Annotated in this window: 52 protein-coding genes (2 of these 52 running past the window's edge); 22 read left to right on the top strand and 30 right to left on the bottom strand. The window is 64.8% G+C overall.

The features are described 5' to 3' along the window. Positions 1 to 879, bottom strand: the 5' portion of a protein-coding gene (locus MKD50_RS17905) for a Bug family tripartite tricarboxylate transporter substrate binding protein (protein WP_252668010.1). Its footprint begins 105 nt before the window's first position; 879 of the gene's 984 nt are visible here — the first part of the coding sequence; its start codon is at positions 877 to 879; its stop codon lies off the left edge, out of view. An 82-nt stretch (positions 880 to 961) separates the two neighbouring features. Then, positions 962 to 1876, bottom strand: a complete 915-nt coding sequence (locus MKD50_RS17910; RefSeq protein WP_252668012.1) for a LysR family transcriptional regulator — start codon at positions 1874 to 1876, stop codon at positions 962 to 964. A gap of 224 nt (positions 1877 to 2100) precedes the next feature. Between MKD50_RS17910 and MKD50_RS17915 the strand changes: the two genes are divergently transcribed. Together MKD50_RS17915 and MKD50_RS17920 are read left to right on the top strand one after the other, a co-directional pair. Further along, positions 2101 to 2637, top strand: a complete 537-nt coding sequence (locus MKD50_RS17915; RefSeq protein ID WP_252668014.1) for a dihydrofolate reductase family protein — start codon at positions 2101 to 2103, stop codon at positions 2635 to 2637. A 286-nt stretch (positions 2638 to 2923) separates the two neighbouring features. Then, positions 2924 to 3907 carry a Bug family tripartite tricarboxylate transporter substrate binding protein gene (locus MKD50_RS17920; RefSeq protein WP_252668017.1) on the top strand — a complete coding sequence of 328 codons (984 nt, stop codon included), beginning with the start codon at positions 2924 to 2926 and terminating at the stop codon, positions 3905 to 3907. A gap of 58 nt (positions 3908 to 3965) precedes the next feature. Here the strand turns inward: MKD50_RS17920 and MKD50_RS17925 are convergent, their stop codons facing one another. The 4 genes from MKD50_RS17925 to MKD50_RS17940 all read right to left on the bottom strand — a co-directional run bounded on the left by MKD50_RS17925 (position 3966) and on the right by MKD50_RS17940 (position 9258). Further along, positions 3966 to 5033 (bottom strand): CaiB/BaiF CoA transferase family protein, encoded by a 1068-nt coding sequence (locus MKD50_RS17925; protein WP_256503766.1) that lies wholly within the window; start codon positions 5031 to 5033, stop codon positions 3966 to 3968. Beyond that, positions 5030 to 7156, bottom strand: coding sequence for an acetate--CoA ligase family protein (locus tag MKD50_RS17930; protein ID WP_252668019.1), 2127 nt, complete (start codon positions 7154 to 7156; stop codon positions 5030 to 5032). The genes MKD50_RS17925 and MKD50_RS17930 overlap by 4 nt, the downstream gene beginning before the upstream one ends. Before the next feature lie 92 nt (positions 7157 to 7248). After that, a complete protein-coding gene (locus MKD50_RS17935) occupies positions 7249 to 8397 on the bottom strand; it encodes an acyl-CoA dehydrogenase family protein (RefSeq protein WP_252668021.1) in 1149 nt (382 codons plus the stop codon). A gap of 111 nt (positions 8398 to 8508) precedes the next feature. Further along, a complete protein-coding gene (locus tag MKD50_RS17940) occupies positions 8509 to 9258 on the bottom strand; it encodes an IclR family transcriptional regulator (RefSeq protein ID WP_115682286.1) in 750 nt (249 codons plus the stop codon). A gap of 199 nt (positions 9259 to 9457) precedes the next feature. On the opposite strand from MKD50_RS17940, the gene MKD50_RS17945 reads away from it, so the two are divergent. The 5 genes from MKD50_RS17945 (at position 9458) to bcsZ (MKD50_RS17965) (ending at position 14077) form a co-directional block, all read left to right on the top strand. Continuing rightward, the gene (locus MKD50_RS17945) at positions 9458 to 9862 is read left to right on the top strand and encodes a Zn-ribbon domain-containing OB-fold protein (RefSeq protein WP_252668023.1); all 405 of its coding nucleotides are present in this window, start codon (positions 9458 to 9460) and stop codon (positions 9860 to 9862) included. Then, entirely contained in the window at positions 9859 to 11007 is a 1149-nt protein-coding gene (locus MKD50_RS17950) for a thiolase family protein (protein WP_252668025.1), read from the top strand. Before MKD50_RS17945 ends, MKD50_RS17950 begins: the two co-directional genes overlap by 4 nt. An 86-nt stretch (positions 11008 to 11093) precedes the next feature. After that, a complete protein-coding gene (locus MKD50_RS17955) occupies positions 11094 to 11885 on the top strand; it encodes an enoyl-CoA hydratase/isomerase family protein (RefSeq protein ID WP_252668027.1) in 792 nt (263 codons plus the stop codon). A gap of 55 nt (positions 11886 to 11940) precedes the next feature. Then, positions 11941 to 12753, top strand: a complete 813-nt coding sequence (locus MKD50_RS17960) for an SDR family NAD(P)-dependent oxidoreductase (protein ID WP_115699594.1) — start codon at positions 11941 to 11943, stop codon at positions 12751 to 12753. 142 nt (positions 12754 to 12895) lie between these two features. Next, complete coding sequence (gene bcsZ, locus MKD50_RS17965; RefSeq protein ID WP_252668029.1) at positions 12896 to 14077, top strand: cellulose synthase complex periplasmic endoglucanase BcsZ; 1182 nt, start codon at positions 12896 to 12898, stop codon at positions 14075 to 14077. Between the two features lie 426 nt (positions 14078 to 14503). Here the strand turns inward: bcsZ (MKD50_RS17965) and MKD50_RS17970 are convergent, their stop codons facing one another. After that, on the bottom strand, positions 14504 to 15706 hold the full coding sequence (locus MKD50_RS17970) for a M20 aminoacylase family protein (protein WP_252668031.1): 1203 nt from the start codon (positions 15704 to 15706) through the stop codon (positions 14504 to 14506). A 243-nt stretch (positions 15707 to 15949) separates the two neighbouring features. Between MKD50_RS17970 and MKD50_RS17975 the strand changes: the two genes are divergently transcribed. Continuing rightward, positions 15950 to 16414, top strand: a complete 465-nt coding sequence (locus MKD50_RS17975) for an Lrp/AsnC family transcriptional regulator (protein ID WP_252668033.1) — start codon at positions 15950 to 15952, stop codon at positions 16412 to 16414. A 41-nt stretch (positions 16415 to 16455) separates the two neighbouring features. Here the strand turns inward: MKD50_RS17975 and MKD50_RS17980 are convergent, their stop codons facing one another. The 5 genes from MKD50_RS17980 to MKD50_RS18000 form a co-directional block, all read right to left on the bottom strand. Further along, positions 16456 to 17679 (bottom strand): diaminopropionate ammonia-lyase, encoded by a 1224-nt coding sequence (locus MKD50_RS17980; protein WP_240071543.1) that lies wholly within the window; start codon positions 17677 to 17679, stop codon positions 16456 to 16458. A gap of 30 nt (positions 17680 to 17709) precedes the next feature. Next, on the bottom strand, positions 17710 to 18981 hold the full coding sequence (locus MKD50_RS17985; protein WP_240071542.1) for a Zn-dependent hydrolase: 1272 nt from the start codon (positions 18979 to 18981) through the stop codon (positions 17710 to 17712). Between the two features lie 189 nt (positions 18982 to 19170). After that, complete coding sequence (locus MKD50_RS17990) at positions 19171 to 19383, bottom strand: DUF7706 family protein (RefSeq protein ID WP_115699589.1); 213 nt, start codon at positions 19381 to 19383, stop codon at positions 19171 to 19173. 7 nt (positions 19384 to 19390) lie between these two features. Continuing rightward, positions 19391 to 20815 (bottom strand): amino acid permease, encoded by a 1425-nt coding sequence (locus tag MKD50_RS17995; RefSeq protein ID WP_240071541.1) that lies wholly within the window; start codon positions 20813 to 20815, stop codon positions 19391 to 19393. 175 nt (positions 20816 to 20990) lie between these two features. Beyond that, positions 20991 to 22223, bottom strand: coding sequence for a MalY/PatB family protein (locus tag MKD50_RS18000; protein WP_240071540.1), 1233 nt, complete (start codon positions 22221 to 22223; stop codon positions 20991 to 20993). A gap of 141 nt (positions 22224 to 22364) precedes the next feature. On the opposite strand from MKD50_RS18000, the gene MKD50_RS18005 reads away from it, so the two are divergent. Continuing rightward, the gene (locus MKD50_RS18005; RefSeq protein WP_252668034.1) at positions 22365 to 23252 is read left to right on the top strand and encodes a LysR family transcriptional regulator; all 888 of its coding nucleotides are present in this window, start codon (positions 22365 to 22367) and stop codon (positions 23250 to 23252) included. Between the two features lie 57 nt (positions 23253 to 23309). On the opposite strand, the gene MKD50_RS18010 is transcribed toward MKD50_RS18005, so the two are convergent. Both MKD50_RS18010 and MKD50_RS18015 read right to left on the bottom strand, forming a co-directional pair. Continuing rightward, positions 23310 to 24623, bottom strand: coding sequence for an MFS transporter (locus MKD50_RS18010; protein ID WP_252668035.1), 1314 nt, complete (start codon positions 24621 to 24623; stop codon positions 23310 to 23312). 89 nt (positions 24624 to 24712) lie between these two features. Continuing rightward, positions 24713 to 25912: an amidohydrolase gene (locus tag MKD50_RS18015; RefSeq protein WP_252668036.1), complete on the bottom strand. Its 1200-nt coding sequence runs from the start codon at positions 25910 to 25912 to the stop codon at positions 24713 to 24715. 105 nt (positions 25913 to 26017) lie between these two features. Between MKD50_RS18015 and MKD50_RS18020 the strand changes: the two genes are divergently transcribed. Then, positions 26018 to 26926, top strand: coding sequence for a LysR family transcriptional regulator (locus MKD50_RS18020; protein WP_252668037.1), 909 nt, complete (start codon positions 26018 to 26020; stop codon positions 26924 to 26926). A 38-nt stretch (positions 26927 to 26964) separates the two neighbouring features. Here the strand turns inward: MKD50_RS18020 and MKD50_RS18025 are convergent, their stop codons facing one another. The 6 genes from MKD50_RS18025 to MKD50_RS18050 form a co-directional block, all read right to left on the bottom strand. Continuing rightward, positions 26965 to 28209 (bottom strand): MFS transporter, encoded by a 1245-nt coding sequence (locus MKD50_RS18025; RefSeq protein ID WP_252668038.1) that lies wholly within the window; start codon positions 28207 to 28209, stop codon positions 26965 to 26967. A gap of 40 nt (positions 28210 to 28249) precedes the next feature. Continuing rightward, positions 28250 to 29278 carry an alcohol dehydrogenase gene (locus tag MKD50_RS18030; RefSeq protein ID WP_252668039.1) on the bottom strand — a complete coding sequence of 343 codons (1029 nt, stop codon included), beginning with the start codon at positions 29276 to 29278 and terminating at the stop codon, positions 28250 to 28252. A gap of 123 nt (positions 29279 to 29401) precedes the next feature. Continuing rightward, on the bottom strand, positions 29402 to 30082 hold the full coding sequence (locus tag MKD50_RS18035) for a cupin domain-containing protein (RefSeq protein WP_252668041.1): 681 nt from the start codon (positions 30080 to 30082) through the stop codon (positions 29402 to 29404). Positions 30083 to 30156: 74 nt separating this feature from the next. Continuing rightward, on the bottom strand, positions 30157 to 30498 hold the full coding sequence (locus MKD50_RS18040) for a carboxymuconolactone decarboxylase family protein (protein WP_115699579.1): 342 nt from the start codon (positions 30496 to 30498) through the stop codon (positions 30157 to 30159). Between the two features lie 47 nt (positions 30499 to 30545). Continuing rightward, positions 30546 to 30827 carry a hypothetical protein gene (locus tag MKD50_RS18045; RefSeq protein WP_115699578.1) on the bottom strand — a complete coding sequence of 94 codons (282 nt, stop codon included), beginning with the start codon at positions 30825 to 30827 and terminating at the stop codon, positions 30546 to 30548. Positions 30828 to 30891: 64 nt separating this feature from the next. Further along, entirely contained in the window at positions 30892 to 31665 is a 774-nt protein-coding gene (locus MKD50_RS18050; protein ID WP_252668043.1) for an SDR family NAD(P)-dependent oxidoreductase, read from the bottom strand. A 296-nt stretch (positions 31666 to 31961) separates the two neighbouring features. Between MKD50_RS18050 and gcvA the strand changes: the two genes are divergently transcribed. Next, positions 31962 to 32882: a transcriptional regulator GcvA gene (gene gcvA, locus MKD50_RS18055; RefSeq protein ID WP_252668044.1), complete on the top strand. Its 921-nt coding sequence runs from the start codon at positions 31962 to 31964 to the stop codon at positions 32880 to 32882. 34 nt (positions 32883 to 32916) lie between these two features. On the opposite strand, the gene MKD50_RS18060 is transcribed toward gcvA, so the two are convergent. From MKD50_RS18060 to MKD50_RS18070, 3 genes are all read right to left on the bottom strand, one after another. Then, positions 32917 to 34119, bottom strand: a complete 1203-nt coding sequence (locus MKD50_RS18060) for a mandelate racemase/muconate lactonizing enzyme family protein (protein WP_115699575.1) — start codon at positions 34117 to 34119, stop codon at positions 32917 to 32919. 265 nt (positions 34120 to 34384) lie between these two features. After that, entirely contained in the window at positions 34385 to 35047 is a 663-nt protein-coding gene (locus tag MKD50_RS18065; protein ID WP_240072091.1) for a GntR family transcriptional regulator, read from the bottom strand. A 23-nt stretch (positions 35048 to 35070) separates the two neighbouring features. Further along, entirely contained in the window at positions 35071 to 35925 is an 855-nt protein-coding gene (locus MKD50_RS18070; protein ID WP_115699573.1) for an AraC family transcriptional regulator, read from the bottom strand. A 168-nt stretch (positions 35926 to 36093) separates the two neighbouring features. Here MKD50_RS18070 and MKD50_RS18075 point away from each other — a divergent pair, with 168 nt between their 5' ends. From MKD50_RS18075 to MKD50_RS18085, 3 genes are all read left to right on the top strand, one after another. Continuing rightward, positions 36094 to 37419 carry a tetratricopeptide repeat protein gene (locus tag MKD50_RS18075; protein WP_252668046.1) on the top strand — a complete coding sequence of 442 codons (1326 nt, stop codon included), beginning with the start codon at positions 36094 to 36096 and terminating at the stop codon, positions 37417 to 37419. Positions 37420 to 37618: 199 nt separating this feature from the next. Beyond that, a complete protein-coding gene (locus MKD50_RS18080) occupies positions 37619 to 38872 on the top strand; it encodes an MFS transporter (protein ID WP_115699571.1) in 1254 nt (417 codons plus the stop codon). Between the two features lie 243 nt (positions 38873 to 39115). Continuing rightward, a complete protein-coding gene (locus MKD50_RS18085; protein ID WP_252668049.1) occupies positions 39116 to 40081 on the top strand; it encodes a tripartite tricarboxylate transporter substrate binding protein in 966 nt (321 codons plus the stop codon). Positions 40082 to 40246: 165 nt separating this feature from the next. On the opposite strand, the gene MKD50_RS18090 is transcribed toward MKD50_RS18085, so the two are convergent. After that, a complete protein-coding gene (locus MKD50_RS18090; RefSeq protein WP_252668050.1) occupies positions 40247 to 41164 on the bottom strand; it encodes a LysR family transcriptional regulator in 918 nt (305 codons plus the stop codon). Between the two features lie 99 nt (positions 41165 to 41263). On the opposite strand from MKD50_RS18090, the gene MKD50_RS18095 reads away from it, so the two are divergent. The 7 genes from MKD50_RS18095 (at position 41264) to MKD50_RS18125 (ending at position 49720) form a co-directional block, all read left to right on the top strand. Further along, positions 41264 to 41809, top strand: coding sequence for a cysteine dioxygenase family protein (locus tag MKD50_RS18095; RefSeq protein WP_252668052.1), 546 nt, complete (start codon positions 41264 to 41266; stop codon positions 41807 to 41809). Positions 41810 to 41823: 14 nt separating this feature from the next. After that, on the top strand, positions 41824 to 42828 hold the full coding sequence (locus MKD50_RS18100; protein WP_252668054.1) for a uroporphyrinogen decarboxylase family protein: 1005 nt from the start codon (positions 41824 to 41826) through the stop codon (positions 42826 to 42828). A gap of 46 nt (positions 42829 to 42874) precedes the next feature. Then, positions 42875 to 43855, top strand: a complete 981-nt coding sequence (locus MKD50_RS18105; protein ID WP_252668056.1) for a Bug family tripartite tricarboxylate transporter substrate binding protein — start codon at positions 42875 to 42877, stop codon at positions 43853 to 43855. Between the two features lie 162 nt (positions 43856 to 44017). Beyond that, positions 44018 to 45199 carry a cellulose synthase complex periplasmic endoglucanase BcsZ gene (gene bcsZ / locus MKD50_RS18110; protein ID WP_252668058.1) on the top strand — a complete coding sequence of 394 codons (1182 nt, stop codon included), beginning with the start codon at positions 44018 to 44020 and terminating at the stop codon, positions 45197 to 45199. A 241-nt stretch (positions 45200 to 45440) separates the two neighbouring features. Next, positions 45441 to 47978: a DNA ligase D gene (ligD, locus tag MKD50_RS18115; RefSeq protein WP_252668060.1), complete on the top strand. Its 2538-nt coding sequence runs from the start codon at positions 45441 to 45443 to the stop codon at positions 47976 to 47978. A 30-nt stretch (positions 47979 to 48008) separates the two neighbouring features. Further along, positions 48009 to 48902 carry a non-homologous end joining protein Ku gene (ku, locus tag MKD50_RS18120; protein WP_252668062.1) on the top strand — a complete coding sequence of 298 codons (894 nt, stop codon included), beginning with the start codon at positions 48009 to 48011 and terminating at the stop codon, positions 48900 to 48902. Then, entirely contained in the window at positions 48899 to 49720 is an 822-nt protein-coding gene (locus tag MKD50_RS18125; RefSeq protein WP_252668064.1) for a tetratricopeptide repeat protein, read from the top strand. The genes ku and MKD50_RS18125 overlap by 4 nt, the downstream gene beginning before the upstream one ends. Positions 49721 to 49789: 69 nt before the next feature. On the opposite strand, the gene MKD50_RS18130 is transcribed toward MKD50_RS18125, so the two are convergent. From MKD50_RS18130 to fnr, 4 genes are all read right to left on the bottom strand, one after another. Further along, positions 49790 to 50479, bottom strand: coding sequence for a dienelactone hydrolase family protein (locus tag MKD50_RS18130; protein WP_252668065.1), 690 nt, complete (start codon positions 50477 to 50479; stop codon positions 49790 to 49792). Between the two features lie 188 nt (positions 50480 to 50667). After that, positions 50668 to 51783: an alanine dehydrogenase gene (ald, locus tag MKD50_RS18135; protein WP_252668066.1), complete on the bottom strand. Its 1116-nt coding sequence runs from the start codon at positions 51781 to 51783 to the stop codon at positions 50668 to 50670. Between the two features lie 93 nt (positions 51784 to 51876). Then, positions 51877 to 53451, bottom strand: coding sequence for a PAS domain-containing sensor histidine kinase (locus tag MKD50_RS18140; RefSeq protein ID WP_501993633.1), 1575 nt, complete (start codon positions 53449 to 53451; stop codon positions 51877 to 51879). A 401-nt stretch (positions 53452 to 53852) separates the two neighbouring features. Then, on the bottom strand, positions 53853 to 54644 hold the full coding sequence (gene fnr / locus MKD50_RS18145; RefSeq protein ID WP_252668068.1) for a fumarate/nitrate reduction transcriptional regulator Fnr: 792 nt from the start codon (positions 54642 to 54644) through the stop codon (positions 53853 to 53855). A gap of 391 nt (positions 54645 to 55035) precedes the next feature. Between fnr and MKD50_RS18150 the strand changes: the two genes are divergently transcribed. Next, positions 55036 to 55434, top strand: a complete 399-nt coding sequence (locus MKD50_RS18150) for a response regulator (protein WP_240071501.1) — start codon at positions 55036 to 55038, stop codon at positions 55432 to 55434. Between the two features lie 21 nt (positions 55435 to 55455). Here the strand turns inward: MKD50_RS18150 and MKD50_RS18155 are convergent, their stop codons facing one another. Continuing rightward, on the bottom strand, positions 55456 to 56103 hold the full coding sequence (locus tag MKD50_RS18155; RefSeq protein WP_115699530.1) for a response regulator: 648 nt from the start codon (positions 56101 to 56103) through the stop codon (positions 55456 to 55458). A gap of 434 nt (positions 56104 to 56537) precedes the next feature. Continuing rightward, positions 56538 to 56713: the 3' end of a universal stress protein gene (locus tag MKD50_RS18160; RefSeq protein ID WP_252668069.1), read on the bottom strand. 685 nt of this gene lie beyond the right edge of the window; only the last 176 of its 861 coding nucleotides appear in the window; the start codon falls outside the window, past its right edge; the stop codon is at positions 56538 to 56540.

The raw sequence follows: 56713 nt of genomic DNA on the forward strand, positions 1-56713 counted from the left end.
GCCCAGGCTCTCGTGCTGCTTTACGATGCGCGGATCGGCCAGGATCGCGTTGATCTCGGTGTTCAGCTTCTGCACGATGGCGGCGGGCATGCGAGCCGGCCCGACCACCCCGCCCCAGGTCACCATTTCGACGGCGGGAAATCCGGCTTCCGCGATGGTTGGCACATTCGGCAGCAACGGCGAGCGGTTGGGGCCAGTGATGGCCAACGCGCGAATACGGCCAGCGCGTACCTGCGGTTCCATGGAGGTGAAGTTGCTGATCATCAACTGGATCTGCCCGGCTGCCAGGTCAGATTCCGCCGCGGGCGCGCTCTTGTAGGGCACGTGCGTGATCTGTATGCCGGCCTTGGTCCGGAACAGTTCGGTCACCACGTGCAGCGACGTTCCCGTACCGGTAGAGCCGTAGAACAGCTCGCCGGGATGACCCTTGGCGTATGTCACAAGGTCGCTGACGGAATTGACGGCAAGCGAAGGAGTCACGCCCAGAAGATTCGGCTGCGTCCATTGCTTTGCAATCGGCGTGAAGTCCTGGATTGCGCGATAAGGCAGCCGTTTGGCGGCAAGCGCGGCGACGACGAAGGTAGAGAGGTTAGCGCCCCCGATCGTGTATCCGTCCGGCTCCGCCTTGGCGACAACATCGAGGCCGATCACGCCCGCGCCGCCGGGCCGGTTCTCCACCACAAAGGGCTGGCCAAGGCGCTGGCTGAGGGCGGCGGTGAGAATGCGCGCCGTCACATCCGCCGCGCCCCCGGCGGCCGCATTGACAATAAAACGCACCGGCCGATTGGGGTAGTCGCCCTGCGCGACGGCGGCACACGCCGCAAAGGTCGCCATCAGCCCGACGGCGGCGCGGCCTATGTCCAGGATAGATAACTTCACAACAGTCTCCCCTCTTTTAAAAATCATGATGGAGATGTTATGAAGGTGCGGCCCTTGAATCTATGGCGCCGGCGTTAGCAACCTATTCAGATTCGATATGGGTCCGCGCCTTTGCCGTCGCCGTCGACAGGTATCGGAGCAGATCCCGGGCCGGCTTGCCAAGTCGGGCATCGCTCATGGCGGTGGCATAGAAGGTATAGCTCAGCGTCGGCCTCAGCGGTAGCACCACCCCGCCACGCTGCCGATGGAGCACCCCGGTCAGGGCATCGACGATCGAAACGCCCATGCCACGCAGCACCAGTTCGCTCATGGAGTGGAACAGCGAGGCCTCGACGGTGATGTCCAGTTGCACCCCCGTGGTCGCCAGCAAGGCGTCCAGGCGCTTCTGGAACGTGCCGGTCTGGCCGACGAAAGGCTTCCCCTCAAGATCCTTCAACTCGACGGCGGCCGCCTTAGGCGACAGCCATTTGCGGGTCCCGATGCAAACGCAATCAGCGCTGAATTCAGCAACGGTCTCGAGATCGCCAAGGGAGAGAATATCCGCCGTGAAGCCGATGTCTGCCTGGCGATTGCGTACCGCACGCGCGACTTCGACATACGACGTCACCGAGAGCGTAATGAATACATCCGGATATTTGCCTCGCAGGTGCTCGATCGCCTCGGGCATGATCGAGTGTCCGATCGACGGGATGGTCGCGATGGAGAGTCGTCCCATCTTCTGCTTGCGCAACTGATCAGAAAATCTCATGATCTCGTCCAGTCCCAGGAAGGATTGCTGGACCTTTGTCATGAGCGCAAGGGCTTCCTCGGTCGGCTTCACCGTGCGGCCGTGCTTCAGGAAGAGCGGGAAGCCGACTGCCTTCTGCAGCTCGGCTATCACGCGGCTCATGGAGGGCTGGGACATGCCGAGCGCATCGGCGCCTGCACTCATCCCGCCATGCGCGATGGCGGCGCGAAACGCCTCGATCATCCTGTGGGTTATGACTTTCTCGGACATAGGTCGCCTAAGGCTTGCTCGGGTGCCGCCTGGTCGCGGTACGGATATGCAGTATAAGGGTCCGACGGAATACCGATGACGCGCCTTTCTGCAAGCCGCTTCCCTGCCGGCGACACGATTTCAGATGGTCCGCGCGCGGTAATGATGCTCAAGATGGCGGCTCTCGGGCCGGCCCAGCAGCCACATCCCAACGCTACGCCCCGGCGTATTTCAATGGAAGAGAGATGATCACCGGACACGTCTTCATTGCCACCAGCCTCGATGGCTTTATCGCCCGCCCCGACGGCGACATCGGCTGGCTGCTCGAGCGGGATGACCCGGCCGAAGACCACGGCTACACGGACTTCATCGCCGACAAGGACGCCATCGTGATGGGCCGTGGCAGCTATGAAAAGATCATCACGATGGGCGAATGGGCCTACGACCGTCCGGTGCTGGTGCTGTCCCGGCAACTGGCCGGCAAGCCGGTGCCCGACGCGTTACAGGGCAAGGTGCGCTTTTCCGATGCCACGCCCGCGGACGCGATGGCGCAGCTGGAGGCGGAAGGGGTGCGGCGCGTTTATGTCGATGGCGGCCAGCTGGTGCAGTCGTTCCTTCGCGAAGGATGGATCGCCGACATGGTGATCACCACGGTGCCGGTGCTGATCGGCGCAGGCCGGCCATTGTTCGGCGCCCTGCCGCACGACGTAAGCCTGAAGCTTGAATCGAGCCGCCACTTCCCTTCCGGACTGGTGCAGTCGGCCTATCGGGTACTGCGCTGACGCCCTGCTGACAGCGGGTGGGGGCGCCCTGCCCTCGCGCCCGCTGCTATCGGGCTCAAATGAGCTCGAATTCGCCATCCTGCGCGCCTTCCTGAGCCGGCGCATCTGCGTCCGCAGCCCCTGAAAGCGAGCGCCACGCTCGCCCTCCGATTTGCGGCAGTGACCGCCGCTTCCCCGATGACACCACCCCGGGTGGCTTCCCTCGTCCTTGGATTCCCTGTTTTTCTTTTCTACGATTGGCTGTATATTAATTCGACATTTCGAAGACAATATCCAGGAGACAAAGATGAACAGAACTTTCCGAGTCCGGCTGCGACCGCTGGTGGCAATGCTGGTCCTGGCGCCGTCGCTGTCATGCGCGCAGGAAAAATTTCCGAGCCGGCCGATCACCTGGATCGTGCCGTTCACCCCCGGCGGAATCACCGACACTGCATCGCGCACCATCGCCAAGAAGATGTCGGAAACCCTGAAACAATCGGTCGTGGTGGAAAACCGGCCCGGGGCCGGAGGCATGGTCGGCACGGACGTGGCGGCGCGCGCGGCGCCCGATGGCTACACATGGATCTATGGCACCCAGGGCACGATGGCGGCCAACCTGGCGCTGTACAGCAAGGTGCGCTACGACCCGCTGAAGGACTTCGTGCCGGTCCACGCGCTTTCCGAAACCTCCACGATCATGGTGGTCAACAGTTCGCGCCCCTACAAGACCGTCAGGGAACTGGTGGAATACGCCAGGAAGCACCCGGGCAAGGTCAACTTCGGATCGGCGGGCGCCGGCACCGGCACGCATCTGAGCGCCGAACTGTTCCAGGCCAGCGCCGGCGTCAAGCTGACCCATATTCCATACAAGGGCAGCTCACCCGCCATCAACGACTTGCTCGGGGGCGTGGTCGACGTGATGTTCGACTATCCGAGCATCGTGCTGCCGTTCATACAGAGCGGCAAACTGCGCGCGCTCGCCACCACGGGCAAGGAACGCCTGGCGCTGCTGGCGAACGTGCCCACCATCGCCGAATCCGGCTATGCCATGGCGCAGGCCAGTAGCTGGTCCGGCATCCTGGTGCCGGCCGGCACGCCGCCGCAGACCGTGGCGCTGATTGCGAAGGCGACCGAGCAAGCGCTGCGCGACCCCGAGGTGCGCAAATCGATCGAGCCATACGGCAGCATGCCGATGTACGGCCTGTCCGAAGCCAGGTTCGGCAGCTTCATCCAGGCCGAGATCGTGAAGTGGGGCGATGTGGTCAAGAAGTCCGGCGCCAGGCTGGACTGATCAGGCCAGCTGCGCGGGGCGCGACGCCAGGCCGCCGCCCCGCGATACCCGCGATACTTCAGGCCATCCCTTCCAGCGTCACGGGAAACCCGGGCAGCGGCCCGCTTTCCGTCTCGGTGATCCGCGCGCCCGACCTGGTCCGGGCCTGCGCAACTGCCTCGACCGCGTCCAGCACCGGAAACACGGGCAGATCGGCTTGCGCCAGGCGTGCCATGAGCACATCCGCGTCATACTCGGCCACGCACTGCGCCAGGCGCGCATTGATGGCATCGGCATGCGCGATCCGCGCGGCGTGGTCCACGCAACAGGGATCGTCGGCGGCAAACAGACCCAGCGCCGAATTCAGGCCGCGCCAGAAGTGCTCCTCCAGCGCCGCGATGGTCAGGAAGCGGCCATCCTTGCAGCGGAACACGCCATAAGCGGGCTTGCCGCCCAGCATCGCGCGCTGCGCGTCGGGGGTGGTCGCGGCCTTCTGGCGAAACAGCCCCAGCCGAGGCGCCATCCAGTGCAGCACGCTGTCGGCAAGCGCCGCGTCCAGATACTGGCCGCGTCCGCTCGACGTGCGCTGGTAGAGCGCGGCCAGCAGCGCGGAGAGCGCCGTGGAGGCGCCAGCCAGATCCGCGATCGGCAGCATGGCCTGGTGCTCCGGCGGACCACCCGGTGCGCCCGTCAGTGACAGCGCGCCCGCCGCCGCCAGATAGTTGATGTCGTGCCCTGGCAGCAACGCATGCGGGCCGTCCTGGCCAAAGCCGGTCAGCGACAGGTAGATCAGACGCGGAAACTGCTCGCGCAGACTGTCGTAGTCCAGCCCGAGCCGGCGCATCACGCCGGGACGATAGGATTCGATCAGGATGTCCGCCTGCGCGATCAGCTCCCGCAACTCGGCCAGGCCGCTGTCGCGCTTCAGGTCGCAGAACACGCTGCGCTTGCCACGGTTGAGCGCGGCGAACAGCCCCGGTGCCAGGCGTCGGGCGTTGTCCCCGTGCGGTGGGCGTTCCACCTTCACGACTTCGGCGCCCATCTCGACCAGGGACTGCGTCAGGAACGGGCCGGGGAGCAACTCGGTCATGTCGATCACGCGCACCCCCGCGAGCGGCGGGGCGTGGCTTGCTTGGGTCGTGCTCATTGCTCCCCCTCGCCTTGCGCCATCACGATCACCGCATCGAGCGGCAAGACTCCTTCGCCCGCGACGCCGAGCCAGACCGGGTTCAGGTCCATCTCGACCAGCCGGTCCGCATGCGCGACGACGAAGTCCGACACCTTCACCAGCAGCGCCGTCAGCGCGGCGATATCGCGACGCGGCTTGCCTCGCGCGCCATCGAGCAACGGGAAGCAGCGCACCTCGCGGATCATCGCCTCGGCCTCGGTGGCCGACAACGGCAACATGCGGCGCGATACGTCCTTGAAGACCTCCACATAGATTCCGCCCAGGCCGAAGGTCAGGATATGCCCGAACACCGGGTCGCGCGAAACGCCGATCAGTATCTCCAGCCCGCCAGGCGCGGCCATATGTTCGAGCAGCAGTCCTTCGATGCGCGCCTCGGGCACGTGGCGCGCGACCGACGCGTGAATACCTTGCCAGGCCGCCTCGAGCCCCGCTTCATCGACGATGCCGACCACCACGCCGCCGACGTCCGACTTGTGCTGGATCTGCGCGCTCACCACCTTGGCAACCAGCGGGTAACCCACCTCGCGCGCCAGCGCTCGCGCCTGCTCCAGCGTGGCCGCCACTCGCGACACCGGAACGGCGATGCCGGCCTGGCGCAGCAGCGCCTTGCCCTCCGGCTCGGACAGCGCCCGCGCGGGCACGTCGGCCAGCGGCCGCGCAGCGGTCTGCAGCAGCGGCCTGAAGTCGAGATCGGCGCGGGCACGCCAGTCGGCATAGGCCAGCCAGCGCTGCACCGCCTTGACCGCCTTGCTGATGCTGCGAACGGGCGCCAGGCCCGCATCGGCAAACACCTTGTAGGCGTCGCCCTGGCGCTCGCTCATCCAGATCGGCAGCATCGGCACCGGGCTCTCTTCCTGCACCTGTACCGTGATGTCGGCCGCCAGCTTGGTGATGGCGCCATACTCGAGCGCCTGCGGCAGCAGCACCAGCGATACGTTGGGGTCATGACAAACCGCCTGCAGGCAAGTCCGCGCCAGCTCCGGCCTGGCCATCACGGCGGTGGTGGTATCGATGGGGTTGTCGATGGCGGCATACGAAGGCAAGGCGTCGCGCAGCACGGCAAGGGTCTGCGGCGCGAACTCGGCCAGCTGCAGCCCGGCGTTGCCGACCATGTCGGCGCACAGCGCCGCGGTGCCGCCCGACCCCGAGTAGATCGCCAGGGCACCACCCTGGCGCGGCAGGCCGCGCGCAAACAGCCAGGCGGTGTCGATCAGCTCGTCGATGTCATCCACCTCGACCACGCCAAGCTGGGCGAACACGGCGCTGTTGACCTCCGCCGAGCCGGTAATCGATGCCGTGTGCGACTGCGCTGCCTTGCGCCCGTATTCGGAGCGCCCCACCTTCAGCGCCACCACCGGCTTGCCCTGGCGCGCCGCATGCTGCACGGCGGCGACGAACTTGCGGCCGTCGTTGACGCCTTCGAGCAAGGTGGCAATGACCTTGATATCGGGCGCATCGGCCATGTAGTGAATGAAGTCGCTCACCTGCAGGTCGACCTCGTTGCCGCTGGAACTCCAGAGCCCGACCCCGATGCCACGGTCCATCGCCTGCAGCACGTTGCGGCCAAGGCCGCCGCCCTGCGTGGCCAGCCCCACCGGACCGCCGCGGAGATCGTGCCGGAACGACGGCGAGAAGGTGAAGCCGAGCCGCTCCGTGATATTGGTCAGGCCCGGGCAGTTTGGTCCGTAGATGCGCATGCCAGTGCGTGCCACGATTTCCTTCATGGTCTGTTCGGCGGCCTTGCCCTCTTCGCCGGCTTCGCCAAAGCCCGAGGTCAGGATGATGGCGAAGCGCACCCCTTTCTCGCCGCACTGCTCCAGTACGGCGAGCACGTGCTCGGCGGGCACCGCCACCAGGGCAGTGTCGGGCACCGCCGGCAGCGACGCCACGTCGGGCCAGGCCTTGTGCCCGGCCACTTCCTGCCTGGTCGCGTTGACCAGGTACACGTCACCCCGAAAATCCGAATGCTCGAGCAGGTTCTCGAGCGCGCGGGCGCCGATGCTGCCACTGCGGTCACTGGCGCCCACCAGGGCAATGGAACGCGGGCTGACGAGCCGCGACAGGTCTTGGTATGTCTCCATCTTTGTTCTCTCGATGCGGAAGTCTGTGGAATCCGGCGCTACGCTGATGCGCCGGGCGATAAGCGTTGGCACGCTCGCGCGGCTGTTGCCGCTCAGGCAATGGCCGACATGCCGAGGATCTCGCGGCCGACGATCAGGGTCTGTACTTCGGTGGTGCCTTCGGGAATGGTGCCGCCACGCGTATCGCGGAAGATGCGTTCGATCGGGTAGTCGGTCGCATAGCCGAGTCCGCCGTGCACCTGCAGGGCCATGCTGGCCACTTCGTGCGCGGCCTCGGTCGCATACAGCTTGGCGATCGACGCCGAGACCCGCGTATCCTCTCCGCGGTCGAGCGCCATCGCGGCGCGGTAGCCGAGCGCACGTGCCGCTTCCACACGAATCGTCATGTCGACGATCATCTTCTGCACGAGCTGGAAGCCACCGATGGGTCGGCCGAACTGGGTGCGCGTCCTGGCGTAGTTAGTGGCCAGGTCGAGCGCGGCCTGCGCCGCGCCCACGGCGCCCATCGCGATATTGACACGCGCCCCGTCCAGGCCCTGCAGCATGCGCTTGAGCGCGCTGCCCTCCTCGCCCAGCAGGTTCTCGCGCGGCACGCGAACATTGTCGAAGCCCAGTTCGGCGGTGCCGGTACTGCGCAGCACCATGGTGTCGACCCGGCGCACCTCGTATGGACTGACGTCGCGCTCGACCAGGAAGGTCGACAACTGGCCCTCGCAATTGTCGCTATAGGTACGGGCCACCACGATGCCGAAGTCGGCGAATGCGCCATTGGTGATCCAGAGCTTGCGGCCATTGAGCACGTAGTGATCGCCGTCCAGGTCCGCACGCGTCTGTATCTGCGCGATGTTGGAGCCGGTACCCGGCTCGCTGATCGCGGTAAACACCTTGCGCTCGCAGGCCAGCAATGGCGCGAGAAAACGCGCCTTCTGCTGCGCCGTGCCGACCGCGGCAAGCTTGGCGATCGGGCCGTTGGTAATGTTCAGGATGGTGCGCAGCGAAAGCCAGGCATAGCCGGCCTCTTCCATCATCATCGCCCAGGTGAGCTGGTCCAGCCCCATCCCGCCCTGTTCCTCGGAGAGGCGCCCGCCGATATAGCCGAACTGCGCCAGACCCTTCAGGATCTCGAACGGAAAGGTTTTCTCCTGGTCGTGCCGGCTGACCAGCGGTGCCACCTCCGCCTGCATGAATCGGCGAATATTGTCGCGCAGCAGCCGCTGCTCGGGAGTTGCTTCGAAAAACATGGGGGTCTCCTGTAAAAGCCCGGTTAGAAATACGGGCGACGCCGGGCAGCATTGCAGGCCCGGGCATCGCCGATACCAGGGCCGGACACAGGGACGGTCCCATGCGCCGGCCTAGTTTTGTTGGAAGGCGGGGAAAACCAGATCCCGCGCGGCCTCGATCACCTCCAGGTACTCGTCCTTGCGGCGCTTGAATCGTTCGGTGGGACCCGCCAGCGAGATCGCGAACGGTTCATCGCCGATCCGTCCGGCCACCGCAATGGCCGTCACACCTTCACCGCCTTCGTCCTCGACCCAGGCCCAGCCGCGCTTGCGCACGTCGGCGATCTGCTTTTCCAGCACCACCGGATTGATCTCCGTCCTGGGTCCCAGCTTGGGCAGCGCGCGCAGGCGCAGCTGCCGCGCCGCGTCTTCCGGTGGCAGTACCGCCAGCAGGGCCTTGCCAAGCGCCGTGGCATGCAAGGCCAGGCGCTTGCCAACCCGCAGCACGTAACGCAATTCGTAGCGGCTTTCCTGGAAGCCGGTCACCCGCACATGGGCCCCGTCAAGCCGGCCGCACAACGAGGTCTCGCCGGTCTTGCCGGTGAGGAACTCCGTGGCCTCGGCGGCCACCGCCGCCAGCGGATCGTTGCCGGCAATGGCTTCACAGATCGAATGAAGCCGCATGGTGGGATAGAAGCGGCGCGTGCGCGCGGTCCGCATCAGATACCCGGTCTCGGTCAGCGTATGCAGCAGGTCGGAGCAACTGCTCTCCGGCAGATCGAGCAGGCGCGCCAGTTCCGAATTGGAGAGCTCGCGCTTTTCGCGCGAGAACACCTCGAAGACGGCAAGACTGCGCGCGGCAGCAGGAACAAAGCTAGGCATGGGTTCTCCGAAATCCTCGTGATGGCAGGGCGAGATCCGCCCAAACCGCAAGTCTACGAGATTTCGTACGCGCTTCCGTGTTTGACAGGGGTCGTTACTACGATATACTGGATGCTAATACGACCTATCGTAGTTATGCAAGATAAAGATCGGCACCGGTGCCAGACCGCACGGCACCCGCACGCTTAAAAGGAGACCCATGCAAAGCGAGCCATCCCGTCCGCCTGAAACCCAGGGCGCGCCATGCCTGGCCGTCCTGCGCTGCGGCGCTTGCGGCCATCCCACCTATCCCGCTTCGGCCTATGGCTGCAAGTTCTGCGGCGCGGAGCCCGAACGTGGCACCGTTGAACAACTGCCCGCCCGGGGCACGCTGCGCAACTACGTGACCGTGCATGCGCCGCTGGTCCCTGGCATGCCGCCGCCATTCGTGGTCGGCGAGGTCGACTTTGCGCCAGGCATACGCGAAGAGGTGCTCGTCGACGTGGCCAGCGAATCGGAACTGGTTCCCGGCATGACGGTCCAGGGCGTGATCCGCCGCGACGCCCCCTGCGGCGACCGCTTTCCGCTGCGCTTTGCCCCCGCGACCGGGGAGGTGCAGCGATGAACCGACTGCTTCAGCAAACCCCCGTGTACGTCATTGGCATCGGGCTGCATCCATACCAGTTCGCATCGGATATCCCCTATGTCAGCCTCGGCCTGCGCGCGATGCGCGAGGCGCTGGCCGACGCCAACATCGCCTGGCCCGAGGTGCAGAGCGCCTACGTCGGGACGTCGGCGATCGGCATGGCTACCGGGCGCGTCATGTTCCGCCACCTGGGCTCCACCGGCCTTGCCGTGACGCAGGTGGAAAGCGCTTCGGCATCGGGCTGCTCGGCGTTCCGCCAGGCGTGCCTGGAGGTGGCAAGCGGCGTCTCCGACGTGGTGGTGGCGATGGGCGTGGACAAGTTCGGCGATGGCCGCAAGGCCGCCGACAAGGACGGCCTGCCGCACCTTGCGCCGACCGCGACCATGCCCCCCGTGAAGTTCGCGCTGATGGCGCATGAATACCTGCGCCGGCATGGCCTGAAGCCCGAAGCCATGGCGCGCGTCGCGGTCAAGAACCACGGCAATGCGGCGCTCAACCCGTACGCACAGTTCCGCAAGCCCCGCACGCTCGAGCAGGTCATGGCCTCGCCCAAGGTGGTGGGCGACCTGACGGTGCAGCAGTGCTGCCCGCGCGGCGACGGCGCCGCTGCCGTGATCGTGGTATCGGAGGCCGCGATCAGGCGTCTCGGCCTGGACAAGCGCCGCGCCGTGCGCGTGCTGGCATCGGCGGCGAACAGCGAGCAGCTCGAGCAAGGCGATGCGTCGGCAGCCATCGACATGGTGCGCAGCTCCACCGCACTGGCGTACGAGCAGGCCGGCATCGGGCCGCGCGACCTGAACCTGGTGGAGCTGCACGAGGCCTTCTCGATCGAGGAACTGGTCTACACCGAGGCCATGGGCCTGTGCGCACCCGGAGAAGGGGCAGCCTGGCTAGAACGCGGCGCTTCGGCGATCGGCGGCCAATGCGCGGTCAATGCATCGGGCGGCCTGCTCGGCATGGGTCATCCGACCGGGCCGACCGGCATTGGGCAGATCGCCGAGATCACGCGCCAGATCCGCGGCGAGGCGCACGGACGGCAACACCCGGGCGCGCGCCTGGGCCTGGCGCACATGATCGGGCTCGGCTCGGTGGCCTTCGCCCACGTGCTGGCGGCATCGCAGTGATACCCCGGGTGCGCCGGCCGCAGCTGCCGCCGGCGCACCCTCGCGCGGACATCGGCGCGAACATCATTCCAATCAAGGAGACATCGATGCAGTTCGAAACCCTGTTGTACGAGGTGGTCGACGGCGTGGCCATTATCCGGCTGAACCGCCCGGAGCGGATGAACACCCTGGGCGGCACCATGAAGCCGGACCTCGCCAAGGCATTTTTCGAGCTGGCGCGGGACGACGCCAGCGTGCGCTGCGTGGTGCTGACCGGCGCCGGCGACAAGGCGTTCTGTGCTGGCGCCGACATCAAGGAGCGCGCCGCGGGCACGGCCCATCCCGCCGACTACTACGTCACGCAGCAACGTACCCACGAGCTGTTCCGCGGCATCGAGGAATTCGAGAAGCCCGTGATTGCCGCCATCAACGGCGTGGCGCTCGGCGGCGGCCTGGAGCTGGCCCTGTGCGCCGACATCAGGCTCGCCGCCAGGTCGGCCCGCTTCGGCCTGCCCGAGATCAGGCTCGGCGTCATCCCGGCCGCCGGCGGCACGCAGCGCCTGCCGCGCGTGGTGGGTGCGGCAGTGGCCAAGGAACTCATCTTTACCAGCGAACTGATCAGCGCCGACGCGGCGAAGGAGATGCGCCTGGTGAACCGCGTGACCGACGACGACAAGCTGCTGGACGAGGCCTTGACCATGGCCAGGCGCATCGCCGCGCAACCGCCGTTGGCCGTGCGTTTTGCCAAGCGGTCAGTCAACCTGGGAATGCAGGGCCCGGTTGACATGGGCCTGCAGTTCGAATGCTACGGCGCGGCCATGGTGGTGGACAGCGAAGACCGGAAGGAAGGGATGCGCGCCTTCGTCGAAAAGCGCGAGCCCCGCTTCGTCGGGCGCTGAGCCACCGCGGCGGACATTGAAACATCGACATACCGAAATCTGGAGGAGAACCGAAATGGAACTGCATCTGCAAGGCAAAGTCGCACTGGTGACGGGCGGCGGACAAGGCGTAGGGCGGCGCATCTGCCTGGAACTCGCTGGCGAAGGCGTCAGCGTGGTGGTCAACGACTACTTCCTCGAGCGCGCGCAGGCCGTGCAAAAGGAAATCGAAGCCGCAGGCGGCCAGGCATTGGCCGTGCAGGCCGACATTGGCGACGCCGGGCAGGTGGAGCGCATGTTCGCGCTGGCACGGGAACGCTTCGGCGATGTCGACATCCTGGTGAACAACGCCGGCGTAACCGTGGCGCGCCGTACCAGGGGCGGCATGCCGCCGACGTTCATGGAAATGCCGGTGGAAGACTGGAAGGAAGTCGTCGACCTGAATGTCTACGGCGTGATGAACTGCTGTCGCAGTGCCCTGCCCGGCATGCAGCGCCAGGGCGGCGGCAAGATCGTCAACATCATGTCCGAAGCCGGACGGGTCGGCGAGGCGCGCCTGGCGGTCTACTCCGGCGCCAAGGCCGCCATGCTGGGATTCGCCAAGGCGATCGCGCAGGAGCACGGGCGGGATTGCATCAACGTCAACACCATCGCACTGGGCGCGGTCTCGCACGAAGGCATCGCCAACGGTCCGCTGCACCCGTCAGCCACTCCCGAAACCGACGACCGCCTCAAGAAGATGCTTGGCGCCTACCCGATCGCACGCGGACTTGGAAGGCTGTCGCGGCCGGAGGATATCTCGGGTGTGGTGACGTTCCTGGCATCGGATCGCGCCGCCTTTATCACCGGCCAGAGTCTGGGCGTGAGCGGTGGCTACGTGATGCTTTGATGCAGCCCCGATGGGCGCGATCGGATTTATCACCGCGCCTAGGTGACCGCCCCGAGTTGTGGCATAAACTCTTCCGAAAGCGCGCCCGCGATGAGCCGTCCAGAGCGCCCACCGCTCTACACCGCGGCGCATCGCCTTCGCCATGACAAACCCAGCCCGCCGCCGTTACGTGACTTATGCCTGCGCGCTCGGCGCCAGCGCGCTGACCGCCGCATGGCCCACCGAGACGCGCGCCCACGCGCCGCCTGCCACGCGGCGCGCATCCCGCTGGCCGCTCTACCGGCAGTTTCTGGAACGCTTCGTGCAGGCGGATGGCCGCGTGATCGACTACTCCACGCCCTCGTTGCAAAGCACGTCCGAGGGCCAGTCCTACGGTATGGTGTTCGCGCTGGTCGCCGATGACCGCGATGCGTTCGACCGTCTGTGGCGCTGGAGCGTCGCCCACCTTGGCAATGGTCGCCTGGACGACAAGCTGCCCGCATGGCAGTGGGGCCGGCACGACGACGGCACGTGGGGCGTGCTGGACCGCAATCCGGCTGCCGACGCCGACCTGTGGTTCGCGTTCGCGCTGGCGGAGGCGGCGCGCCTGTGGCAAGCCCCTTCCTACGCTGATGCGGCACGTGCCTTGCTGCGGCGGGTGGCAGAGCAGGAGGTGGTGACGCTGCCCGGCTTCGGCCCCATGCTGCTGCCCGGTCCGCAAGGGTTTATCGACGATGGCCCCGATGGCTCGCGCCGCTGGCGCCTCAATGCCAGCTATCTGCCGGTACCGCTGCTGCGCCGGCTCGCCGCCTTCGACCCGTCCGGCCCGTGGGACAAGCTGGCCGCACAGGCGGCCAGGCTGATCGGCGCGGTGTCCCATGCCGGCATCGTGCCGGATTGGTCGGCCTACCGCGCCGGGGGGCGCCGGCAGGGATTCGTGCGCGATCCGGTCAAGGGAGACGTCAGCAGCTATGACGCCGTGCGGGTCTACCTGTGGGCTGGCATGACGCCGCAGCAGGACAGTACGCGGCGCGCGCTGATGCGGGCTTTGCTGCCCAACGCGGCGCGCGTGGCCGGCCGTGCGGCACCGCCGGAGAAGATGTACGCGCAAAGCGGCAAGGTCGAAGGCACCGGGCCGCCGGCTTTCTCCGCCGCGCTGCTGCCGTTCCTGCAGGCCGCCGGCTCGCCCGCCCTGGCCACCCAGATGGCACGTGCGCAGAAGATCGTGGGCGCTCCGTCGGGGCCCGGCGCCCCGACTTACTATGACACGGTGCTGGGCCTGTTCGGGCTTGGGTTCATGGAAGGGCGCTACCGGTTCTCCGCCTCGGGCCAGCTCGACATGTGATGGCGCAAGGCCGATGCGTCTGCCGCAGGATGCGCTTTGCCTCGCATCTTCGTGGAAACAGCCATGGCCGGAAACAAAATCCACGTCGTGCCCGTCGATGCCTCCGGGGCCCGGGCGGCGTGCGCCGCATGCGCCGGGCTGCGCTGACCCGGGCACCTGCATCGGGAAACGCCATGGGTGCACGGCGAAAAAGCTGACGGGGCGTCGGCCTTCGCGCTCGGCATCGGCGAAAGATACGAGGCTGCCGACGAAGGGGGCGGCCCGCGCGACCTGCCGCCAGCATACGAGCACGTGAAACTGGCTGCATTTACTGCAGCGTCAGAACAGCGACGATTGCGGTGTGGCCGCCTGCTTCCAGACAATCCGGTTTTCCGGCGGCAGGCTTTCAAAGGGCACGTCGCGTGCGCATGGCGCGTCGATGTCGTATTAGAGCGTGAGGCCCAGTCGATGCTCTCCGCCCCGGTGCACTGGCAATGCCACCCGGGCCAGCTCCGCGAAATACCGCGCCCCGACGCTCAGCACTCCGTCGTTGAAGTCATAGCCGCTGTTGTGCAGCGGAACGCCGCCAGGCATTCCTGTCTCGCCGTTGCCGATAAAGACAAACGCCCCTGGCACGGCCTGCAGGAAGGCGCCGAAGTCTTCGGAGATCATCATCGGCGCGATGTTGCCGTCGACGCGGTCGCTGCCCACGACATTGCGGGCGGCCTCCAGGGCGGAAGGCACCCACTGCTCCCAGTTCACCGTCGGCGCGAACTCATGGGAGTAGGTGAAGGCGCACCCGGCCCCATGCAGCTGGCAGATTCCCTCCGCTATCTCGCGCATGCGGGTTTCCAGCAGCGCCTGCACCGCAGGCGTATAGCTACGCGTATCGCCCTTGATGGTCACGTTGGTCGGAATGGCGTTGCGGATGCCATCTGTGATGAACTCGGTGCACGAGATCACCGCGGGCAGGCCGGGATCGAGGTTTCTGGATACGATGGTCTGCAGCGCCAGGACGATCTCGGCGCCGATCACGATTGGGTCGACCCCCATGTGCGGCCGCGCGGCATGCGTGCCGCGCCCTTTCACTTGGATCACGAAGTTGTCCTCGCTGGCCATGATGCCGCCGGCGCGCGTGGCGATGCTGCCGGCCGGCAGCCCGGGCATGTTGTGCGCACCGAAGATGGCGTCCACGGGGAAACGCTCGAACAGGCCATCCGCCATCATTGCCTTGGCGCCACGCCCATGCTCTTCGGCGGGCTGGAAGATAAACCGCACCGTACCCTCGAAATCGCGGCGTTCGCTGAGCAGTCTGGCGGCGCCCAGCACCATCGCCATATGGCCATCGTGGCCGCAGGCGTGCATCTTGCCGGGCGTGGCAGACGCATGGGCGCGTCCCGGCGCGTCTTCCTGAATGGCGAGCGCGTCCATGTCCGCGCGCAGCCCGATCACGCCGGTACCTGAGCCGGCGCGCAGGTTTGCCACCACGCCCGTGCCGCCGATGCCGCGATGCACTTCCATGCCCATCTCGCCAAGCACGCGAGCGATGAAGTCCGCAGTTTGCCATTCCTCGAAGCCCGTCTCAGGGCAGCGGTGCAGCGCGTGGCGCCAGGACCTGAGTTGTGCAGCCAGTTCGTCGTCAGAAATCATGATTCGGTCCGCAAGAGAAAACATGAGGCATGGCCGATCATAAGGGCTGCCCGCTGCAACGATGTCCGGTTCCACGGGCTCTATTCGGGACATCGTTGCGTGCCTGGCCGTTGCCCCGGCAAAACGTCGCGATTCAAACGAGATGGCGCCGGGGATGCTGCCATGCTCGGCCTGGGATGCGAAAATGGCCGTTCCATGCCATGCGCAGGGCCACAGCCCCGCGCGCAAAGAGGACCACGGGCAATGCAACTCGACGCGTATGACCGCAAGCTGCTGCGGCTGCTGCAGGACAACAACAAGCTCTCGCAGCGACAGCTGGCCGATGCCGTCAACCTGTCGCCGTCGGCCGTCAACCGGCGTATCGCCGCGCTGGAAGCGGATGGCGTGATCGTCGCCAATACCGCCGTGGTCGATCCCCCACAGGTCGGCAAGATGATCACGGTACTGGTCGAGGTGACGCTGGAGAACGAGCGGCTGGACCTGCTGGACGAGGTCCGCAAGCGCTTCGTCGACTGCCCGCAGGTCCAGCAGGTGTACTACGTGACCGGCGACTTCGATTTCCTGCTGGTGCTGGCCGTGGCCGACATGACCGAGTACGAGCGCCTGACGCGCGAGTTGTTCTTTGTCTCCGGCAACGTCAAGAACTTCAAGACACACGTCGCCATGCAGCGGGCGAAGGTGTCGCTCGGTGTGGCGATCGAGCCCTGAATGGGCTCGATCATGCATCGTGTCTTGTCAGTACGCGTGGCTCAGCGTGCCGTCCACGCGGCCTGGCGCGCCAGGACGGAATCCGCCGATTCGCCCACCAGTTGCTGGTAGACCACGGGAGCGGTGGCTCCTTCGGTATTGATCACCAGCACGCGCGAACCAGCATCCAGTCCGGCCGCTGCGGACAGCGCCGGCTGCGCGCGCAATACCGCCAGTCCCGCGACGCCGGCCGCTCCGGATTCGCCAGCGACGACGGGCACGTCCCCGTCGTCGCCGCTGGCGAGACGGTGCATCGCGGTCACGGCGTCGTCGTCGGCAATCGTCATGAAGACATCCACGCTGGGTTCGAGGAAGCGCCAAGCCAGCGGCGACGTCTCGCCACAGGCGAGTCCGGCCATCACCGAGTCGACCGAGCCGGTTGCCCGCGCGGGGCGCCCCTGGAGCGCACTTTGATACAGGCAATCGGCCTGGCCGGGTTCGACGACGATGAATCTGGGCCGGCCGGCACCGAAGCGCTCCCACAGATAGCTGGCCACGCCGGCGGCCAAGCCGCCGACGCCCCCTTGCAGGAACACATGCGTGTACGGGCATGGCTGGCCGGGCGCGACGTCGCGCTGCGCCAGCACTTCCGCGGCAATGGCGCCATAGCCTTGCATCACGTCGCGCGGGATGTCCTGATAGCCCTCGTAAGAGGTGTCGGAGACGACAGTCCAGCCATTGGCCGCGGCCAGCCGCGCGGCTTCCTCGACCGACTCGTCATAGTTGCCGACGATGCGCACGATGCGCGCGCCGCAGGCCGCAATCGCGTCTTCGCGCTCCTGGCTGACGTTCGCATGCAGCACGATCACGCACCGGCAGCCGAAGCTGCGCGCCGCCGCGGCGAGCGCGCGGCCGTGATTGCCGTCGGTGGCGCTGATCACGGTGAAGTCGCGCAGCAGCGCGGCATGGCGGCCGGCGATCAATTCGAACGGATCGAGGTCGCGCTCCGGAAACATGCGCAGCACCAGCCGCACCAGCGCGATGGGAGCGCCGAGCGCCTTGAAGCTGCCGAGCGGCGAGCGGGCCGACTCGTCCTTGACGCTCAACTGCGCGATGCCAAGGCTCGCGGCCAGGCCGGGCAGTTCGCGCAGCGGCGTGGGCCCGGCGTTGAGCTGGTCCCAGTGCGACAGCCACGCGAGGCTGCGCCCGGCTTCGGCGATGCTCATCAGCTGCCTCAGCTCGGCCGGATAGTCGCACAGGTGGGCGCGGGAATTAATGGTCAGCATGGGGGTATCTGCGGTCATTGGAGAAGGGATTCACTCAGAGGTATGCCCAAGGCGGGCGAGGATGACATCAAGCAGCACTTGCGCGCCCATTACCAGCTGGTCGTCGTCGGTGTGCTCGCGCGGGTTGTGGCTGATGCCGCCGCGGCTCGGCACGAAGATCATTGCCGCGGGGGCGATGCGCGCGATCATCTGGGCGTCGTGGCCGGCACCGGAGGTCATGCGCCGATGCGTGTAGCCAAAGCGCGCCGCCGAGGCTTCGATGGCGGCAATGATGCCGGCATCGAAGCTCACCGGCTCGAAGCGCGCGAGCGGCTCGGTGCGGATCGTGACACCCTCGGCTTCGGCGACTTGTGCCAGGAATTCCGCCAGCCGTGCTTCGGCACGTTTCAGCCGGATTTCATCGGGATCGCGCAGATCGACCGTAAACACCGCCTTGCGCGGAATCACGTTGATCACGCCGGGCTCCACGCGCAGGCAACCCACTGTCGCCAGCGTGGTGCCATCCGACGCGTTCGCCAGTTCACGCAGGAACGCCACTACCGCGGCTGCCGCCCAGCCGGCATCGTGCCGCAGGCGGGTAGGCGTGGTGCCGGCGTGGTTGGCGTTGCCCTGTACCGTCACCTGCTGCCACGAAATCCCCTGCAGGTTCTCGACCACGCCGATCTGCGTACCCTCGGCCTCCAGCACCGGGCCTTGTTCGATATGGAGTTCGATGTACTCGTGCGGCACCACGGCGCCGGGTTCCATGTCGCCGGCATAACCGATGCGCGCCAGTTCGTCGCCAAGCCGCGTGCCGTCGGTGCCAACCGTGTCGAGCGCCTGCCGCACCGGCAGTCCGCCCGCATACACCAGCGAGCCCATCATGTCGGGCTGGTAGCGGATGCCCTCCTCGTTGGTGAAGGCACCGATCATGATGGAACGGTTCGGCGTGACGCCGGCCTGGCGGAAAGCGCGCGCCACCGCGAGCCCGGCCAGCACCCCGTAGCAGCCATCGAGCGCACCGGCATTGGTGACGGTATCGATATGCGAGCCGGCCATCAGCGGCGCCTGGCTGCCATCATCGGCCGCCGAGCGCAGGATGCCGAAGACGTTGCCGATGCGGTCGATGCGAACTTCAAGATCCAGCTCGCGCATCCATTGGACAACCTGGTCGCGGCCCGCTTTCTCGGCGTCGGTCAGCGCAATCCGGGTGCGGCCGCCGCCTTCGGGGTCGGCACCGATTTCGCCAAGCGCACGGATCTGGGCCAGCATCCGTGCGCCGTCCAGCGATAGCGGGTTTCGCCGGGAGGGGGTGTGTTCCATTCACTCTCCATGTCGGTCGGCCCCCGGGACGCTGGTGCGGAAGACCTGGACGTCGCAACGGGGGTGATAACGTCAATGGTAGAGGCGGCGGGATGAAACACGCGCCCTATCCCCGGCACGCAAACGCAACAACGGTGCAATCTCCGCGGCGGCGCGGGTGCGGCGTTGCGTAGTGCAATGCGCAGCACATTACCGTCTGCGCGAACTACCGCGCCGCACGGTGCGGCCAGCTTCTCCCAGCACCAGCGCCCGGCCGATGGTGTCGAGCGCGTCGCGCATCAGCAAGGCTTCCTCGACATCGCTGGCATACGCGCTTAGATCCGACCAGGTCACATGGCAGAGCAACCTCGACAGAGCGGCTGCGCGCCGCTCGTCGAGCGCCAGTTGGAAAGTTGATGCCATCACCGTCCTATTGCATCCCCGGTCCCACATTGGGCATCTCGGCCAGGCCCGGCCGCCCTTCCCTGGTGTAGAACTTGTAGGCGACGAAGACGATGGCGACCCACGATGCGGAGACGATCAGCGACATCCGCATATCCGGCAGGATCGCGATGCAGACCAGCACTGCGGCAATGAACGCCAGGGCAATGTAGTTGCCATACGGGAAGAACGGCATCTTGTAGGACAGGCTGTCCGCTTGCCCGGTCTGGATCCTGAGCTTGCGGAAGCGCAGGTGGCTGACCACGATCGAGGTCCAGGCACACACCAGCGCGAACACCGTGATCGACGAGAACAGTTCGAACGCCTTCTCCGGCATCAGGTAGTTCAGCAAGACGCCCGCGAACATCGTGGCGAACACCAGCATGATGGCGCGCGACGGCACATTGCGGCGGTTGACCGTGCCCAGGAAAGCCGGTGCGTTCTTCTGCAAGGCCAGGTTGTAGAAGGTGCGGCTGTTGGTGAACACGCTGGCGTTCACGGCCGAGAGTACCGCGGTGATGACCACCAGGTTCATGATCCCGGCCGCGGCGGGCACGCCGATGCGGGTGAATACATCGACAAACGGGCTGCCCTTCGCGGTCAGCGAGGTCCACGGGAAGATCATCAGCAGCACCGCGATGGCGCCGACGTAGAAAATCAGCAGGCGCCAGAACGTCGCGCTGACGGCCTTGGGCATGGTCTTCTTGACATCCCTGGCTTCGCCCGCAGCCAGCCCGAGGTTCTCGATGCCGCCGAACGAAAACGCCACCATGACAATCGACAGCACCATGCCGCCAATGCCCTTGGCGAAGAAGCCGCCATGGTCGACCAGGTTGTGATGTCCGATGGGCTGGCCATTGTTGCCCAGGCCGAAGAAGATCATGCCGGCGCCGAACACGATCATGGCAACGATCGCCGTCACCTTGATCAGCGCAAACCAGAACTCGGCCTCGCCGTAGAATTTCACGCCGATCATATTGACGCAGAACATGACCGACACGGCAATCAGCGCGGTGACCCAGATCGGCATGGTGGGGAACCAGAAGTGCACGTAGTTGCCCAGCGCATTCAGTTCGGCCGCGCTGGTCGCCAGCAGGAAGATAAAGGCGTTCCAGCCGTTCAGGAAGCCGGCAAAGCGGTGGATATACCGGTTCGAGTAGGAAATATAGGAGCCGGAGACCGGCTCCTCGACCGCCATCTCGCCCAGCGCCCGCATGACGAAGTAGATCGCCACGGCGGCGACCAGGTACGTCAGGATGATCGCCGGGCCCGCGGTCTTGATGGCCCAGGAGGACCCATAGAACAGGCCGGTGCCGATCGCCCCGCCGATCGCGATCATCTGGATATGGCGGCTTTTCAGATCTCGTTTGAGCTCTTCCTGCTCATAGGACTGAGCGTCTGTTTTCCTTCGCATTGCACTGTCTCCTTTGGTACATCTCTTTGTGATGCTTGTCGTTGTGGGGGGCCGGCTGTCCGGACCGGATCAGGCGATCGGAGCCAGCGGTTGCGACGGGCGAGCGCCGTCCGCAGCCGATGGCTCCTTTTCCATCGACTGCCGGCAGGCTTCGTCTCGGGTTCGCAGAGGCGGATCAGAGTCCGGCAAAGGCGGCAGTCAATCTGCCGATGGCTTTATCCACGGTCGCGCGCGGACATCCCAGGTTGACGCGCATGTAGCCGTGGCCCTCGATGCCGAACTTCTGGCCCTTGTCGAGCCACAGGCGGGCCCGGGTCAGCATGAACTTGTCCAGCGACGGCGCGTCCATGCCGAGGCCGCGGCAGTCCATCCATGCCAGGTAGAGCGAGTCCGCCGGCAGCACCTGGATGCGTGACGTGGCGCGATGCACCGACTCGCGGAAATGGTCGTGATTGGCGCGCAGGTATGCCAGCATCTGTTCCAGCCATGGTTCGCCATGAGCGTAGGCCGCTTCTGCGGCAACCATGCCCAGCGTATTGACCAGCGGGAACATATTGCGGTCGTACTGGCGGCGCAGTTCGTCGCGCAGGCGCCGGTTCGGCACGAACACGTTCGCGCTTTGCAACCCCGGCAGGTTGAAGGTCTTGCTGGGTGCGGTGCAGGTGATGCTGTGCTGGGCAAAATCTTCGCAGAGCGAGGCAAAGGGAATGTGCGTTTTCTCCGGATTGATGATCAGGTCCTGGTGGATCTCGTCCGAGATGACCAGCACCCCACGGCGCAGGCAGATCTCGCCCATGGTCCGCAATTCGTCCTCGGACCAGACGTTGCCGGTGGGGTTGTGCGGATTGCTAAGGATGAAGAGCCTGGTATCGTCGCGGATCGCCGCTTCAAAGACCGCCGGGTCGAAGCGGTAGCCGGCATCGGTGCGCCCAAGCGGCGCAAAGGCGAGATGGCGGCCGTTCATCAGCACGTCGTTATGGAAGTGCGCATAGACCGGCGGCTGGATCAGCACCGAATCGCCCGGTGCGGAGAATGCCTGGATGGCGGTCTTCAGCGTGGTGATGATCCCGGAGGTCTGCATCACCCATTCCTTTTCCACCTCCCAGCCGAAGCGCTTGCCCTGCCACGCGACGACGGCATCGACGTAGCTGTCGGCTGCGCCGCCGGGATAGCCGAAGATGCCATGAGCCACCGCTTCGTGCAGCGCGTCGATCACGGCTTGCGGCGCGCGGAAATCCATGTCGGCGACCCACATCGGCAGGGGTTTCGCGGCGGCCTCGTCCGGCGCAAGGAGCTTTTCGGGGATGGCCCATTTCATCGAGTGCGAATTCGCGCGATCGATGACCTCGTCGAAGATGCTGCCCGCATGGCCGGCCGCCCCAGCCGGCGTCTCGCCTTGTACTGCCATTGCACTGACCCTCATGACTTCCTTTCTCGCTTCAGGGAGGCGCCGGCGGGCGCCAGGTGGCTACGATGGAGGCCAGCATAGCAACGCCGTTACATGAAAAAAAATGGTATCTTTTCATGAACCAATGAACCGGGGTCATGAGTGCTTGATCGCCAACATCTTGCGACACTGGTCGCGGTCAGCCGTACCGGCAGCGTCACCGCCGCAGCCGAAAAGCTCAACGTCACGCAATCGGCGCTGTCGCACATGGTCAAGAAACTGGAAGACCACCACGGCATCCGGATCTGGACCAAAAACGGCCGCGGCCTGCGCTTTACGCAGGCGGGGGAATACTTGCTGGCGCTGGCGGAACGCCTGCTGCCCCAGCTCGATCACGCCGAGCGCATCCTTGCGGACTTTGCCGAGGGACGCCGCGGTGCGTTGCGCGTCGGCATGGAATGCCACCCCTGCCAGAAATGGCTGGCGCGGCTGACGCCGCATTACCTTGCCGCGTGGCCGGACGTGGACTTCGATGTCCGGACATCGTTCCGGTTCGACGGCGTCGCCGCCCTGCTCGGACACGAGATCGACCTACTGATCACGCCCGACCCGGCCAAGCTGCCGGAACTGGTCTTCACGCCGGTGATCGACTACGAACTGGTGCTGGTCGTTCACGAGACCCATCCGCTGGCGGCGCAGCCCTACATCAGGCCAGAGCATCTGGTGGATGAAACGTTGATCACGGTCCCGGTCAGCATCGAGCGTCTCGACATTTACACCCGCTTCCTGGTCCCGGCGCATTGCCAGCCGCGACGTCACCGCACTGCCGAAGTGACAGACCTGATGCTCCAGCTCGTGGCCGCCGGCCGGGGCGTTTCCGTATTGCCCGACTGGCTGGTGGAAGAGGAAGGCGCCGGCATGCCATTGCGGACCCTGCGCCTGGGAAAGCACGGCATCCGCAAGCACATCCATCTGGGTATCCGGCGTGGCGACGAAGGCAACGCCTACATTGCCGGCTTTGTCGAGATGGCGCGGCAATCGGGCCGCTAGGCGTCGCCGATTCATCATCGCCAACGCCGTTCCGTCCATGCCTGGCGCCACATATTGTTATAGCTTCTGTGCAGACAGAATGGTGGCCAGCACGCCTCCAGACAATACGATTGCCATAATGAAATACAAGGCCGAGCCAAAGTTTCCCGTCACGCTGATGGAAAGGCCTATCAATACTGGCGATAACGCTCCAAAGCCAACGGCGATACCGTTCATTGTGCCCGCCGCGGAAGACATCGCTGCCTTTGGAACCAATCTTTGCAGCAGCGTGAAAATTCCCGGAATCTGCGCGGACGAGGCACCGATGCCGAAGGCGATCACGATGGCAGCCGTGTAGTTATCCTCCAGGGTTACCCCAAGATACACTCCCGCTGCACACAACAGTGCCGACAAAGCCATGACGGGCGCGTTTCTTCCGGTGCGATCGATGATCACCCCAGCGGCAAGCTTGAACACGAAGCCAAGCATGAACGGCAGCGACGATATCCAACCCATCGCTTCCCAGGAGAATCCTCGCTCCTGGTTGAGATATGTCGGCAGCCAGGTTGCCACCCCCCAGGACAAGATTGAATTGGATGCAAGAATTAGCAGCAGCATCCAAAAGCGATAGTTGGAAGCAAAGGTTCTCGCCAGCCGAAGGAAAGGCTCTTTCACTGGTGCGTGGTCTTCGCCACCCTCTCTTTCCTTGGCCAGATTTTCTTCGATGTACTCCAGCTCTTCCTTGTTCACGCGCTTATGCGCGTGGGGTGAGTCGGCCGTGAAAAACCACAGCAGTACCAGTGGAACAAGACTGACGGCAAATGAAAAATGGAACGTCGATTCCCAGGAGAACGCTGCAACAAGATAGGTGAACACGGGCATGGCAGCTGCCGGAGCGAGCGATTGGCCAATAAGCCAGGCGGTATTTGCTCTGCCACGCTCTTTCGGGGGAAACCAGTTCTTGACGAAGGTGTTCTGCATAGGATAGTAGAGGCCCTCGCCGACTCCCAACAAGACGCGTGTAGCGAGAAGGACACCAAAAGTACGCGCCATGCCGCCCGCCAATAGCGAGACGCAGATGATCACATACGCAACCACCATGGCTTTACGCGGCCCGAGATAATCCCCCAACGGACTCAGGACGACATTGGAGATGCCATAGGCCCCCAGGAACAGACTCATCATGAGTCCGACTTTTACCGGCTGCCCGGTAATACCCATATCCGCAAGAAACCTCGCATTTGCCGCAATCACTGCGATATTGACGCGGTCCAGGTAGGCTATGGAAATCCCGATAAAAAGAATCACCACCAGAAAAAACCTTTGTCTGGTCGGTCGCTTTCGAGCGAGCGCGTGCATACTTGCGTCGCTCATATAAGGGTTCTGGCTCATTTTTTGTCTCCTGAAAACTGTATTTTTTTGCGAGGTGTCGCAGGCAAGCCCGATGGCCCGGGCCGATATGGGTTGCCGCAGGGTACGCGTCAGCGCCGTGCCTGGGTTTCGAACCAGCGTCGCGCCAGGCGGTCCCAGAACCGAGCCCCAAGATCCAGGTTGTGGTCGTTGAAGTCGTAGCCGGGGTTGTGCAGACCCACACCGGAATTGCCATCCGCGCCATTGCCGATCCAGCCATAGGCGCCAGGGATCTGCTGCAGCATGAATCCGAAGTCCTCGGCGGTCATTGCGGGCAGCACGTCGGTGTGCGCGTGTTCGTCGCCCACCATCTCGCGCATGATCTCGCCCATGAACACGGCTGCTTGCTTGTGGTTGGCGGTGTTGGGATAGCCGCCTGGCTTGAGGACGACTTCGGCCGTCGCGAAATGCGCTGCGGCAACGTGGCGCGCAATGCGATGTATGCCGTCGATCAGGAACTGCTGCGATGCCTCGGTCAGGGTGCGGCAAGTGCCATGGATGCGTGCTTCATCCGGGATGATGTTCGCTGACGTGCCGGACTCGATCTTGCCCACGGTAAGGACGGCAGAGTCCAGTGGATCCGTGCCGCGCGACACCAGCGTCTGCAATTGGGCGACGATGAAACAGGCTGCCAGGATCGGGTCAATCGTCGTGTGCGGGAGTGCTGCATGGCCTCCCTTGCCTCGCACGATGATCTGGAACTGCTGGGCGGCGGCCATGATGGGGCCCGCACGCACGCCCATTTGTCCCTGGGGCAGCGCGGGCCAGTTGTGCAGGGCGAAGACAGCCTGGCAAGGGAACTGGTCAAACAAGCCCTCTTCCATCATTACGCGTGCGCCAGCACCGCCTTCCTCGGCCGGCTGGAAGATCAGATGCACCGTGCCGTCAAAGTCGCGATTGGCTGCCAGCAGTTCGGCCGCGCCTAGCAGCATGGTGGTATGGCCGTCATGTCCACAGGCATGCATGCGGCCGTCGACTTTGCTCGCATGATGGAACTGGTTGATTTCCTGCAGCGGTAGCGCGTCCATGTCGGCGCGAATCCCCACGGCCGGGCCTGGATTGTCTGCGCTGCGCCCCTCGCCGTGGATGCTGGCTACGATACCCGTGGTACCCAAGCCACGCACCATGGGAATGCCCAACGCCGCGAGATAGCCCGCAATCTTGTCGGCGGTGCGGCATTCCTCGTACTTCAGCTCGGGATGCATATGCAGGTCATGACGAAACGCGGTAAGCCGAGTGATATTTGGGGTAGTGTCAGTATTGGCGCGCATAAGCTGGATGGTGGAACGGGGAGGCGTTTCGGTGAATGGTAGGAACGGGCCGTCATACCGTAAAATACCTTTTCAACATCCAACCAATGCCGAAAAGGTATAGCCATGGATCTCCGTCAGTTGCGCTACTTCTCCGCCGTGGCCAAGCATGGGAGCATCAGCATTGCGGCCCAGGCGGTGCACATTGCTCAACCGGCGCTGACACGCCAGATTCAGTCTCTCGAAGACGGATTGGGCACGCGCTTGTTCGAGCGAACAACGCGCGGCGTGAAGTTGACGGATGCCGGCAACCAGCTGCTGGAGGATGCAGGCAAGCTGCTTGACGATGCGATTGCCGCGAAAGAGCGGGCGCAGCGCGCCGGCCGCGGAGAATCCGGGCACTTGTCCATCGCGCTGCCCGTGATGCAGAACCTGGCGCCCAGGATCGCCGAAGTGCTGAAGAAGTATCGAAGGGAAGTGCCAGGGGTCGGAATCACCCTGCACCATATGCTTTCCGATGTTCAGCTTGGCCAGATCGCCGAAGGGAGGCTGGACGCAGGCTTTCTGCTATTCCGTCCACCCGGCGACCCGGATTTTGAGGGAATCCCTGTCTTCTCGGATCGGATGTTGTTGGCCTATCCGGCGGATTGGAAATGGCCCAGGGGCAAGCGGCCCAAAGTGCTGAAGGATCTTCAGGATCTGGAGTTCGTCTGGCTGCCGCGCACGGCTGCCCCGGCATGGCATGACCGGCTGATTCATTGTTTCTTCGACGCCGGCTTTATCCCGCGCACCGCGGTTCACGGCGTGGACGCCGCCTCGATGCTGACCCTGGTAGCAGCCGGCATGGGATGCACGATTTTGCCGGAAGGTGCCCGCCGCATTGCTCCCGAAACCGTTGCTTTCATGCCATTGGCAGACCTGACGATTCGTCAGGATTGGGAACTGGTTTGGCGCCGTGACCGCTGCTCCTCCATGCTTCGGCGCTTTATCAGCGTGGTCTCGTCTTCTCGATCGGAATTGAGACAGGGCTTGTGAGCATTGACCGGGCGGCCAGCTGCCCGGCCACTACCATCTCACGCCATGCTTTGGTGTTCGGCGGCCAGGGCCTTGTTCCTTCTCATTGCCACGGCGAGCGCCATCAAGGCCAGCACCAGTGGAACGAACGAGACCCACAGCACTGTGTTCCAGCCATAGGCGGACAACAGGCCGCCGGAAGAAAAAGAGCCGATCGCCATCAGGCCAAAGACGATGAAGTCGTTGAGGGACTGCACGCGCGTCTTCTCCTCGGGGCGGTGGCACTCCAGCACCAGCGCCGATGCGCCGAGGAACCCGAAATTCCACCCAAGGCCGAGCAGGATCAGCGTGGCCCAGAAGTGTGCCACGTCAACGCCTCCAAGTCCGACGGCGGCAGACAGCCCGGTGAGCGCCAGGCCCACGATCGCCACGCGGCTTGCTCCGAATCGCGCAATCAGAGAACCCGTAAAGAAACTCGGCGCGTACATCGCAATGACATGCCATTGCATCCCCAGGTTGGCGGAGGCCTGCGGATGCCCGCAGATATGCATTGCCAGCGGTGCGGCAGTCATCAGGAAGTTCATCAACATATAGGACACCGCACCACAGATCGCCGCGGCAATAAAACGCGGCTGCCGTGCGATGTCGGTGAGCGGCCGGCCGCTGGCCATTTCCGCAACGCTGGGTCGAGGTAGCTTTACCCCGAGCAGGACGAGCGCCGAGAGCGCTGCCACGAAGGCCTGCACCAGGAAGGTGGTGGCAAACGTATGCCGCGGCCACAGATCCATGGTCCAGGTCACCAATTGCGGCCCCACCACGCCCGCGGCCACGCCACCTGCCATGACGAGCGATAGTGCCCGTGCGCGCCGGGCTGGTGCAACCCCATCGGCGGCCGCAAAGCGAAACGACAGCACGACGGCGGCGTAGCTGCCGCCAAAGAAAGTCGCCAGGCAGAACAGCCAGAACCAGCCCAGGATGACAGCAAGCATGGCCAGCAGGCCGGTCAATACACCGGCCCCGGTGCCCACCAGAAAGGCAGCGCGCCGGCCATATCTGCGGGAGACCGCACCGATGGGCAAAATGCACGCCGCCATGCCCACCACAAAGATGGAAATGGGCAACGTAGCCAGCATGGGGATCGGCGCCAGCATGTCGCCGACGATGGCGCCGGTGGCATAGACCACCACCGAGTTGGCGCCAGCCAGGGCCTGGGCGATGGACAAGCGCCAGATGTTGCCGCTCTGGACGCGGTCGGGGAGAAGATCGGATGCGTCGAGGGCTGGTTGGGTGTTGTACTTGGTCATATTAGTATTTGGCCACCTCTTGCACAGAGGCGTAGCGCGTTCAACGCGGATTATCCATCGTCAGCACCATGCGGTATTTCGCGCTACCGGATTTCATCTTCGCGTAGGCCTGAGCTGCTTGCTCAAGCGGCATGGTCTCTATCCGAGGCCGCACATTCGCTAGCATACTGAAGTTCAACGTTTTTTCGTTGTCGTAAGGCGTACCCGTGAGCGACCCGAGGATGCTGCGTTGTCCGCCGACAAGAAGACCTGGGTGGATGTGTAGCGGGCTTCTGGCGGGGTTGAGGACAACCAGCCGCCCCTCGGGTGCCAGGCCGGGCAGCAGCGCCGAAATTGCCTCGGCTTGATCGATCATGGTCACGATGGCCTGCGCGCCGCCCATGGCCTTGAGCCAGGCAGCGGCATCTTCCCGGCGGTTATCGATATAGACATGCGCGCCCAGCGCCAGCGCGTCGCCGGCATTTTCGTTGCCTCGCCCGATCGCCACGACCCGGAAACCCATGTTTCGTGCATATTGCAGCGCCATGTGCCCCAGGCCGCCGATGCCGAGGATAGCCACCGTATCGCCAGCTTGCGCGCCGCACTTCTTCAAGGCGTTGAAGGTAGCGATACCTGCGCACAGGATAGGCGCGGCCTCTTCTGCGCCAAGCGCGTCTGGAATGGCTACGAGACCGGTGCTGCGCGCCAGCATCATCTCGGCGTAGCCACCGTCGACGCTGGCACCGACCACAGGTTGGTTCAGGCAGAGCTGGAACCGCCCCTGCCGGCATTGCACGCATTCGCCACAGTGACCACCCAGCCGGCCCACGCCCACGCGCTGGCCCATCGTCCAGATCGACGGCGTGCCCGGGCCCACCGCCAGGATTCGGCCAACCACCTCGTGACCGGGCACACGCGGCGGCTGCGTAGCAGGGCCTGTTCGTTCAATGTCGGCCGCATCGGCTCCGCAGATGCCGCAGGCTTCCACCCGGATCAGCACCTCTGCGACGCCAGGCTGTGGCACGGCCCGCTCCACGAGCTCCAGTACGCCTGGCCTGCTGATCTGCATGGCCCGATAGGTAGTCTTCATCTCGACACTCCAATGTCTCTGCCGAGCCCGTGTTGCGCGCAAGGGCTGGCGTGGGTCGCAAGTACGCCGCGTACATGCCGCTCAGGCCGCTCAGGCCGCCGCCAATGATGGCAATGCGCTCGGTCAGCATGACGCAGCCGCCAGACTGACAGGGTTCGCGAGATGTCCGGTCTTGAGGTACACGCAGGCTCCGGAGCAGCCTGCGACAAGATCCGGATACGTCCCCGGCGGCAGCCGCAGCCAGCTGCCCCGCTCGTATGCTTGCGCACGCTCGCGCAAGCTGCCCTCCACTACCAGCACCTCGGCACCGTCCACCGGACCGCTGAACACGGCGGCGCCCGCCGGTATGCGCTCAAGGCGGACATGCTCGATGTCGTCGGCGAACAGCGGGCAGCATTCACGACCATTCCTGACCGTCCAGCGCGACACATCACGCGTGTCGATGCGAACCGGGCGCGATTCGCCCCGCCGCATCTGCCAGAGCTTCACGAAGATCACCGCGCCCTCGGCGCTGGACGGCTGGTGGCTTGAGCCCGGCGGGCTGCGCAAATACCAGCCGGCCGGATAGTGCGCGTCGCCTTCTGAGAAAGTGCCCGACAGCACGAGAATTTCCTCGCCTCCCGGATGGGGGTGTTGGGGAAAGCAGGAATCCGGTGCGTAACGCACAACGCTGGTGACGCGCGCTTGTTCTCCCCCCATTCGATCCAGCATCACGCGCTCAACCCCCGCTTGGGGCGAAGCTGTCCACTGGTACTGTTGTGGCGTCACGAGCGCGCGCAGTGAAAGATCCGCATTAACTAGCATGGAGACTTCTTTAAAGACAAGCGGGGTACATCGGGCCGCGGTATTCAGCTGCGGCCCGATGTACCCCTTGCCCTTTACTTGGGGAGATGTGCGTGGGTATCGAGCACGCGCGCCGAATAGACGAGAGCGGCGCCGGCGTTGAGGGCAATGGCAACCCCGAGCGCCTCGGCAATTTCTTCGCGCGTGGCACCATACTCCGCTGCCTTCTGCGTGTGCACGGAAATGCAGCCATCGCAGCGCGTGGTAACGGCGACGGCCAGGGCAATCAGCTCGTGCATCTTGGGTTCCAGGTGTCCCGGCCTGGCGACGAATTCATTCAGCTTCGCCAGGCCGGCCATCACCTCTGGGTTCAGCGACGCGAAGTCGCCGACGCGCGTCTTCAATTCATTCCGGTAGGCGTTCCAGTCCTGCATCATGTCCTGAGCTCCTGCTGTCAATGAGTGGGCGGGCGGTTGCGGCGAGATCACGCGACCTCGTAGATCCGCACGTCGGGCGCGGCACCGAGCAATGGCTCGAGACCGGCCACCACATCTGCCGTGAACAGCTCGCTTTGCAGATAGGCTGCGGCGTTCTCCCTGCTGTCGAAGCCATGCAGCACTTGCACGTCTTCCTCGCGCACCAGCAGTTCCTTCGACTTCGCGCCGGCCACGGTGCTGAGGAACGGCGCCTTGTACCTTTGGTAGACGCCAGCCGCGGCCGCGCGGTTGGCGCTGGCGATCATGAGGGTAATTTGCAGATAGACCATACGTGCTCTCCGAGCAGGTGGTTGGAAAAACAAGGAGGCAAACGGCAAGCGCTCGCCTCACGCATCAGTTGCGGCCAGCCATCACGCCGCCATCCACGTCCCAGATGGCGCCCGTCACCCAGCGCGCCTTGTCGGAGAGCAGGAAAACGACCGCTTCGGCAACGTCCCGCGGGGTGCCGACGCGGCCGATGGGATGGAAGCTGTTGAAGCCTTGCAGGGCGCCATGTACTTCAGCCTTGGGAATGAAGCCCTCGTAGATCGGCGTTTCGACCACCGCAGGCGACACCGCGTTGACGCGGATGTTTTTGGAGGCCAGCTCCATCGCCAGATGCTGCGTCAGCGAATGCAGGCCGGCTTTGGCCATCGAATACGCCGAAGATGGCGTGGCTGCAATTGCCTGCCTGGCCCACATCGAGCCGATGTTGACGATGGCGCCGGTTTTGCCTTGCGCGACCAGGTTGCCTGCGACGCGTTGGGTAATGAAGAAGAACGCCTTGTTGATCTTCATGTACTGGTCGTAGTCAGCCTCCGAATGTTCCAGGAATGGCTTTGGAAAGAACACACCGGCGGCGTTCACCAGCAGGTCGATGTCGGCATGCTGCCCGTCGACGGCTTCAAGCAGTGCGCGGACACCCTCATCGCTGGCGAGGTTTACCGTCAGTGCCCAGACCTGCCCCAGCGCGGCTAACTCGCTGCGCGCCGCCTCGGTCTTCTCGGGGCGATTGCCCACGATCACCACGCTGCCGCCTTCGGCGAGCACCATGCGTGCGGTCTCCAGCCCCATTCCGCTGGTGCCGCCGACGACCAGCATTTTTTTGCCCTTGAACTGATTGCTCATATCTCTCTGCCTGTCGGATAGGCCAAATCGGGTTAAAAGAAGAGCACGGTGAGGCTGCGCGCACGACTTTGATGTCCGAACCGAGCGCCAGACCTGCGCCGAAGAAGCGGAGCGGCCCTTATCGAGGGTCAACGCAATCTGAAAGGAAAACTATCCGCCAAGGGATGCGCCCGCTGCTCCCGGTATCCGCGACAGAATCCAGGTTATTGCCGCGAACATTCGCCAATTTTTGGTCAATCCGAGACCTCTGGCAAATGAGATAAAATTTCCTTCCTTGAAAGAAAACCTTTACTGCGATGAAGCTACCAGTCCATCTGAATGCGCTGCGCGCCTTTGAAGCCAGTGCCCGACACGAGAGCTTCTCCGCAGCAGCGGAGGAGCTCAACGTCACGCCCGCCGCCGTTGGTCAGTTGGTTCGGGGCCTTGAGGATTGGCTTGGCTCCCCGTTGTTCGTCCGGGGCAACAGCGGTCGGGCACGGCTTTCTGCCACCGATGCCGCACTGCGCGCATTGCCGGACATCCGCGCCGGATTTGACCGGCTATCCCTGGGCCTGGAACGGCTGCAGGAGGGTTCCGTCCGCGGAGTACTGAGCGTCACGGTCAGTCCCGCTTTCGCTGCCAAATGGCTGCTGCCGCGCTTTGAGCGATTCCAGACAATTTGCCCTGACACTGATATTCGCCTGGAGACCAACCTCAAACCCGTGGACTTCGTGGCGCAGCGAGTGGACATCGGCGTGCGCTACGGTACCGGCACGTGGCCCGGACTGACTGCGGAAAAGCTCATGGAGGAGGAGGTGTACCCGGTTTGCTCGCCCGAGCTGCTGCGGCAGCATCGAAAGCTGCGCCGCCCCGGTGATCTGGATGGCGTCACCCTTATTCACGATCTCTCCATGGATGGCCATGCGGGCTTCCCCACATGGAGCCAGTGGTTTCAGAAAATGGGCGTCTCCGGTGTAGCGACTTCGCGCGGCATGAAGATCAACAACTCCGCAGCCGTGTTGCAGGCAGCAAGCGAAGGCCGCGGCGTGGCGCTGGCGCGCAGCGTCATGGCTCGCGACGATCTGGCGGCCGGGCGTGTGGTGCGGCTTTTCCCAAAGTTGAAGTTCCCTTCCGAGTTGGCCTACTACGTCGTTTATCGGCCGGAAAGCGCCGGCTTGCCGAGGTTGCAGGCATTCCGGAACTGGCTGCTGAGTGAAGCGGCCTTACCAAACGAATAGCCCTATCCCGTTGCGGCGGCGCCGGCTGGAGACCTTATTCGATCGAATAAGCCAGGTAGTCCTTCACCACTTCATCGTTCAATGCCTGACCCAGGCCCGGCGCGTCGGGCACCTTGAACCGCCCGCTTTCCGGCTGATAGTCGTGCACGCACAGTTCGCGCACGCATGACTTCAGGGCATAGGTATGATGTTCATGAATCACGAAGTTCGGGACAACGGCTTCGACATGCAGGGCCGCAGCCGTCGACACCGGCCCGCCGCAGATGTGGATCTGGACCGTGGCGTCATAGACATTGGCCATGTCGCAGATCTTCTTGCCTTCCGTGATGCCCCCTGCCAGGCACAGGTCGGGCTGGACGACCGCCAGCGCCTGCTTCTCGAGCAGTTCGCGATAGCCCCAACGGGTATAGGAGCGCTCGCCTGTCGCGAGCGGAATCGACGTCTTGCTGGCGATCTTCTCGAAGTTCTTCGCGTTCAGCGGGTTCACCGGCTCTTCGTAGTAGAAGATGTTGTACGGCTCGATCGCGTTGGCAAACTGGATCGCGGAGTTTGTTCCCAATAGCGAATGAATCTCGCAGATGATGTCCACACCGGGACCGACTGCTTCGCGAATCGCCGCGATGCGTTCGACGCCCATCTCAAGCTCGGCATGGCTCAACAGGCCATAGTGCTTCTGGTTGATCCTGGTGACGCCCGTCTTCACGCCATCCCGTCCGATCTGGAGCGGATCCACCTTGACCGCATCGTAGCCCTCCTCGATGGCAGCGCGGGCGCTGGCCGCATACTGGTCGGGCGTGACGTTCTGCGAGTACACATCGCCCCAGCCGAACTGGAGCTGGCTGGCGTACGTGCGCAGGTCATCATTGGTCTTGCCGCCTAACAGCTGATAGATCGGCTGCCCCATTACCTGTCCGCGGATGTCCCACAGCGCGATGTCGATGGCACTCATGCCGCCGTAGATCACGGGCCCGCCGCCGGCGCCCCAATAGGTGGTGCGGAACAGCAGTTCCCAGATGGCTTCGACCTTCATGGGATCCCTGCCGATAATGAACGAGGCGAAATCCCGCAGGATGCCAACGGCCGCCTTGGCGCCGGCGCCATAGGCAAGACCCACCTCACCGATGCCACTGATACCGGCATCCGTGTGCACCCGCAGCAGGACCGGGTTGAACTTCGCCATCGATGCATCCTTCCGATTGACTTCGCAATCGAAAATCTCCACTTTCGTAATCTTCATCTCTACTCCACGAGTGATCGCTTATCCGACAACGCGCTGTGCGTGCGCCGAAGCGCTGGCCTGCGCGTTACGGACCGGGAAGCGAGTCGCTGATGTCGTGGCAAGGGCATGGATCCGTACTCGCCACCGATCACGACTCGTCGCGAGCGAGTGTAGAAATCGGGCGAGCGCATGGTCAATTGACCGGCACGCGACCTGACATGTCAGGCCTGACGTTTGCCCTGATTGACGAGCGCAGGGCTGAAGGCGCAGCGCGCTGCGAACGCTACGAATCGATCTGGCTCAGCAGATGGCGTTCGCGCTCCGAGAAGCTCTTGCGGATATGTTCCTGCAGCCGGTCGCAGGCGCCTTGCACGTCGCCGGCTTCCAGCGACGAGACAATGGCCGTATGCGCGGCGAGCGAGGATTGAAAGTGGGAATCGGGGAAGGTCAGCACACTCCTCATGGCCCAGATCTTGATGTCCAGGGTCTCGTAGGCGTCCGTCAGGTATGGGTTGGCGGCATAGACGAAGGACAGCTTGTGGAATTCCCGGTCCAGCTCGCGATAGGCGCGCCGGTAGTTGTCCTTGAAATCCAGCGCCTGCGCGCGGGCAACGTTCTGGCGCATGGCCTGTGCATATCCGCGCGCATCCGCGGCCATCGCCAGCCTGATGGCGGCGCATTCGAGCAACGTCCTGACCAGGTTCAGCTGATCGAATTCCGCTTCGTCCAGCGAGAAGATAAAGGTGCCGATGCGTGGCTTGACCTGAATGATGCCGATCGCGGCGAGCGATGCAATGGCACGGCGAACTGGCGCCTTGCCGATGCCCAGGCGCTGGGCCAGCTGTTCCTCGCTGACCTTCTGGCCCATCTCGAATTCGCCCTGGACGATCAGCGACTTGATCCGCTCCTGTATCTCAAGTTCGTGGCTGTTCTCTTCCAGATGCATTGGCACGGCTGTCTCCCCAGTACTCAGACCGGCAATGACCGGCGCGCGCCAGATGATATCGCCGCTGGCGCGAGCACGACAGGGCGATCGCCCTCGTCACCGCGTCCGCGCATGAATGCCTGCGGACCGCAACCCATGTCGAGGCGGAAGGCGTAGACGAACGCGGAGGTGGAACCGTAGCCCAGCTCCATCGCCGTGCGCGTCACGCTCAGCCCGCCGCACAACAGTTCAATCGCCCGGAACAGGCGCATGCGGCGGCGCCATGAACGCAGCGATATGCCGGTTTCGCCGACAAAGCGCCTGGAAAGCGTCCGCGCCGACATTCCGAGCACCAGGCCCCATTCTTCCGGCCCGCGGGCGTCGGCGGGATCGGCGTACAGCGCCTCGCACAGCGCCGTCAATGGCGCGCTGCGCGGCCACGGCAGCGCGGCGGGAATCGCCTCGGCCCTGCGCAGCTGGTCAATGATCAGATGCGTGACGCGTCCGGTGTAGCCGTCGACGTCTTCGGTGCCATCGATCTCGGCTGCCTCGACGATCAGCGCCTTCAGCAGGGCCGAGACCCGGAACACGGTCGCCTGGGCAAACGGCAACTCGCCGCCCACGCCATCACTGATCCAGAGGCTCCGGAACTCCGCGCCGAGCAACGAGCCGACGCGGTGCCGGAGGCCGGTGGGCAGCCAGGCGGCCTGCTCAGGAGAAATGACGAAGGAGCCACCGGGCACGGTGACGGTCAAGGCGCCCGATATCGCATAGACCACCTGGTGCCATGCATGGGCGTGATCCGGAAAGGCATGGCGTGCCGGAATCGACTGGGCCCGCACGGTCATTGGCCGCGGCGGCGCTATGCCGTGTGGTGCCTCAATGATGTCCCATCTCATGGTCCTGCCCTCCCCTTGGCAGTTATTCTATATAGATTGACCGTTAGTCGAAAGACGGCCAGCACGGCTTCGGCTTTAATAGTTGGCATGGCGATCCTCCGGCCTGCACCGTGCACCGGGATGCCGCCGCTTGCCCAAGGCCTTGACCTCACAGGAGTGAATAGTTTTATGGCGCGCTTCGAAGACCGGTACGGTCTGCAACTCTCCACGACTTCTGACGTCGCCGCGGACCGGTACCGGACCGGCATCGACCTGCTGCTGTCCCTGTGGCCGGACGCGGCAGCGACGCTCGATGCCGCCATCGCGGCCGATCCGGATTTCGCGCTCGCCTACGCTGCGCGCGCACGCCTGCACGCTATCCGCGCCGAGGCGACCGACGCCAAAGGGAAGATTGCCGTCGCCCAGGAGCTGGTGGCGCGCCATGGCACCGAGCGCGAGCGCAGCCATGTCGAAGTCCTGCGGCTGGCCATCCACGGCCAGTCGGCCAGGGCGCTGGCCGGCGCACTCGAGCACGCCGACCGCTGGCCGCGCGACATCCTGATCCTGTCCCTGCCGCTGGGCGCCTTCGGCTTGCTTGCATTCTCCGGCATGGCAGACCACGACCAGGCACGGGTGGACCTGTGCGAGCGTCATGCTGCGCATTTCGACGCGGATGACTGGTGGTTCCTTACCTATCGCGGCTGGGCGCATGGCGAGAACGGGGATGTCGTGCGCGGTCGCGCCTTCACCGAGCGCGCGCTGCAGTTGCGACGGAACAATGTCAACGCGGTTCATGCGCTCACACACGTGATGTATGAAGCCGGCGCTGGCACCGAGGCGGAAGCGCTGATCGAGGACTGGCTGCCCGGCTACGACCGCAGCGGCGTCCTGCACAGCCACATCGCCTGGCACGCCGCGCTGGTTGCGCTGGAGCGGGGCGACACAGAGCAGGCGCTCGGGATTTATGGCCAGTACGTAGCGCCCTCTAACACCTTGGGCGTTCCGATCAATGTCGTGAGCGATACGGCTTCATTCTTGTGGCGCTTCCAGGCTTACGGGCATCCGGTCCCGGCGGGACTCTGGCAGGATGCATCGGCCTATGCTTCGCGGTACTTCCAGCAGCCCGGCTTCCCGTTCGCGGACGTTCACATGGCGCTGGTGGCGGCAGCCAGTGGCGACCGGGCTGCGCTCGAGGCGCGCGTCGAGGCGCTGAACGCACTCATCGAGGCGGCAAAGCTTCCCGCCGGTCCCGTGGTGCCGGCCATCTGCCGCGCTGCGATGGCATTCGCCGAACAAGACTATGTGGGTTGCGCCAGTCTCCTGGAACCCGTGGCGCACGAAGTTGTGCGTATCGGTGGCAGCGCAGCGCAGCGTGAGGTCGTGGAAGACACCCTGCTGGTTGCGTGGCTGCGCAGCGATAACGCCACCAAGGCGCGGGCGCTGCTCGGCAAGCGGCTGCATCGCCGCCCCTCGCCCCGCGACGCAAGCTGGCTGGAAGGCCTCGCCGCGGCCTGACGCCGCACCACGGACGGCTCCGCTGAGCGACAGCGCAAAGGGGGCCGTCGATTCTCGCCGTTCCTCCGGCCTGCTTCGCTCCCGCGCATGCCAGGATCGCCGCGTTCAGCCACAGCCACGCCGGCGCCAGCCCGTTCCCGGAACAACGTCCCTCCACCGCCGCTCGGCAGGCATCGGCCTGCCGGGCCAATCACTCCAAATGAGCTCCATCGCAACTACGGAAGCCACCGGGCTTCGACGGCTATTGGTTCACGGCATTGGGCCCGTCGCGGCGATCGCCATCGCGCAGCTTTTCGGCACCGCCTTGTGGTTCAGCGCGAACAGTACCGCAGCCGACCTGATGCGCGTCTGGCATGCATCGGAGTCCGACATCGGCTGGCTTACCAGCGCAGTACAGCTTGGCTTCATCCTCGGCACGCTCGGCATATCCCTGAGCGGAGGCGCGGACCGCTTCCGCGCGAGTTCGATCTTCGTCGGAAGCGCGATTGCCGGGGCGCTCTTCAATCTCGCCTTTGCCTGGTTGTCGACGGGTTTCGCCAGCGGTGCGGCGCTTCGCTTCTGCGTGGGGGTCTGCCTGGCAGGCATCTATCCAATGGGCATGAAACTCATTGTTGGCTGGGCACCGCACCGAACCGGCCAAGCACTCGCTCAACTGGTCGCGATGCTGACCCTCGGCACCGCGCTACCGCATGCCATGCGCGTGGTGGGCGCTGGTCTGCCATGGCAGCTTGTCATTACCGCTTCCTCGGTACTTGCCCTGCTCGGCGCCTGTGTGATCGCGGCGCTTGGAGATGGTCCCCACTCGGTCATAAAGCCTCGGCAAGCGCAGCACGCACAGAAGGCCGGCGCTGCGCCGCGCTCGGTGCTTCAGGTCTTCCGCATTGATGCATTCCGAGCCGCAACACTGGGCTACTTCGGACATATGTGGGAGCTCTACGCCTTCTGGACCTTGGTACCCGTTCTTGTCGCGCGCACATCATTGCCCACGCTGTTCCCGGACATCGGTGTCTCGGGACTGGCCTTTATTGTGATCGGGATCGGCGGGCTTGGCTCTCTGATCGGTGGCGCCTTCTCGCAGCGCGTCGGTAGCGCCAGGGTGGCGTTGACCGCGCTGAGCATTTCCGGGCTGTGCGCCATAGCATTCGCCCTAGGCTGGCAGGCCTTGTCGCCTATCCCCCTGTTCGGTTTGCTACTGCTGTGGGGAGCCTCCGTCGTGGCCGACTCCCCACAGTTTTCCGCGCTTGCAGCGAAAGCGTGCCCGGCGGAACTAGTGGGCAGCGCCCTCGCGATCCAGAACTCCATCGGCTTCGCCATCACTGTCGTGTCCATCGCAGCAACAACGGCCCTGATCGAACGCGTCGGCCTGGACGCCACCTGGCTCCTTGTTCCGGGCCCGATCCTGGGGCTGGCCGGCTTCGCGCTGACGTCTTTACGGGCGCGCGCTGCGCGCTGATACAGTGCGACCATCTGACGAAAAAGACCGCTGACGACGTCACCGCATTGTCAATAGGAGGAAACGCCGGACCTGAAATGTCAGCTTCAGTGGGGGTCAATTGACGCTGCCGGCATGCGAAACCTAGACTCGGCCGCACCAAGGATGCAAGCGCGCTGACTGGCCGTATGACCTGCCTGCGAACACGACAGCGCGCCTCACTGGTGCATGAATCCATACGATCTCAAGACAGGGGAGACAGTCATGAAGTACAGCGCAAGGCTCGCCGGCATCATTGCCCTTTCATCGTTTGCCGTCACCACCGCGGCCTGGGCAGACGACTATCCGAATCGCCCGATTACGCTTGTCATTCCCTGGGCGGCGGGCGGATCCACCGACGTGGTCTTTCGCACACTGGCGAACGCTGCGGCCAGGCGGCTTGGCCAACCTTTCGTGGTCGAGAACAAGCCCGGAGTAGGGGGGACACTGGGCGCCGTGACCATGTCGAAGACGGCAAAGCCAGACGGCTATACCATTGCCCAGGTATCGGTACCCTTGTTCCGCCTGCCGCTCATCCAGAAAAGCAACTGGGACCCCGAGAAGGACTTCACGTACATCGTTGGCCTGATGGGTTACACCTTTGCCATCACGGCGGCGGCGCAGTCCCCCTACAAGAGCTGGGCCGACGTCGTCAGCGCGGCGAAGAAGCATCCCGGCACCATTACGTACGGCACCTCTGGCCAGAGCTCCACCCCGCACCTTGGCATGGAACAGATCAGCGCCATGGCCGACATCAACCTCGCGCACGTGCCGTTCAAGTCGGGCTCTGAAACGAGCGTCGCCCTGCTGGGCGGACACACGCAGCTACAGGTGGAAGGCGGCACGTGGATCCCATTGGTGAAAAGCGGCAAGGCAAGACTGCTTGCCGTCTGGACCGAGAAGCGCAGCAAGCTGTTTCCTGACGCACCAACCCTGAAGGAACTCGGCTACCCCCTCGTCATCACCTCGCCGATTGGTCTGGCCGGGCCCCGCGGCATGGATCCAAAGACCGTCAAGAAGCTTCAGGATGCATTCCATGCTGCAATGGGTGATCCCGAAGTGCAAAAGATCATGGACGACTATCTGATGCAACCGGACTACAAGACATCGGAGGATTTCCGGAAGTTCATGCTGCAGGAGCAGGCCAAGGAAAAGGCTCTGGTCCAGCGCCTTGGACTCAGTATGCAATAACGCAGAGGCGAACTCCTCCATAGCGTCACAGGCATGAGCCGCGACAGTCATTGTCGCGGCTCGTTGGACGCGAGCAGGAGCTGCAAGTCAACCGAGATAAAACTGAGCCGCGCAAAAAATAATTCCATGGCGCGCTGACGCTCACCGCGCTGTGCGCGCCACCGGTTATCCGTCCCGGCCGTGGCCATAGCCTTGCCGCAGCAGGTTCAGCAACGCGCTGACGTAGCTCCTTGGACCCAGCACGTCCTTGCGTGCGCAGAGATTCAGCGTTCTCTTCGCCCAGGAATCCCTGAGTACCACCACGCGAAGCCCTTCGCAATTGACGGTCGCCAAGGCGGAACGCGGAACGATGGCCACCCCGGCGCCGGAGCGAACCATGGACGCTACCGCCGCAAACCCTGCCACCTGGATGCGCACATCGACGCGTTTGCCGAGTTCCGACGCCTTGGCGAGCAAGAAGGAGTGGATGGCCGAGCCGTTCTGCTGGCTGACAAACGGGAAGCGCAGACACTCCAGGAATGACACGGGTTCGCGCTCTTCCCATGGTTCGGACGATGCCTGCAACAGCACGATTTCATCCTCCCGATAGGGAAAGTACACAAGGTCGGGATGGGGCTCGGCCTGCGTGAGGATACCGATATCGGCACGCCCTTCGACCACCGCGACCAGGATGTCCCGGCTAACGTGCTCTTCAAGCGTTATGCGCGCCTTGGGATGGGCTTTCAGGAAGCCTTGCAGATCGCCGGGCAAAAAGCTGGCGATCGCGCTGCTGTTGGCGTAGATGGCGACCTGTGCATGGACATCTTCGGAGAACGGCACAAGGCTGACGTGCATTTCCTCCAGTTCGCCGAGGCACCGCCTGCAGTGGTCCACCATGATTTGGCCGGCTCTCGTCGGCGAAACCCCGCGCGCCTCCCGCTTGAACAGCTTTGTGCCAATCACCTGCTCCAGGTGCTTGACGCGCAGGCTTGCCGTCGAAGGCGCCAGGAAGCAGGCCGCGCCCCCCTTCGTCATGTTTCCCGCATCCGCGATCGCCACCACCAGCTTCAAATCCATGATGCTGCAATGCATCAGTCTTTGCATTTCTCAAACTCTCGTCTTGCCACAACTCGTTTGTCCAAAGGCGTCTGCGCAGACAGACTCTGCCTGCCGGCATTGTGCTCGACCTTTTGGAAATCGCAAATGTGCAAATCAACGCAGTCTCCCTCGGCCGCCTTGGCGGTCCTCACCAGCGCCATAGACGGGATTCTCGACAACGCCCGGGATACCGATGTCAGCGCCGTCCGCGCGGCCATCCAGCAGGCCTTCCGCTCAGGGGTCTGGCTACCGGAGGCGCAACGCGCACCGGGCGAAGAAAGCTATGCGCGCCATGTCCTGCATAGCGATCCGGACCGCCGCTACACCGTTCTTGCCCTGGTATGGAAGGAAGGCCAGGCCAGCCCGGTACATGCCCATCACAGCTGGTGCGCCTACTCGGTGGTTTCGGGAGAACTCTTCGAAGAGCGGTTCTCATACGACGCCGCGTGCCACGGCGCGGTCGCCGTTAGCAGTGGCTTGAAAGGACCGGGCGACGGCGGCTGTGGCCGTGCAGGCCTGGATCAGATTCATCGCATTCGAAATCGCCGCAGCGAAACGGCCATCTCGGTACACGTCTACGGCGTTCCCGCAACGGAACTGCGTCACGGCGTCAACAACGTCCTGCCGCTTCTGGAACCGACCACAATTTGAAGGGAGTTGCCATCGTGAAGAACATCGATCACTGGAAACGCATGGACGCTGTATTGCGCGGCGATGCCATGGAGCAGATTCCCGTCTCGCTTTGGCGGCATTTCCCCGTCGAGGATACGGACCCCGGCAGGCTGGCCCGGCATACGATAGCGTGGCAGGAAAAGTGGCGGTTCGACTTCGTGAAGTTTATGCCTCCCGGCACCTTCAGTGTGGAAGACTGGGGCGCAGCTACCGCGTATACGGGCGCGACGAACGGCGCCCGGGTCGTGACCAATGCCGCCGTCAAACGCACGGAAGACTGGAAGAAAATCCGGCACCTCAACGCGCGAGCCGGGTCGTGGGGACAGCAAAACGTTGCGCTGGCGCAAGCCGCGGGCGGGCTCAATGGTTCGGTACCGATTCTGCAAACGGTTTTCAGCCCGCTGACGACAGCCCGCAAGCTAGCCACGGATGGCATGTTTGCCGACATCCGCTGCAACCCGGATGCCCTCGAAGCCGCGCTGCGCGTGATCACCGACGTCACCATCGAATTCTGTCTCGACGCGATTCGTGCGGGCGCGCATGGGATCTTCCTGGCCACCCAACTTGCATCGCACCGGCTTCTTACCGTTACCGAATATGAGCGCTTCGGTGCGAAGTACGACATTGAAATACTCGAAGCCTTGCGCGGCCGCTGTCAGTTCAACATGCTTCACGCCCACGGCGATGACATCATGTTTGATCTGCTTTCCACCTACCCCGTACAGCTGTTCAACTGGCATGATCGACTGACCGATCCGGATCTGCGGCGCGCTCGACAGAAATTCTCGCAAGTGCTGGTGGGCGGGCTGAACGAGCACAACACGCTCGTCCGCGGCACCCCCAAGGAGATTGCCGGCGAGGTCATGGACGCCATCGAGCAGACCGACGGCCGGCGCCTGATCATCGGACCCGGATGCGTGCTGCCGGTCGCGACTGGCGATAGCGCCATCCAGGCCGTTCTGGAAGCAGCGCGCGACCACAACACGGTAGCGTTGTAGCGTAATGCAGCACAAGGTCAGCACACGTACAACAACAGGAGACACCATGTTCAAGCATGTTTTCAAGGTAAGCATTGCAGCCGCGCTGCTGGCGGCCGCGCAAGCGGGCTATGCCGATGCATGGCCGGAGCCGTCCAAGCCAATCAGCCTGATCGTTCCCGCGCCGGCTGGCGGCGGCACCGGCGACACCATCGCCCGGCTGCTGGCGCAGAATCTCAAGCGGGAACTGAATGCGACCGTTGTCGTCGATAATCGCGGTGGGGCCAACGGGAACATTGGCGCCGGACTGGCGGCCGCCGCAAAGCCGAACGGCTACACCTTTCTGCTGTCCTGGGCTGGCACGCTGGCCGTCAACCCCAGCCTGTACCGCAAGTTGCCCTTCGATCCCCAATCAAGCTTCACGCCGGTTTCCATGGTTGCCGAGGTGCCAAACGTTCTGGTGGTCAACAACACCTTGCCGGTGAACGCGTTGGCAGACTTTATCTCCTACGCCAGATCGCACCATGGAGAACTCAACTATGGCAGCTCAGGCAATGGAAGCTCGATGCACCTGGCGGGAGAATTGTTCAACCGGGAGACCGGCATCAGCATGACCCATGTTCCTTATAGCGCGCCGGGGACAGCCACAACCAACCTCCTCGCCAACGACATCCAGGTGATGTTCCAACTGGTACCGGGCATCATTGGCCAGGTCAAGGCGCACAAGGTCAAGGCGCTGGCCATCCTGTCGGCAAAGCGGTCTCCTGCCTTGCCCGACGTTCCCACGACGACGGAGCTGGGACACCCCTTGCTCGTCTCGTCAACGTGGTTTGCCGTGTTGGCGCCCAAGGGGACACCCGATCCGATCGTTCAGCGCATGAACGCGGCGATCAACAGAACGCTGACGAGTCCTGACGTAGCAAAAGCCCTGGCCGAGATGGGAGCGATCCCGCTAGGGGGCGATCCAGCCAGGCTCGCCAGCACGCTGTCAGCGGATCTGAGCAAATGGCGGGCGGTGGTGAAGCAGGCGAATATTCAACTGCAATAGGATGGCAGCGGCACAGTCTGTTTGTTATCGGACGCGCAGGAAGAGTTGGCTGCCTCCGCACAGGTGACCGCCCTGAGTTGTGGCATAAACTCTTCCGAAGCGCGCCCGCGATGGGCCGTCCATAGCGACCTCCGCTCTACACCGCGGCGCATCACCTTCGCCATGACAAACCCAGCCCGCCGTCGTTACGTGACTTATGCCTGCGCGCTCGGCGCCAGCGCGCTGACCGCAGCATGGCCCACCGAGACGCGCGCCCTGGCACCTTCTGTCACACCGCCCGCATCCCCGTGGCCGCTCTACCGGCAGTTCCTGGAGCGCTTCGTGCAGGCGGATGGCCGCGTCATCGATTTCTCCACGCGCACGCTGCAAAGCACGTCCGAGGGCCAGTCCTACGGCATGATGTTCGCGCTGGTCGCCGATGACCGCGATACCTTCGACCGGCTCTGGCGCTGGAGCGTGGCCCATCTTGGCGATGGTCGCCTGGACGACAAGCTGCCGGCATGGCAGTGGGGCAGGCGCGACGACGGCACGTGGGGCGTGCTGGACCGCAATCCGGCGGCCGATGCCGATCTGTGGTTCGCGTTCGCGCTGGCGGAGGCGGCGCGCTTGTGGCATGCGCCCGCCTACGCCGACGCGGCACGCGCGTTGCTGCGGCTGGTGGCAGCGCAGGAGGTGGCCACACTGCCCGGCTTCGGCCCCATGCTGCTGCCGGGTCCCGCGGGGTTTATCGACAGCGGCCCCGACGGCTCCCGCAGCTGGCGTCTCAATCCCAGCTATCTGCCGGTACCGCTGATGCGCCGGCTCGCTGCCTTCGATCCGCCGGGTCCGTGGGGCGGGCTGGCCGCACAGGCGGCCAGGCTGATCCGCGCGGTGTCCCGGGCCGGCATCGTGCCGGACTGGTCGGCGTACCGCGCCGGTGCGCGTCGGCGTGGATTCGTGCGCGATCCGGTCAAGGGAGACCTCAGCAGCTATGACGCCGTGCGGGTCTACCTGTGGGCTGGCATGACGCCCGAACAGGACAGTACGCGGGGCGCCATGATGCAGGCGCTGCTGCCCAATGCGGCGCGCCTGGCAGGGCGGGCGGCACCGCCGGAGAAGATGTACGCCGAAAGCGGCAAGGTCGAAGGCATCGGACCGCCCGCCTTCTCCGCCGCGCTGCTGCCGTTCCTGAACGCAGCCGACTCGCCGGCCCTGGCTGCCCAATGGGCGCGTGCGAGGGAGATCGTGGGCGCACCGTCGGGGCCTGGCGGCCCGACCTACTATGACACGGTGCTGGGCCTGTTCGGGCTTGGGTTTATGGAAGGGCGCTACCGCTTCTCCGCCTCGGGCCACCTCGACAGGTGATGGCGCCAGGCGCAAGCGCCTGTCGCAAGACGCACTTTCCGGCGCATCTTGTCAGACGGCTTCCGATAGCCCGCATCCGCGTGCGCGCGCAGACTGGCCGCATCACTCCGGGGGAGACCGCCATGGCCGGAAAACACCTTCACGTCGTACCCGTCGAGGGGTCCGGTCACGCCGCGGCGTGCGCGTCCTGCGTGGCGCGCGCCGGGGTCCGCTGATCCGGGCAACGACATCGGGCAAGACCATGGCAGGCCGCAAGACCCGGGCCGCTCCCGCCGCCAGGCATGGCGGCACCGCGCCCGCTGGCGGCCTCGAGCGTTACAGCAAGAAGAGAAATTTCGGCATCACGCCCGAACCCAGCGGGAAGCCAGCGCGGCCGCGGCCGCGCCAAGATGCGGCGCCGCTGCGCTTTGTCGTCCAGAAGCACTGGGCCAGGCGCCTGCACTATGATTTCCGGCTGGAGCTCGACGGCGTGCTGCTCAGCTGGGCCGTGCCCAAGGGACCGTGCTACGACCCGGCCGAGAAGCGCATCGCCGTCCATGTCGAAGACCACCCGCTCGACTATGCCGGGTTCGAAGGCGAGATCCCGCCGAACCAGTATGGCGCCGGGTCGGTGATCGTGTGGGACCGCGGCACCTGGACGCCGGTGGGGGATCCGCAGGACGGCATGGCCGCCGGCAAGCTCGTCTTCGAGCTGCACGGCGAAAAGCTGACGGGACGCTGGGAACTGGTGCGCATCGCCAAACCGGGCGACAGGTCCGAGCAATGGATACTCTTCAAGAAGCGCGACGCCTGGGCGCGTCCGCTGGCAGAGTTCGATGTCCTCGCCGCGCTGCCGGACAGCGTCATCGCCAGGCCGCTGGGCGCATTGCCCGAGGGCTCCGGCGTCGCGGACCAGGATGATCCGGCCCAGGCCATCCGGCGCGCGCCGCGCGCGTCATTGCCGGCGAAGCTGCGGCCCCAGCTTGCCACGCTCTCGCCCACCCTCCCTTCCGGCACCGGCTGGATCATCGAAACCAAGTTCGACGGGTACCGGATCCTGGCAAGGATCGACGATGCCCGGGTAACGCTGTTCACCCGCAACGGGCATGACTGGACGCGCAGGCTGAGCTCGCTGGCGGCGGAAATCGAGAAGCTCGATATCTCGCAGGGCTGGCTGGATGGCGAGATCGTGGTGCTGCGCGACGACATGCCGGATTTCAACGCCTTGCAGAACGCCATCGACGGGCATCGCCACGAGGCGATCGTCTACTTCGCCTTCGACCTGCCGTACTGGGAAGGCCGCGACCTGCGCGAGCTGCCGCTGGCGCAGCGCCGGGCGAAGCTGGCCGGCCTGGTCGCCGACCGCTCGGAGCGGGTGCGCTTCAGCGAAGCCTTCGATGCGCCGCCGGCGCAGATGTTCCAGGCCGCATGCCGGCTGGGCCTGGAGGGGCTGATGTTCAAGCGCGCCGATTCCCCGTATGTCTCGGCACGGACGCAGAGCTGGCTGAAGGCCAAATGCAAGCTGCGCCAGGAGTTCGTCATCGGCGGCTTCTCCGACCGGGAAGGCGCCACCGCCGAGGTGGGCAGGCTGTATCTGGGCGTCTACGCGGATGGCGCCCTGGTTTATGCGGGCGGCGTCGGCACCGGTTGGGACAGCGCCACGGCCACGGACTTGCGCAAGCGCCTGGCGGCACTGGAAGTCAAGGACAGTCCGTTTTCGACGGAGGCCCGCGGCAGCGGGCGCTGGGGCGGCCGACGGCCTGCCGTGGTGCGCAGGGTCCGGCCAAAGCTGGTCGCGGAGGTCGAGTTCACCGAGTGGACACCGGACGGACAGGTTCGCCACGCATCATTCAAAGGGCTGCGCACTGACCATGCCCTCAAGTCGATCCGGCGCGAAGCGGTGCAGACCGCGGTCACGCCCCATGGCGTTGCCGCCATCAAGGTCACCAATCCGGAACGGGTGATCGACCGGTCCAGAGGCATCACCAAGCTGGAAATGGTGCGCTACTACGAGAGCGTAGCCGCGGTGATGCTGCCGCACCTGGCGGACCGCCCGCTCTCGCTGGTGCGCGCGCCGGAGGGCATCGACGCGCCCACGTTCTTCCAGAAGCATGCCGAGACCGCAATGCCCGGCCTCACCGAGCAGCCGGCTTCGCTGTGGCCCGGCCACGCGGCGTTGCTGACCGCAGACTCGCCCGAAGCCATTGTCGCCGCCGCCCAGATGAACGTGGTGGAGTTCCACACCTGGAATTCCACCGCGCGCGATATCGACCATCCGGACCGGGTCATCTTCGACCTGGACCCCGGCGACGGCGTGGCGTGGGAGACCATGCAGGAAGCCGCCATGCTGGTGCGCACGCTGCTGGACGAGCTGGGCCTGCAATGCTGGCTCAAGACCAGCGGCGGCAAGGGCCTGCATGTGGTGGTGCCGCTGGCACCGCGGCGGACCTACGATGAAGTGAAGGCGTTTTCACATGCGGCTGTCAGGCACCTGGCCACCACGCTGCCGCAGCGCTTTACCGCCCGCTCCGGCGCCGCCAACCGCAAGGGCCGCATCTTCGTCGATTACCTGCGCAACGGCTTTTCGCAGACCACCGCCGCCGCGTTCTCGGCACGCGCGCGGCCTGGCCTTGGCGTGTCCATGCCGGTGTCGTGGGAGCAACTTTCCAGACTGAAAAGCGGCGCGCAGTGGACCATCCGCGATGCGCGCGAGTACCTGAGCTTCCAGCTGGCGGACCCCTGGCAGTCTTACTGGGAAACACGCCAGACTTTGACGGAGGCCATCGAACGCTTAAGCTGAATCCAGGCGCAACCCAATGTGGAGTATCCAATGGCTGCCCGATCGCTTGCTTCCCTGTCGCTGTCGTTTGGCCTGGTGTCGATACCGGTCAAGCTCTATACCGCCACCGAGAGCAGTTCCGCCGTGCGCTTCAACCTGTTGAGCAAGGATGGCTCGCGCGTGAGGCAGCAGTACATTTCCGAACAGACCCAGAAGGTAGTCGAGCGTGCCGACATGATCAAGGGCTACGAGTTCGAGAAAGGCCGCTTTGTCACGTTCGCGCCCGACGAGCTCAAGGCACTGGAAGAAAGCGCCAGCCATATGGTCGATATCGTCGCATTCATACCCGAGCAAAGCGTCGATCCGCTCTACTACGACAAGGCGTATTTCATCGCCCCCGACAAGCGTGGCGGCAAGCCCTACAGCCTGCTGCGCGAGGCCATGTCGCGCACCGGCCGCTGCGCCATCGCGAAATGGGCCTCCAAGGGCAAGTCCCACGTAGTCCAGATCCGCCCGGTGGAAGGCGGGCTGGTGTTCCAGCAGCTGCTGTTCGCGGATGAAGTGCGCAACATCGCCGAACTGAATATCGAAGAGGTGGCGGTGTCCGAGGCCGAGCTCAAGCTGGCGATCCAGCTGATCGAGCAGGCCTCCGAGGAAGAATACGACCCCAGCCAGTACAAGGACGAGGAGAAGGCCAGGATCCTGGCCGCCATCGATGCCAAGATCGCCGGCAAGCATATCGTGGCCCCCGAGCCGGTGGAAGCCGGCGCCGGCGGACAAGTGATCGACCTGATGGACGCGCTGCGCGCCAGCCTGACGAAGAAGGGCACCGCCGCCGCCAAGGGCAAGGCTGCCGCAGCCGCACCACCGGCCCGCAAGTCTGCCCGGCGCGGCGCGGCGGCCGAGCCCACGCCGATCCGACGGACCACCAAGAAATCAGCGTGAAGCGCAACGGCGGGCTCAGCACGCGCGACCTCGAGGCGCGCCTGGGCGTGTCCAGGCGGCTGATCGGCAGCCTGGTCGCAGCCGGGCTGGTGCAGCCCACGCGCGGCTTACACGGCGAACACGTGTTTTCCTTCCAGGACGTGGTGCTGATCCGCACCGCCGACTCCCTGCACCGCGCGCATATCGGGCCGGCGCAGATCCTGCGCGCGCTGCGCCATCTGGAACGGCTCAAGCCGGACCGGCACCTGTCCGCGGTACGCATATCGGCGTGCAGCGGCAAGGTCTCGGCCAGGGACCGCCATGGCGACTGGATCGTGGAAACGGGCCAGCGGCTGATGGACTTCGGCACGCAGGACGAGGCCGGAGTCCGCGTCATGGCGCTGACACGGGAAGCTTCCGCCTATGCCGCCGCAGACGAAGCGCTGGCCGAGGGCCTGAGGCTGGAACCGCTCGATGTCCGCGGCGCCGAAGCGGCTTACCGGCGCGCGGTGGCGCATTATCCGGCGATATTGAACGCGTACCTCAATCTCGGCTGCCTGCTGGCCGACCAGCAACGGCTTGACGAAGCCATCCTGCTCTATGAATCCGCGCTGACCGTGCTGCCTGACGAGCCGCAGCTGCACTTCAACCTGGGCGTGGCGCTGGAGGATACCGGCGCCACACAGGCGGCCCTGGCCGCCTACGAGCGCAGCATTGAACTGGCGCCCGGCGATGCCGACGCGCACTACAATGCCGCGCGCCTGCACCAGGAACTCGGGCACATCCAGAAGGCGCTTCGGCATTTCAACCAGTACCGGAAGCTGGATCGCTCTGAATGATGCGGTGCCGGCGCGGGGCTGCTGACCGGCCTGTACTTGCGGCAATTCCATTACGCAGTTCCGGGAGATTCAGCAGGCCCATTGGCCTGGCGGCGTCGAACGCGTCGCCGCCATGAAATATTGACAAAACCACTTCGCGGCGAGATCGCCTGCCTGTTCCAGCGCCCCGGGCTCCTCGAACAGGTGCGTGGCGCCCGGAATCACCTCCAGCCGCTTCTCGCAGAACATGCATGCGGCGGCATGCGCGTTGAGCTTCAGCACCGCCGGGTCCCCTTCGCCAACGATCATCAGCGTCGGCGCCCGCAGCTGGCATAGTGCCTCGTGGCCAGCCAGGTCGACACGGCCGCCGCGCGACGCCACTGCGTCGATGCGCAGATGCGGCGGGGGGTCTGCCGCGGCACGAATGGCCGCCGCAGACCCTGTGCTTGCGCCGAAGTAGCCAAGCGGCAGATGGCGCTCGCGCGCGAGTTGCGCCACCGACGCCGTAGCAGCCCTGAGCCGCTCGCCAAGCAGCGGGATATCAAAGCGCTTCGCCATGCCGACGCCCTCGTCGGCTGTCAGCAGGTCGAACAGTAGCGTGCCCAGTCCCATCCGCGCCATTATCGATGCCACCTTGCGGTTGCGCTCTCTGGGGCGCGAGCTGCCGCTTCCCTGGACAAACAGGACCAGGCCCATTGCCGTTTCGGGCAAGCAAAGGTCGCCTGGCAGCACGATATTTCCGGCATGGATTCGCACCGGTTCGCTGGTGATGGGCTCCATGAGTTTCCCTCTCCGTTTCCGTTACATGCCCGGCATTCACCTCAGCCCCTCCAGCCGGCATGGCGCCCTGCTCCGGTTCGCCCGGCTGCGGCTATGGTTCATTCCAAGGTAGAGGCCACAAGGCGATGTGGCTTGATGCCCGTCAACAGCTGTGTGTCTCGCACCGATGCGCCAGAGGTGGCGTGGGCTTATGCCAGCACCTCGTCGGCGGGCACATAGGCAAGGCCGTGCGCAAGCGCGACGGCCGCATAGGTGACGTTGCCGCGACAGACGTTCAGCCCGGCCCGCAGGCAAGGGTCTTCCGCGAGCGCGCGGGACCATCCCTTGTCGGCAATCGCCGTTGCGTAACCGATGGTGGCGTTGTTCAACGCGAAGGTCGATGTCCTGGCAACGGCCGCCGGCATGTTGGTCACGCAATAGTGCAGCACACCGTCGACCACGTAGGTTGGTGCCGTGTGGCTGGTGGGTCGGGAAGTCTCGAAGCAGCCCCCCTGGTCGATCGCGACGTCCACCATCACCGAACTGCCCTTCATGCGCCCGACCATCGCCGCCGTCACCAGCTTGGGTGCTTCCGAGCCGGGCACCAGGACGGCCCCGATCACCGCATCGGCCGCAAGCAGCGCGCGCTCGATGGCATCCGCGCTGGAATAAAGCGTGACCAATCGATTGCCGTAGACGAGTTCCAGATGCCGCAGACGTTCGATGTTCCGGTCGAGTACCGTGACACGGGCGCCCATGCCGACGGCAATCCGAATCGCATTGGTGCCCACCACGCCAGCCCCAATCACCACCACATGTGCCGGTGCCACCCCCGGCACGCCGCCCAGCAGCAGGCCCATTCCACCTTGCGGCTTCTCGAGGTAGGCGGCTGCCACCTGCACGGACATGCGGCCGGCCACCTCGCTCATCGGTGCCAGCAAGGGAAGGCTGCCGTCCGCTGCGGTCACGGTCTCGTAGGCAACGCAAACGGCCCCGGATTTCAACAGGTCCATGGTCTGCTCCCGGTCCGCCGCCAGGTGCAGGTACGCATACAGGATCTGCCCCGGCCTCAGCAGCGCCCGCTCCACCGGCTGCGGCTCCTTGACCTTTACGATCATGTCGGCCGAGCCGTAGACCTCCGTTGCGTCTCCGGCCAGGCTGGCACCGGCCAGCTGGTAGGACTGATCGGTCAGGCCGATGGCGGCGCCGGCGCCGGCCTGCACCAGCACCGTGTGACCGCGGTGGACCAGCTCGCGTACGCTGGCCGGGGTGAGACCAACCCGGTACTCCTGGTCCTTGATTTCCTTTGGTACGCCGATTCGCATGGCACAGAGCTTTCGTCTTTGGTACAAGGTGCTTGCATGGCCCGCGCCCACGGCGCCCCAGGGTCTCGCGATGGCGAAAGCATGCACCAGCACCTACGCGTGCATGCCGGGTATGAACGGAATCCTGACTTCCAGGCAAAGGCCTTCTCCGGGCGCACTGTCGACGGCGACCGTGCCGCCGAGCAGGCGCGCCCGCTCCCGGATACCAAGCAGCCCGAGCGACTTCCTTGGCTCATCGCCGGCCGGCAACTTGTCCCAGCCCACACCATTGTCTTTGACCTGCAACGCCAATTGCCCCGCGGCAACGGCCACATGAATATGGACCTCGGTCGCGTTGGCATGCCGGACGACATTGCTCAATGCCTCCTGGACGATACGGAACATTGCAATTGCCACTTGTTCGGAAACCTCGGCATCCACGCCGTCGACGGTCACCGACAAGCCATAGCGGGCGGCGCAGTCGTTGGCAAGCCACTCAATGGCCGGCAGCATTCCCAGCTCGTCAAGCAACGCCGGTCGCAGGTCGCTTGCTATGCGCCGCACCGAGGCCACGGTTTCGTCGATGACGACGTTCATGGCGGCCACCCCATCCAGCAGGCATTCAATACTCCTGCCCTCCTTCACATCAGCGCCGAGCATGGCGAGATCCATTTTCATGGCGCTCAGGCGCTGGCCAAGATCGTCGTGCAGTTCGCGAGCGATCCGACGCTTTTCCTCCTCGCGCGCGGCAAGAATGCTGTCGGACAAGTGCTGCAGTTCCTCGCGCGAATGCCGCATCGCCTGTTCCGCTCGCACGCGTTCGGTAATGTCGCGCAGCATCACCGTGTACAGCCTGGCCCCGCTGTCGGTGATCTGGGAGATAGAGGCTTCTACCGGGAACTCGCTGCCGTCTCGACGCAAGGCGTAGAGCGCACGCTGGCGCCCCATTGCGCGTTCCGAGACACCCGTAACACCAAAGCGGCGAACATGCTCTTCGTGAGCACGTCGGAAGCGTTCCGGAATGAAATCGGCCAGCGGACGACCTGTCGCCTGCTCCGCCGGCCATCCAAACAGCTTCTCTGCCATGGGATTGAACAGGATTACCCGTTGACGCTCATCGACGGTAATGATCGCCTCCATCGACGATCGAATGATGCCCGCCAGCCGTGCCTCGCTTTCCTTGACGCGTTGCAGGCTGGTGCGCAGCGCCTGGTCGGCCCGCGCGCGTTCGGTAATGTCGCGCAGCATGACGGTAAACAGTTTGCTGCCGCCCTCGACCGTCTGCGAAATCGACGCTTCGATGGGAAACTCGGTGCCGTCCCGGCGCAAGGCAAAGAGCGCGCGTTGACGGCCCATTTGCCGCTCCGACGCTCCGGTGATGCCAAATCGGCGCACATGTTCTTCATGCGCGGCGCGCAAGCGCTCCGGAATGAAGTCACCCAGGGGCCGCCCGATGGCGAGTTCGGCGGGCCAGCCGAACAGCGCTTCCGCCATGGGGTTGAACAGCACGACGCGCTGTTCGCTGTCCACGGTGATAATCGCCTCCACCGAGGAGCGGATGATCGCCGACAAGCGTGCTTCATCCTCCTCGACGCCGCGGTTGGCCGCAGCGCGCGCATGTGTGGAGCGCCGCCGGTGAATCAGGAACAGACCGAGGACAAGCCCGATGCCGGCGCCCAGCCAAGCCAGCGAGGGAAGTGAAAGCCCCCAGTGCTGCCGGACTTTTGCTTGTAGCAGATATGCCAGCCCGGCCAATAGCCCGATCGCGCCACTGCCGATCGCGATGTCGATAGCATAACGGGAAGACCTGCCAGGCGACAGCGGCTTGCCCCCGGGGGCAAAAGGGCTGGACATGGGGCGCAATGCCTGTCTGTTGCGGTGCCTCTTGAGGCTGTTCTGATCATCAATATAGTCCCCCCGTTGGCAATCGCAACGTTGAAGTGTTCCATGGGTCTCGCTTTGGCGGCGCCAACACCGCGACGGCAGCCGACGTGGTTCGCCGCGCGTCCTCGCGCCTGGGCGAGGACGATTACCCGCTCCTGGTGCTTGTTCTCGGAAAGAGAGAGCTCCTATTGTCAGGGCACCCGAGACTAGCGCGCGTCCAGCGCATCGAGGTTCAGCAACTCCAGCGACTTGCCTTGCACCGACAGCAGGCCCTCGTGCTGGAACCTGGAAAGGGTACGACTCACTGTTTCGAGCGTCACGCCAAGGTAGCTGCCGATGTCCTCGCGTGTCATGCGCAGGACGAAGGCGGTGGCCGAATAACCGCGCGCGCGATGGCGTGCGGAAATGCTCAGCAGAAAGCTGGCGACACGCTGCTCGGCGGACATGTTGCCCAGCAGCAGCATCTGGTTTGCCTCCCTGACGATCTCGGCGCTGAGCATGCGGTGGAACTGGCGCTGGAGCGGCTTGATCTCGCGGCAGAGCGCTTCGAGCAGATGATAGGGAAGCACGCAGACCACGCTGTCCTCCAGGGCAATGGCGTCGCAGGTATGCGTCTCCTCGCATATGCCGTCCATGCCGAGAGCGTCGCCCGCCATGAAAAAGCCCGAGATATGCTCCTTGCCGCGCTCCGGTGTCACCACGGTCTTGAAGGAGCCGGCCCGCACGGCGTAGAGGCTGCGGAACGGTTCGCCGGCGCGGAACAGCCGTTCCGCCTGCCTGACGGTACGCCATCCCTGCATGACGCGGTCGAGCCGCTCGACATCGTCCGCTTCCAGGCTGGCCGCCATGCAGATATGCCGCATCATGCAGTTGGTGCAGCGAGCGCCAACCCCCGCCGCGGCAGGCCGGGACGCCGGCGCCGGCGGGCGCGGCTCGCATGAGGCAAAGGTGTCGGCCGCTTCGTCGGCGACATCGGCCTTGCTGAGCATCTCATACATGGTTGCCTCCGGCCTGTGGCCATGCTGTCGGGACCCGTTGTCACCTGGCTGTGCGAGGCCGTGCGCCGGCCTCCTGTGACAGTCAGTATCGGTGTCCACCAATACCCTGCCTAGCAGGCTTCGCTGAGTTGTGCGTCAGTATTGAGGACCCTTCTGTCAGGCTTCCCTGACACAGCGGTGAGCGCAGCCGCGCGACGCCGGCGTCTGCCTGACATGACGCCAGCCGTGTGCACGCTGCCCGCCCGCCGATCTCCAATCGGCTTGATCCAAGACAAGCCGAAGCCGCCACCGCTTGCCAAAGTGGAAGGACCCGGCTGCGCTGCTTCGGTCCTGACTCCAGCTTCAGCCGCTGCTTATATCGCTAACCGTGGATAGCGCAGACACTGGTCACATGCCCGCTGCCGATCTCGCCCATATCCCGACGCTGTATCTCGTCGAGCCAGCGGGCTCGCTACGGAGCCGGCAGCTGAGCATGCTTGCTCGCATTGCCGGCATTCGCGTGATCGCGGCCAGTGCCAGCGCCGGCAGCGAACTGGCGAGCCTTGCGCACCATCGCCCCGACATCGTGGTCATCGGATTGCGCGCCGGCCGCGCGCGTGCGCTGCACGACGTCAGTGCGATCCGGGCGGCGCTCCCCGGCTGCATCCTCGTCGTCCTGGTCGACACCCTTGCGCAACCGCTTCGGCATGCCTGCCTGAAGGCTGGCGGCGACTATTGCTTCGACCGGACCCTGGAGCTGGAAGCGCTGCGTGCAACGCTGGACCGGCTGTCGGCCAGCGCATACCCTTGACGCGCGCGGTTCTGCCGGGACTTACAGGTCGGCGTCTTCATCGAACAGGTGATTTCGCATCGCATAGCGCAATAGCATGGCCTCGTTGGACATCTGCATTTTCTCCATCAGACGCATCTTGTAAGTGCTGACCGTCTTCGCGCTGACGCACAACGCCGAAGCGATGGCGGTGATGGGTTCCCCCAGCACCAGGCGCCGGTATACTTCGAGCTCCCGGTCTGATAGCCGCAGATGCGGCAGCCCATCGGTCTGGTCCTTGATGCCGCTGGCCAGCTTCGCGGCCATCCCCTGGCTGACGTAAGTACCGCCGCGGGCCACTTGTTCGATCGCGGCCACCAACTCCGTCGCCGCACTCTCCTTGGTCAGGTACCCGGCCGCGCCCGCCTGAAAGGCGCGCACGATGTATTGCTCTTCCGCATGCATGGTCAACACCAGGATACGCAATAGCGGCGCTTCGGCGCGCAACAGCCTGATGAGTTCCAGGCCGCTGCGCCCCGGCATCGACAGGTCCAGCAACAGCACCTGCGGGCTGCAGTCCCTCACCATTTTCGGCACCTGGGAGCCGTCGGCGGCTTCGCCGACCACCTGGAACACACCGGCCCGTTCCAGGATATGCCGCAACCCGTCGCGCACCACGGCGTGGTCGTCCGCAATCATCACGCGTGTCATGCCTCCTCCAGCATCGCCCGGCCAGCTCGGGTCAGCGCCAGAGTTGGCGCTTGCCGCTACCGCGCTTGCCGGCTGGCGTCCTGACATAGCTGCCGCGGCGGCGAGTATCGCGGGATCTGCGTGCCGGAGCAATGTCCGCTCCGGCGCAGCGAGCCATTCGACTATAGGTTTTGTGCTGGCAAGGGCAAAAAACTCGCGCGGCAATAGTGTTATATACGGCACATGGTAAAGGTGCCTCAGAATCTGCCGCCTTCACAAACTACCGCTGCCCTCACTGCAGCAGCGCCAAGCGTATCGAATCCTATGCCAAGGCGCGGTGGGATGGACCACACTGGCGCATGCGGGCGAGAGCGACTGCCGCCCGGTCACGCCTGCGGCGGGTTCGACCCGCGGCCTGCGGAGGCGCGGGCGCGGTGCGGGACTCTGCTTGCGCGTCAGTGCGACATGAAGACCGGGAACGCGGACTGGCGCAGCAGGCTGCGGGTCGAGCCTCCCAGCACCAGTTCGCGCAGGCGCGAGTGGCCATAGCCGCCGGCAACCAGCACGTCGGCCTGCAGCCCGGCGACAAGCCGCGGCAGCAACACATCCGGCTCGCCCTGCTCTACATGCA

Origin of the sequence: Cupriavidus mimosae (assembly GCF_023952485.1) — a bacterium.
Taxonomy (GTDB): Bacteria; Pseudomonadota; Gammaproteobacteria; order Burkholderiales; family Burkholderiaceae; genus Cupriavidus; species Cupriavidus taiwanensis_C.

Bases quoted from the DNA above. Each gene is read 5' to 3' on its own strand.
- MKD50_RS17970 (WP_252668031.1), bottom strand. From the start codon at position 15,706: ATGATTTCTGACGACGAACTGGCTGCACAACTCAGGTCCTGGCGCCAC.
- MKD50_RS17955 (WP_252668027.1), top strand. From the start codon at position 11,094: ATGCAGTTCGAAACCCTGTTGTACGAGGTGGTCGACGGCGTGGCCATT.
- ligD (WP_252668060.1), top strand. From the start codon at position 45,441: ATGGCAGGCCGCAAGACCCGGGCCGCTCCCGCCGCCAGGCATGGCGGC.
- MKD50_RS18035 (WP_252668041.1), bottom strand. From the start codon at position 30,082: ATGCTAGTTAATGCGGATCTTTCACTGCGCGCGCTCGTGACGCCACAA.
- MKD50_RS18075 (WP_252668046.1), top strand. From the start codon at position 36,094: ATGGCGCGCTTCGAAGACCGGTACGGTCTGCAACTCTCCACGACTTCT.
- MKD50_RS18045 (WP_115699578.1), bottom strand. From the start codon at position 30,827: ATGGTCTATCTGCAAATTACCCTCATGATCGCCAGCGCCAACCGCGCG.
- MKD50_RS18105 (WP_252668056.1), top strand. From the start codon at position 42,875: ATGTTCAAGCATGTTTTCAAGGTAAGCATTGCAGCCGCGCTGCTGGCG.
- MKD50_RS17950 (WP_252668025.1), top strand. From the start codon at position 9,859: ATGAACCGACTGCTTCAGCAAACCCCCGTGTACGTCATTGGCATCGGG.
- MKD50_RS17935 (WP_252668021.1), bottom strand. From the start codon at position 8,397: ATGTTTTTCGAAGCAACTCCCGAGCAGCGGCTGCTGCGCGACAATATT.
- MKD50_RS18080 (WP_115699571.1), top strand. From the start codon at position 37,619: ATGAGCTCCATCGCAACTACGGAAGCCACCGGGCTTCGACGGCTATTG.
- MKD50_RS18000 (WP_240071540.1), bottom strand. From the start codon at position 22,223: ATGGCAGTACAAGGCGAGACGCCGGCTGGGGCGGCCGGCCATGCGGGC.
- MKD50_RS18040 (WP_115699579.1), bottom strand. From the start codon at position 30,498: ATGATGCAGGACTGGAACGCCTACCGGAATGAATTGAAGACGCGCGTC.
- MKD50_RS17910 (WP_252668012.1), bottom strand. From the start codon at position 1,876: ATGTCCGAGAAAGTCATAACCCACAGGATGATCGAGGCGTTTCGCGCC.
- MKD50_RS17960 (WP_115699594.1), top strand. From the start codon at position 11,941: ATGGAACTGCATCTGCAAGGCAAAGTCGCACTGGTGACGGGCGGCGGA.
- MKD50_RS18020 (WP_252668037.1), top strand. From the start codon at position 26,018: ATGGATCTCCGTCAGTTGCGCTACTTCTCCGCCGTGGCCAAGCATGGG.
- MKD50_RS17990 (WP_115699589.1), bottom strand. From the start codon at position 19,383: ATGGCATCAACTTTCCAACTGGCGCTCGACGAGCGGCGCGCAGCCGCT.
- fnr (WP_252668068.1), bottom strand. From the start codon at position 54,644: ATGTATGAGATGCTCAGCAAGGCCGATGTCGCCGACGAAGCGGCCGAC.
- MKD50_RS17920 (WP_252668017.1), top strand. From the start codon at position 2,924: ATGAACAGAACTTTCCGAGTCCGGCTGCGACCGCTGGTGGCAATGCTG.
- MKD50_RS18025 (WP_252668038.1), bottom strand. From the start codon at position 28,209: ATGACCAAGTACAACACCCAACCAGCCCTCGACGCATCCGATCTTCTC.
- MKD50_RS17930 (WP_252668019.1), bottom strand. From the start codon at position 7,156: ATGGAGACATACCAAGACCTGTCGCGGCTCGTCAGCCCGCGTTCCATT.
- MKD50_RS17925 (WP_256503766.1), bottom strand. From the start codon at position 5,033: ATGAGCACGACCCAAGCAAGCCACGCCCCGCCGCTCGCGGGGGTGCGC.
- bcsZ (WP_252668058.1), top strand. From the start codon at position 44,018: ATGACAAACCCAGCCCGCCGTCGTTACGTGACTTATGCCTGCGCGCTC.
- MKD50_RS18060 (WP_115699575.1), bottom strand. From the start codon at position 34,119: ATGAAGATTACGAAAGTGGAGATTTTCGATTGCGAAGTCAATCGGAAG.
- MKD50_RS18095 (WP_252668052.1), top strand. From the start codon at position 41,264: ATGTGCAAATCAACGCAGTCTCCCTCGGCCGCCTTGGCGGTCCTCACC.
- MKD50_RS17915 (WP_252668014.1), top strand. From the start codon at position 2,101: ATGATCACCGGACACGTCTTCATTGCCACCAGCCTCGATGGCTTTATC.
- bcsZ (WP_252668029.1), top strand. From the start codon at position 12,896: ATGACAAACCCAGCCCGCCGCCGTTACGTGACTTATGCCTGCGCGCTC.
- MKD50_RS17995 (WP_240071541.1), bottom strand. From the start codon at position 20,815: ATGCGAAGGAAAACAGACGCTCAGTCCTATGAGCAGGAAGAGCTCAAA.
- gcvA (WP_252668044.1), top strand. From the start codon at position 31,962: ATGAAGCTACCAGTCCATCTGAATGCGCTGCGCGCCTTTGAAGCCAGT.
- MKD50_RS18155 (WP_115699530.1), bottom strand. From the start codon at position 56,103: ATGACACGCGTGATGATTGCGGACGACCACGCCGTGGTGCGCGACGGG.
- MKD50_RS18085 (WP_252668049.1), top strand. From the start codon at position 39,116: ATGAAGTACAGCGCAAGGCTCGCCGGCATCATTGCCCTTTCATCGTTT.
- MKD50_RS17980 (WP_240071543.1), bottom strand. From the start codon at position 17,679: ATGCTGACCATTAATTCCCGCGCCCACCTGTGCGACTATCCGGCCGAG.
- MKD50_RS18070 (WP_115699573.1), bottom strand. From the start codon at position 35,925: ATGAGATGGGACATCATTGAGGCACCACACGGCATAGCGCCGCCGCGG.
- MKD50_RS18030 (WP_252668039.1), bottom strand. From the start codon at position 29,278: ATGAAGACTACCTATCGGGCCATGCAGATCAGCAGGCCAGGCGTACTG.
- ald (WP_252668066.1), bottom strand. From the start codon at position 51,783: ATGCGAATCGGCGTACCAAAGGAAATCAAGGACCAGGAGTACCGGGTT.
- MKD50_RS18130 (WP_252668065.1), bottom strand. From the start codon at position 50,479: ATGGAGCCCATCACCAGCGAACCGGTGCGAATCCATGCCGGAAATATC.
- MKD50_RS18015 (WP_252668036.1), bottom strand. From the start codon at position 25,912: ATGCGCGCCAATACTGACACTACCCCAAATATCACTCGGCTTACCGCG.
- MKD50_RS18065 (WP_240072091.1), bottom strand. From the start codon at position 35,047: ATGCATCTGGAAGAGAACAGCCACGAACTTGAGATACAGGAGCGGATC.
- MKD50_RS18090 (WP_252668050.1), bottom strand. From the start codon at position 41,164: ATGCAAAGACTGATGCATTGCAGCATCATGGATTTGAAGCTGGTGGTG.
- MKD50_RS18050 (WP_252668043.1), bottom strand. From the start codon at position 31,665: ATGAGCAATCAGTTCAAGGGCAAAAAAATGCTGGTCGTCGGCGGCACC.
- MKD50_RS18150 (WP_240071501.1), top strand. From the start codon at position 55,036: ATGCCCGCTGCCGATCTCGCCCATATCCCGACGCTGTATCTCGTCGAG.
- MKD50_RS17940 (WP_115682286.1), bottom strand. From the start codon at position 9,258: ATGCCTAGCTTTGTTCCTGCTGCCGCGCGCAGTCTTGCCGTCTTCGAG.
- MKD50_RS17985 (WP_240071542.1), bottom strand. From the start codon at position 18,981: ATGGAACACACCCCCTCCCGGCGAAACCCGCTATCGCTGGACGGCGCA.
- MKD50_RS17945 (WP_252668023.1), top strand. From the start codon at position 9,458: ATGCAAAGCGAGCCATCCCGTCCGCCTGAAACCCAGGGCGCGCCATGC.
- ku (WP_252668062.1), top strand. From the start codon at position 48,009: ATGGCTGCCCGATCGCTTGCTTCCCTGTCGCTGTCGTTTGGCCTGGTG.
- MKD50_RS18010 (WP_252668035.1), bottom strand. From the start codon at position 24,623: ATGAGCCAGAACCCTTATATGAGCGACGCAAGTATGCACGCGCTCGCT.
- MKD50_RS17975 (WP_252668033.1), top strand. From the start codon at position 15,950: ATGCAACTCGACGCGTATGACCGCAAGCTGCTGCGGCTGCTGCAGGAC.